We start from the raw sequence: 57138 nt of genomic DNA, 5'->3' as shown, positions 1-57138 counted from the left end.
GCACGAGGGATGTTGGCCTGAGTTCTTGGGTGAACTCACATCACCAAGGACAGAACTTCTTCTGAGCTTGCCTCGGCGCAATTGGCACGGTTTTTGAAGCTCCGTTTGGCGAGACGGCAAGAGCATGCCGATCCACAACCATGCCGTGGGTGCCATCGCGATGGATGGGGCGAAGCAAGGGAGTAACATGTCAGGACCGTGGTCAGATACGCGTTGTTGGCAAAGCAGCGCCGCTCGTGGCATCCGAATGCCCGCTTGGCCGATTGCGACAACATCCATACTGGCTCACCACCGCCCAGTAGCCGCCGACCGGCTCGATGGGATGCCATCGGCATGTGGCTGCTCGCCGGTTTTCGCATCGGTGCGACGCCGTGCGCACGCTGTCCAGCGACACCTTGTTCATGGGCCAGCAGCAGATCAGGATCGAGCATTTCGGCGCGCCTTATCGGCTGAAGGTTCCCGGGCAGGGCAGATGATCCTCACACGTCGTAGAAACAGGGGTACGCATGGACCAACGCGAGAAACCGTCGCCCGACGAAATCCGGCGGGCGTGCAAAGACAATCCGAAGATCCGGGAGCATGATCTCGCCGCTCGATTGGGCATTTCGGAAGCCGAGTTGGTCGCGGCGCATTGTGGTCACGGCGCGGTGCGCATCGAGCCGCGCGTCGATGATCTGCTGACCGGCCTCGAAGCGGTCGGCGAGGTGATGGCGGTCACCAGCAACGAAAGTGCCGTGCACCAAAAGATTGGCGTCTACGGCAAAGTGGTCACCGGCAACCAGCATGCCATACTGCTCGGCGACGAGATCGACCTGCGCATCTTCCCGAAAGCGTGGGCGTATGGCTTCGCCGTCGAGAAGCGCGAGGGGGCCGAGATCCGCCGCAGCCTGCAATTCTTTGATGCCACCGGCGAGGCGATGCACAAAGCTCATCTCACGCCCGCCTCGAACCTGCAGGCCTATCAGGATCTGACGGCAGAGCTTGTATCCCCCGACCAGGAGCCGATCATATCGCTCGAGGCGAGCGGGGCGCGCGATAACGCAGTGAGTCCAGACCACGCCACCACGGTCGACGACCTACGCGAGCACTGGGGCCGGCTAAGCGACGTGCATCAGTTCTACCATATGTTGAAGACACTGAAGCTCAGCCGCTGCCAGGCGATGCGTATGGCCGACGAGGATGACGCCTGGCTACTCGACAATGATGCCATTGGCGCCCTGTTCCAACAGGCGGCCGAAGACGAGATGCCGATCATGTGCTTTGTCGGCAATCGTGGTTGCATTCAGATCCATTCCGGCCCGATCAGGTCGGTCAAGCAGATCGGGCCGCGGATCAATGTGCTCGAAGAGACCTTCCATCTGCATCTTAGGACCCATCGCATCCGCGAGGTCTGGGCCGTGCGCAAGCCGACGAGGGATGGTCACGTTACGTCCATTGAAGCCTATGGCGCGGACGGCAAGATGATCATCCAGTTCTTCGGCACGCGCAAGGAAGGCGAACGCGAGGGCAGCGACTGGCGGTTTCTGGCCGAGAGTCTGCCACGCGTTCCCGGTCCGACCTCCAGGGGTGTGTTGACTGCCGACAGGTCCTCGGATTGAATTGGCAGCGATAGGACTCAGCACCACGTTCCGACAGCGGCTCGCGAGCAAATCTAGGTCCATGAGCGGAAAAGATGCCGTCGTAGCGCATGCGCATGGTCAGGTGATGCACGCCGGAATGGACCGCATCTATACAGTCAAGCTGGTCGCCGGTCGGCACCGGTGCGCACGAGTGCATCGCCGTCTGCCGGAAAAGCCTTGCAGCGCCTGCGAGCGATAAAACGCATACGCCATCAGCGCCGAACCGAAGCGCGGCTTGACCTTTTTAATATTTCCGATCGTCTCGCGCAAGCGCCGTCGGGTCTTCTCGGACCGCACCCGATCCTTGCGCTGGATCGCGTCATTGCTCAATCCGGGCCGTGCGAGCGATCTACTCGCTCGTCGACCGGCAGGCTGTGCAGCAACAGCCAAGCCGAACAGCCCGATGTCGCGGGCTCGACAAAACCGACCACGGATGTCGGTTGTCGGACGTTGTCATAAGAATGATGGACAGGTGATCATCAGCGGCAGACCCAGCGCAGGCTGGCATTGCTTGGTGCACCGCCATGGCTACCCTATCCGGCACGCGACTTGCTTCGACAATTTGATCAGCAGGGCAGAGGTGATTGACCAGTCTCTCAACCCTAACGGGGAAGCGGCCGCTTTGCTTCATGACCGGAGCGCGGCGGAGATGCCCCTCTGATCGACTTCGCAACCCATCTCATCCGCGCTGGTGCAGGTGGGCTGTATCAGGCGACAGAATCTAGAAGGCGCCCGACAAGAGACGTGCCCATGCTGGAAATCGACTTTATGAACAGCGGTGCAATCTCAATTGAGCCATGAACGCCAATGTAGAGAAAACAAAATGGCGACCAACCCCGTTCCAGATCATGTCCCGCCCGAAATGGTGAGGGACTTCAGCCTGTTTACATCGCCAGGGATGCCACCAACACCCAACGGGGATCCACACGCAGCTGTCGCTTGCGTACATGACGGGCCTCCGATCTTTTACTCCCGCTACAACACGCAAGATGGCCGGGGTACCTGGGTCATCACCCGTGCCGCGGACCAGCGGAAGGTGCTGCAGGACGCAGAGACTTTTTCCAGCCATCGCAGCATCTTCTCCTCCATACTGGGTGAGAACTGGCCGACGATCCCGCTTGAGCTCGATCCACCGGCCCATGGCGTCTTTCGCTCACTGCTTAATCCGCTGCTTTCGCCAAAGCGGGTGTTGGCTTTGGAACCGGCTGTCCGCGAACGGGCGGTCGAGCTGATCGAAAGGATCGCCGCGTCGCGCACAAGCTGCGACGTGATGAAGGATTTTGCCTTTCCTTTCGCGGTGAGCACCTTTCTTCGCTTTCTGGGGTTGCCTGATGACCGACTCGATACATTCGTCGGCTGGGGGAAAGATCTGCTCCACGGCGACGATAAGGAACGACCTGTGGCTGCCCGGACGATCGTGGCATTCATCGACGAACTTGCAGCCATGCGCCGCGATGAGGCGGTTGACGATTTCATGACCTTTATAGTGCAGGCACAGGTCGAGGGCCGCCGGCTGACTGACACCCAAGTCCGCGGCATCGGCGTGCTTGTCTTCGTCGCTGGGCTCGACACGGTCGCAGCAGCTATAGGCTTTGACTTGGCGTACCTCGCACGCAACCTCAAAGATCAGCAATTGCTGCGGAGCGAACCGGACCGCATCCCTCTCGCAACCGAAGAATTGCTGCGGGCCTATCCGCCCATTCAGTTGATCCGGGTGGCCACGAAAGATATCGACTTCGAAGGCGCGCCGATCCGGAAGGGGGACTATGTTTCCTGCGCCACGATGATTGCCAATCGTGACCCGGCGGAATTCGAATGCCCCAACACGATTGATTTGGAGCGGGAGGACAACCGCCACGCAGCGTTTGGCTATGGTCCCCACCGTTGCCTTGGCTCACACCTTGCCCGGCGGGAGATTGTCATTGGCCTGGAGGAGTGGCTGGCGCGCATCCCGGCTTTCAGGATCAAGCAGGGTACGGCGCCGATAACTTCTGGCGGCCATGTGTTCGGGATCGAAAATTTGGTCCTGGACTGGTCTTAGGCCCGCCCCGAGCCGGGCACAGACAATGGAGGCAGCGCCATGCGCATCATCGTCCAAAAGGCCAAATGCCAGGGCCACGCGCGATGCGCGGCGCAAGCGCCGGACATCTTTAAACTCGATAATGACGGTTACATCCTGCCTGGTGACATTGAAGTTGCGGAAGGGGAGGAACTGCCTGCATCACGAGGCGCGCGATCCTGTCCTGAACGTGCGCTGGAACTCACTCGCTGACGCTCTGGATGAGACGGCATTCAACCGTGAGTCTGGCGGCTTGAACCATGTGGCCGCACTCAGCACGCGGCGTTGTCCTGCACGGTCCACGTCCAACTCTGCGGGGCATTTCCGGCGCCAGTGTTCCCGTGAGGCGCAAACGGCAGGGCAGGGGTTCGCGAACCTCTTCGAATCACAGAATTTGCGTCAGAGACGATGGACCAGACGAGAATTGCCGAACTACTCGACGCGAGGCGACCCGGAGTGCCGTACCGAAGAACTGCCCGACCCATGTTGCGGCAGGCCGGCTCTCTGCATGATTTGATAGGGCGAAACCAGGAGAACGCACCATATTTGCCCAACATTATGCCCGGCTCAGCACCGGCCAATGGCCGCAGCTGGAGAGAAGGTTCGACCAGCATGTGCTTGCCTGTGTGCTTTCACGTGCGCTCGAGGAGATCGAGGCCGGCGAGGCGACGGCGACGGAGGCAACCGGACTTTCGCGCGCCGAGTTGCGCGATGTCCTGTCCCGCTGTTTCCCTGCTTTTCCTATCAACGCGTTTGCCTTGGAAGAGGGGAGCGAGCCTGAGCCGGATCTGGAAGAAGAACTTCTGCGCGGACTGCTGCTGGCGCATGCCCGGCCCGACGACAAGGCAAGCGCCCGCTTCGCCAAGATCATCGCCCGGCGTGCCATGCGCAATGACCACCTCTGGCAAGACCTTGGCCTTTTTAGTCGAAGCGACCTCGGCCGCCTGCTCGCCTCGCATTTTCCGACGCTGGCGGCCGGCAACACCCAAAACATGAAATGGAAAAAATACTTTTATCGCAAGCTCTGCGAGGCCGAAGGCTTTTCGCTGTGCAGCGCGCCCAGTTGCCGGGAATGCAATGATGTCGAAAGCTGCTTCGGCCCGGAGGAAGGCGAAAGCCGCCTCACACGGATCAAGAACGGCATCGCCTCGGATTGAGAACCGCTTTCGTCTGTCGTACAGCCGCAGCGCTCGCGCCGCGCCATATGTCTCTTACGAACGTAGACTGACGCCTTCGGGGATTGAATGCTGTGCCTGCTGTCCGATTAGTCGCCATGCTCACTTCGGCGGGCGCCGTCATGATGGCGGTGCGGGATGCGGCCCGCACCATCGCCGCCGAGCAACTGGTGTTCTCCGGGCCGTTGCTGCTCGCCTGCCTGGCGGTTGCGGCGCCTGGGCGGCCGCGGTTCACCGCCGTCATTGTTCGCGCTGGTGCACAGTTTCGCCTCGATCACCCATTGGGGTGGCCAGATTGTCTCCGGCGTCGCCATCAATTTCGTTGCTGCGGCTCCGCCATCATTCTCGGCCAGTTTCCGGCGGCGCGCGCGCTGGGGTTCCTGGAAGCTTTTCGAACTTTCTGCCTTGCGCCTCCAGCTGAATTTCGCGCGCTCATGAAGGAAGTTGACGGCCCTGGACATACAGTGATGCAAGCATGATCGAACCGCTTATTCGGGGGTTCGAGTCGGGAGAGGGCTACCGCCAATACAGCGCTGTTGTAGAGATCGTCTGCTAACGGACCATTCGCGGTGAGTTTATGCGGTTTAGATCTGGTTTTGCTTCAACCGAGTCCCGGCGCTGGTATCAAAGGGACTCAGACGGCCGCACCGGCAGAATCGCGTATGTTCGCGCACTCTCTTCGACCTTTCTGAGTTGCACCCAAGCCCGGTAGCGCGGGTCAATACTAGCCCCGAATATTTTACGTTTAATTGGCTGCTTTGCGCCTCATCTGCCCACTCAGGATCAGCGCGTCGGTGAGCGACCACTCCCGGTCACTATCCTCCACCGCTCGGGCATAAGCCCGGCGGCGCATATGTACGCGGTAACTCGGCTCGGGATGATCCTCGGCAAGGGTCAAAATCTCCCGATAGGTTGCTTCGCCTGGGATCGCCGAAAGGAGATTGAACAAACTGTTACGGGCATCTTGGGCATCATCGCGCGTCGTGGGCGAATAGACGCGGCCGTTCGCACGATCGAGGTCTTCCCTCGATCGGATATGTTGGTGCATCAGCACATAGAGCGCTTTGAGAAATTGAGGACTTTTCCAGGCGCTAGTCGACAAGCCCGACTGATAACTGCCGCCTACGAGAGAGACGACGAACTCCTCGGCAAAGCGTGCGTCGTCGGGCGACGAGAGCGATTCGAGATGAGCGTCGAGGACCGGGATCGCTGCGTCGGGAGCGCAATCCACCCACATGGCGAGCCAACTGGCAAACTGGTTCGCGGGAGTAGTCGCGTCCTCAACACGACGACGGGCGAGGGCGGCGAGAGAGGCGGTCGAAAGTCCACCGCTGATCATGATCGTGCATCCATGGCGCAGGCAATCGCCATTCGCGGCACCATGCTCGGACAGCCAATCATGGATCGACGGTGCCAAGGCCGCGTGTAGCCAAGGCGCGTGGTAGACCAGGTCGTGGAGCATGTAATGCATCGGCTTGGCACCGCTATTGGCCAGTTCCCAGCGCGTCTCGCCCCAAATCAGATCGAAACCGGCTTCAGGATGGGCACGGTAGAGCGGTTCAAGCCAGTGCGGAAAACCATTCAACTCGGAGAAGACGTAATGCAGGGCATGCAACGCATCGTCGTTGCCGAGCTGGGTCAGGCCCCTCCCATCATCGCCGGACTCGATCTCGAGCCCTGCCATTGCGAAGATCAACGCATAGGGAATGGAGTTGCTACCGCCATTTTCTGAGCGCAGGGTTGGGCGATAGGCGCGCCAATGTAGCTGAGCACCATCGCGAAAAGCCACGGCGACCGCCTCGCCGAATTCGGGAATGAGCATCTGCCATTTGCTACCAGCGCCGCGGCTGATTCGCATCCCATCGCCCTCAACACTCTGCAGCAGATGAGCTTGGTCCCAACTCATCTGTCCGGGTTCTAGGCCAGCCGGCTCGCGCACGAGGTCGGGATTTGCCTTGAGTCGTGCGACGAGCGCCGCCCGGCCGGCCGCCTCATTCTCGTCGCGCCTGCGGCGACGTTGTGCCCATTTGCGCTCATTGGCGCGCCACCGCCTCCGCTCTGGCGACGCCATCGGGCGCATTAAGGTCTTGAGTTTGGATTCCAGAATAGGATCGCCGCCAACCGACCGCCACAGAAGCCGGCGCCAACTACGAGGACGCCGGTTCTGCGCATAGGTACGAAACGTCCGGGACAATGCCAGCGAACGATCATCAGCTAAGTCTCGCGTTCTGGTCCAACCAAGCGTGCGCGAGAAGCTTGGTTCGTCAAATGCCCAGAAGTGACCCATCCAACTGACGGTCCAGTCGTCGTCCACCGGCTTGTCAGTGTCCTCACGTGCTTCGCGTACCATCGCGACCGTGTGCCAGAACAGTGCATCATTCAGTGCCGTCCACCGCGGGACTAACTTGTTAAGCTTGGTCCGATGCTCGTGTTCTTCGCTGGCGCCCCAATGTCGCAGGGCAGGCGCCTGGCTCAGTACCGCCAGCGGGGCGGGGTCGAAGCAGGCTTGCGAGCGGCTGACGATTAGGCGTTCGACGGCATGCATTGCCGGCGCCATCAGCCAGCGGAGGGTTTCCGAGATCTTGCATTCGCGTCGTTGGATATGCGGTTCGCGCGCGAGGAAATCGGCCAATCCCTCGATGAGTCGAACTAATGGCCGCTCCGGGGCAGTGTCGCTGGTTAGCGGTAGCCGATCGATCAGACTGCGAATAGCCTGACTAAGGCCTGTGGTCTCGAATCGTTCGTGCGACTCGACCGTTTCTAGTGACGCGAGCAAAAGGTCGACCGAAGCGAGATCTGGTGGCGCCCCATCGACAAGTTCGCCCAAAAGCCGGCGCGGCAGCACTACACCGGATGCATTCAGCGCAGACCATAACTCCCTGCCAGCGTCAGCACCGCCGATCGTCGAGACCGCACGGGTCGAAACAATACGCGCGTAGATGCCACGGTCAGGATCACGCGCGACTGGGGACAGTCGTTCGGCGGCGACCGCCATAGCACCCTGCCACACCAACCGGCCGAGGAAGAAGATGACGTCATCATTGTCACCATAGGCGCCGAGCAACGCCAACGTCTCATCGGTAAGGTCGGGTTGTGCGATCCTGGCAATCGCGCTGTTGTCGCCACCGCGTGAGTCTCCAGTGGCTATGCGCTCGACAAGATCGCGCAAGATGCGCTTCCGAACCTCGATCGGCAGGCGGGCTGGATCGCCGCCTTCGGTGATGATCTCCGGTTGCAAAGCGAGAGCCCGATCTCGTACGCGCTCATCGAAGAGGATGAGCCATGGTAGCAGCGGACGCGTGCGCGGCACGACCACGGCTTCCCCGTAGACTTCGCGGAATAGCAAAGCCTCAATCTTGGCGCGAAGCTCGGGGTTCGCCAGCGCGCCGGCCAACTCCTGCGCCGCCAGCAGTTCGCGGCTCTCGCGATGGCGGAAGCGCACCATTTTGTAAATCGCGTCGGTGAACACTCCCCGGCCGAGCAGCTCAAGGATCTCGGCGATCGTCCAGTCATGCAGAACTGCGACGGCATCGATCCCCCCGCCAGAGGCCCCGGGCATCTGAATGTTGGCCTCGCCGGTGAGTGTCGTTGCAATCGCGATGCGGCGGGCGCCTTCCACCGCCTTTTCTAACGATAGTGTGACGAGCCTGCCGGCTGAAGGCGCAAGTCTGCGCCGGAGACCGCGTTCGAGTACCGCCAGGCGACTGTCAAGCGAGCCGGTCTCCCCCCAGACGGCGAGGATGTCTTCCAGATCGAACGGAAGCTGGGCGATGACGAATAGATCGGTGCGTTCGAGCGCCTCGATCAACGCGTCGGCATCGCTCACTCCCCGATGGCCGGCAAAGATGCGGATATCGTCGGGGTCAAGTGGAGCAAGTCGAAAGAGTTCAAGGCCCGGCTTGGCATCGTTCTTGGCCGCTGACACCTCGGGCTCGGCCTCATCGCCGGTCGCCTCGCGTACGGGCGGCTCATAGGGCAGCAGTTCTTCTATCAACGCACCGTCGATCCTAGATCGCCAAGCGTATGGCCGGCTCGAAATATAGACATGCGCGCGCTGCCGTGCATCGTGGATACGGCTGGCAAAGGCGCGAATGGCCGTCTCGAACGCGCGCGGCGCCTCGAGCCTGACCTCGTCCACGGAATCGAGGAAGAACCAAGCTTCGCCGGTTCCCGCTAGCCACGCCTCGAAAGCCTCCGGCTTGCCGACCTCGAACGCGGCCCCAAACGCCTCGTCGATATCCTCGATCCTGATGAAGAAGGCATTGCGGCCACGTGCCGCAAGACGCTCCGCCTCCGCCTTAAGCTCAAACGTCTTGCCCGCGCCGGCATCGGCAAGGATCACGCATCGATAAGCGTCGCGAAGCGATCCCCATTCAAGGCGCTTACCCCGATCGAGGATCGTCCAGATGTTTTCAAGATCGACATCTGCGTCCTGATATTGGCGGGAGATCGGCGTGAACCGTCGGATAAGGGGGACGGCGCCGCTCACGGCCCTGACCCTGCATCGAGCGGATAAAGCCTCGGAAACCAGCGCTCGGCTATATTGGCCGGAAAACCCAACCGAAGCGGTGCCCGACTGCTCGACGATGTCAGCATGCCCCGATCGATCAGCGCCGAACTGATGATCCGCGCCGCGCGTTCCTCGTAGCCAGTGAGAGACGGCACCCGGCCGCGCTCGACCTCGCCATTGAGCGCTGCCTCTCGGAGTACCACGAAACTACCTCGTGGCAGCCGCTTGGCACGGACTTCTTCCTCGATATGCAGTTCCATCCGGCGCAGTAACACGTCGGGCTCAAGCAACTCGCCCATGAAGGCGATCTGATCGAGCGCGCGTTCAAGAAAGAATCGTGAGAAGGCGACCAAACCGCGCTGTGTCAAGTTCCCGCGCCCGTCGCGGTCGCCTTCCCGAGGACCATCGGCCGCCATCAGCAACTGTTTGTAACGGGTCTCTTCACGCGCAAGGCCGCGCGCGACCGACCAAAGACTTGTGCCAATGCCAAGCCTTTTCAGGAGTGCGTGTGACATCAGTCGCGCAACACGCCCATTGCCGTCGAGAAAGGGATGGATCCAAAGGAAGCGATGATGGACAGCGCCAACAGACTGGACCTGACGTAGGCGCGATAGAGTTGGGGCCGTATAAGCCTGATCGAACCGGGCGAGGAATCGTGGCAGGTCACCGTGAAGCGGAGGTTCGTGACGCCCAACACGGACATCGCGGGTTCTTAACTGGCCAGGCACCACTCGGAGCCGTTCGCCCGTGTCAGGATTCTCGACCCAAAGGAACTCTTCTGGCAGCCGCTCACAAAATCGCTCATGCAGCCAGCGAGCGTAGGTTGCAGTCGCCGGCCAGATCTCCGGATCCTTTTGCTCATCGATCAACTGCTGCACGTAGATATGCGCAACAGCCTCCTGCTGGAGTTCGCGCTGCTTGGGTTCACTCGAAAAGTCATTTGCTAGCGCACGGTCGATGTCGCGCGGATGAGTATCGTGGCCCTCGATCAGGTTTGAATAGTAGCAATTCATCGAGCGCACGAGCGCACCAACAGTCTCCCGCACGATCGGGTGCATGCGGCCGGCAAGGCGGCCGGCATCCAACAGCAACTGCGCTGTCGTGTCCTCAAGATCGCGCACACCCTCTTCGGGTAGCATCGGTTCCATCGCGCTAGTGCCCATGCCGGAAATTATGCCGCATTTCATGCCGCTTGTATATGCCGGATTTCATGGGAAAAGATGCGAATCATACCGCTATCCATGCCGGTTATATTTCCGGTTAGCTCCGTGGACCACTGCATGGGCTGAGAGGAGTTTCGCAAATCGCCCTTTTCAGCGCACCAACACGCGCATCCCGCGTCCTCCTATGCGAGCGAGATCCCGTAAACCTCGCGTTTCAGAGGCAACCAAGGCTGGCAGCAGCGACTTTCTCAAGCCAAACTTTCTGAAGCTTTCAAGCTAACTGACGAATGAAGAACGCATGCTTCAAAGTAGCGGAGCTTGGCGGTCAAGCGGCAAGTTGATTTTACGCCAAACGTTTAGGTAAAGAGTTTCGCTACGTCGTTTTCCTCGTCGAGCGTCAGCTTCTTAACGCGACTCACGTGCGGCGATTGCAAACCAGCATACATTTGAGTGTCGTTGAAGATCAGAAAAGCCATCAGTCTTTTTGTATGACCCGCGATGCGCCGCCAACTGCGCCGATCGACAAAGGACGGTTCGGCTACTCCGCCTGGGTGTGTATGCCATTCGCCAACCCAATCGATCGTCTGCCCCGAGCGCACCCACTCTCGAAGGGCCCGAAGCTTGTGACCTTGCTCAGATCTCCGGAAGAGGGTTGGAGTGGCATAGTCCCACCGCCCCGGGAAGGTAGCGCTGTCGATCTGAATTGCATCGTTTTTGCGGTAGCCGAGGAGAAGACCGCCGCGTTCGCTTAGTCTCGGCCAGTTATTTTCGTGTTCGCGAATTTTATCCAAGACCGATTTCGGCACCAGTACCTGCGTCATGCTGACGTTCGTCTCGACGCACATGCGGGGCAGAATTCAGAAGGTCTCGGAAAACGTGGTCCTTGCACCCGCCCGCGGCGCAGATCGACCACAGCGGACCTGAGCCGCGGACCCGGATGGCCGTTAGCCCAATCGAGCGCCGCACGCGTTGTCAGACTGGCTGCCATCATCGGCGCGTCGATCGTGAAGGGGATGAATGAGCCGTCCCCACAAGTCGCAGGCTGCAAATTCAGTTCGTCCTTCTCGTCTCCGACCGGAAAGCGCCAAGGTCCATCGAAGACGGGCTTCAAACACCGGAAGCAACTGAACTCGTCTCTTAAATTGAGAAAGCTCTGCACGCCCGCGCCGTTCATAAACACCCAAGAGTGAAGAAGTGCGCTAGTCTGAATGGCGGAGTTATCTAGATACCATTCGTTGATGGCCGACTGTACGTTCCAGGACCCTGTCGCATCGATTATCAGATCATGTTTACCCAGCACGTCCAAATGTTCGAGCGCATCTTGCTCGTAGGCAGCTACATGCACCTGCGGGTGAAACCGCTCTAGCTCGGCCGCGACAGCTGAGGCTTTTGGTTTTCCGATCTCGGTAAAGCCAAGCAAATGTCTCCCGATGTTGCCTTGGGCCAAAACTTCGTTGTCGAAGAGGCTAAAAGGCTTGCAACTGCCCGCGCCTATCTGGACGAGCATGCGAGCAAGATTGCTACCGATCGTGCCGCAGCCAATGAGGGCTATCGATTTTTGCTGCAGGGTATTTTCGCTTTGATTGTTTCGATTTGTCACGTCAGTCAGACTCGACCATTGACCCGAATATCTGTCCAGAGTGATTTTGGTGGCTAGCGTTTCTGCGATACCAAGCAGCGCCTGTTGACGTATATTACCTTTCGACACTGCATGCTTGAGGTCTTGCGGAAAATTGACGGAAATGCCAAGCAGAGCGTTTGGCGCGGAGATAAAGAGACAGTTGTCCGCACATAGGAACTGCACAAGCCTTCGCCAATCGCGGTGCAGATCAGGATGTCCTACCAGCCACTTCTTGAGGTCTGCGAGCGTCCGCGGCGCCATCATGATACCTATAGGCCCAACGAGCTTTTCCGTTCGCCAGAACTCAACTGCACGGGGAAATGCTGACTCGTAGCCGCGTAGTTTCTCTTCACTTGAGATGCATAGAAATTCCACCTTGCCTTCACGCTTGGCAAGAAAGAGAGTTGCACGCCTGCCATCTGCAACCTCATCTCGCGGAAGCATGCAGCGCACTGTCAGGTCTGACTTCCAGTAAGATTGGTATTCGTCTATCAACTCGGCGGGGCCTTTCCCTCGGTAGGAAAGCTCCAGTGTCCTGCTCGCTTCTTCGAGCACTCGCAAAATCGCCTCGCCAGGCTGATATAGATCTAAAGGAAGCCCAGCCCCGGAGGCATAGCAAATCCCGGTCTCCTCTTCGACATGCGCGAGAGTTTCGACCGGAATCTGAGTGCGATCTTTGAGTGTGATCCGAGGGCGAGTTGCAAAGCGCATATCGGGGATCGATATGGAAACATCGACGGGCCTGCCATGCACTCTTATCTGGCCGTCATAATCGGCTGGCCCTACACCGGCAGGAGCGAAGCCGGCATTGCGCAAGGTCGCATCGACGATAGCCAGTGCGTCGCTTGAATTCATTAGCCCGAAGTCGAAGCAATAATACGCGGTGCGGGGACAACCGCGGCCGCCGCCTTTTGGATCGCTGAAATTTTTGGCGCCATTTTAATCGCGTCGGGCCGATAAGGGATGCGCGTGCCGAAACGGTTCCGCAGTTTCAGCACAACCTGTTCTGCGTCGCCCGTGCGTTCGAGGGCGGCTTCCATTTCACCTCGAAGCGCGACCGCGCCTCTTACGATCTCGTTGCGATCTTGGTCGCTCCAGTCATTGATGCAAAGATGCCACAGAACCGGGTTGACGATCGTTCCGTCGAATATACTGGGCAGGCGCTTCGCAATCTCCAGTATCAACTCATCGTCGCGATCGCCTCTCGGAAGGCCCGGGAGTTCCGAGAGAGCCATGTCGATTGCACGCATCAGGCAGATCGAGGAGAGCACCGACTTCTCCCAAGTGTAGTCGCGCCAGCCCTTGAAGAAACGGCAAAGACGTCGAAACGGCGGCCCGTATCTCTCCGATCGGCCGTCGACCCAATCGTGTATCATCTGCGGGTCGGACTGAACCCAACTCCCGTCTCGTTGAGCCAACATGATCTTATCTGAAGGTAGTTTCCAGCCACCTTTAACGGAACCGCGTGTTGCTACGGCTATATGCGCCTTTGCGAGACTTTCACGAAGTTGATTGAAGCGGTCCTGTGGGATTGAATAGATCGGAATGTCGATGTGAGCACCCGGCCACAATTTCACCCTTGCACAACAAGCTTTGGTCGTATCACGGACCCAGCCTCGCGCGTCGCAAAGCGGTATCAGCACTGAATCCACAAACTCGAACAAGCCTTTCGCGGCAAGTGCGGGTTCGCCGTTGGCGATGAACTGGACGGGCACGTACATGCCGTCGTCAAGGTCGATTTCTTGCTTGGGCTTTTGCGCGGGCTCGTTGAGCGTCCGGTAGGCGAAGCTGCCTTGGGTCATGAACTTGACTTGGATTTCGGGTCGTTGCCGCCAGTTGACTTTCTGACGATACGAATCCTGCCAGTAGTTGTCGGTCAGTTGGATTTGTGATGCCGCGGCCTTCAATGTCGCGCGAATTTCACTGCGCGCTTCCATCAGTTGTGCGCGTTCATCGTCGCTTACATCTAGGTTCGCCAGATAGCTCGGCTCGGCTTTGAGGCCGTAAAAAAGCGCGTGCGCATTTGCTAGAGTCATTCCCCACCTGGCCGATTCTTACTTTGATCTGAACATGGGCGAGGCACGCAGGGGTTTCAAGGAGTATAGGCGCGATATCTACAGGAGTCTGACGAAGGCTTGATTTTTTGCCGTTTTGGCTGTTTGTGCTAGACCTTGCGCCACTTTCAGATCCGATCGGGTCCAGGATGGCGCGCCAGGACAGGCTTGGTCTGAAAGTCGAATGGATTTCTACCATGCGCCTCTGGACCACCCCAGCTTCAGGTAACCAAAAAATTGGGCAGATCAGCTCGCACAAACACAATGTTGTAACGGTTTGCATTCGATTCCAAAAGCGCGCAGTTCAGCACCATGACGTCGGCCGCACCCAAAAAATTGATCAAGCAACTGGTGAGCCTTCTTGAGGAAGTCGACGTTCGCGCAGGGTCAGATTTCTCCGGAATTGGGTTGATAGTGGCGGAATCTCCTGAATACTTGCCGATCATTTCGCTGCGCCCGACAAGCAATCTCACCGATGATGCCGAAACTGCAACAGCGTTGGCGGCGATCTCGCATCCTTGGCATGAACTTCATGATGGCTTTCATGTTCTTAAGCCAAACCTCGAAGTGACCAGGGTTGCTCAATATTTTTCGCCACCTATCGTTCCTGCGGCACGCATTGACAGAAAGAAACGCTTCGGTGGGCGTTATCTCGCAGCGTTGTTTGGATCGACGCTCCCCGGGGTGCTGGCCACCGGCATTTCGAGTCGTGACTTCGGCTTGGCCGTGTTCCATCGAGGTAAAGAGGAGTTCTACCGTGCTGCACGCGATCGCGGCCGGGAGTGAGGGGGCTTTGCAATGATCTTCGCAATGAGTCGCAGTCTGATTCTGAGTACGCTCGTGCTGGTAATCGTGGCGTTCTGCGTGGGAATTCTCCATTTTGGCTATGCGGCAAGTCCCCGAGATCTTTTTGAATGGACTTCCAAAATTGCACTATTCATCAGTTGCGCGATCGTGCTGCTTAGTATCCGACCAATTTTGCGCGTTCTGCACTGGATAACTTTTGCGAAATACTGGTGGTTTCCATGGCTTGACGGGGAATGGCGTGCCGAAATTCGGTCCAACTGGCCCAAGGTGCAGCGCTTGTACTTGGCCGCTAAGCGCGAAGCTCCTTCCTTCGATGCTCTCGCCACGGGACTGACACAAGCCGATGAATTGGTTACCAAGGCGACTGTCACGATAGAATCGAGCCTGTTCGACATTTCGATCGAAATTACGCCGGACGGAACAAAAAAAGTGAGCCGCACTCGCTTCGTTCGTCCACGCTGGGCAAAGCCAGATCGGCCAGAGCTGAGCTACGTCTATGAACAGTTGGATAACACCAGTCTTGAACCGACTGACGTGAGACAGCATTACGGGGCCGGCATTGTCGAGTTCATCGCAAGGACCGGCGAGCTCTCTGGTCACTACTGGACCAACCGAAAGGCCGAAGCCGCATTGAGTACGGCCGGCACTATTGTCATGCGCCGCGTGCCAAGACCTGGCTTTTTCGCGCGGTTCTTAGGCTAAAAATCCGCGTAGCTTAAGGCCGGACTGGGTGGTGCGTGTGTCCGCCAGCCCTTTCTGGCCTGTTTCTCAAACCCTTGGTCTCAAGGGCTGTACAAGCCTGCAGATCTCAAAATGGGTGGTGGCGCCTAGAGACGAACGCGTTGATCCAGATTTCTAGCTTACGGAGGACCGATCGAAAGCTTGCCTCGTCTCGGCAGAAGATGGTGGCTGTCGAGCGATTGTAATCCTCATCTCTGTCGCTCAGGAACGCTTCGGCCTCATCCTTGCTCAATCGCTGTTCAACCGCTTTCCGCAATTTCTGACGCCACAAATTTGCTTCGGCTAGGTTGTCACGGTCAGCCCGTTGGCGGCGTTCAATCGCGGAAAGGATTTCACGCGCCTTCCCGGCGGCGTGATAGCCATGATAGGCGGCCTCCGAAGGCGAGCGACCGTCAAGATCAGGATGTGACTCGTTCAGCCATGCGCCGGGGTCGTTGAGTACCGTTTCGGCGTACTCCGCAAGCTCTTTCTGCCGATTGATTTTGATTGTCTCAGCTTGCACGGCAGCTCTGGCCTTCTTCTCCGCCTCCTTCGTGGCAACAACAGCCAGGCGACGATCGCATTCGTTTGCAATCGGAAGGCCCAAAAGTTCACGTACGTCAGTGCGAGTGCCGTTGAAAAGGCCAACGATGGCGCGCAACTCAGCTTCAACTGGTTGCATCGTGCGGTGCTTGCCAGCAGGGCGGCGTACGGTTCAGCTGTCTCCGGGTTGATCATGTTCAGCCAAGAGGCGTCGATCTGATCTTGGAGTTCCGTTCAACGAGAGGAACTCGCCATGGCTACCCTGTCGACCGATGCACCAATCTCTCCGCTTCGCCAGCGCATGCAGCACGACATGCTCATGCGTGGCCTGGGCTCCCATACCCAGCAGGACTACGTTCGTCACCTCCGGCGCTTCGCTGTGTTCCTTGGCCGCTCGCCCGACACGGCGACGGCTGCGGACATCCGTCGATTCCAGCTGCATCAGCATGAGAGCGGCGGCGGCCCTGCGACGATCAATTGGCGCCGTCTCGGCACTGCGGTTCCTGTTCCTCGTGACGCTGAAGCGTCGGGATCTGGCGCGTGCGCTGGTGATCATGAGGTATTAGCGCAAGCTGCCCGAGGTGCTGAGCGTGGAGGAAGCGGCGCGGCTGCTCGAAGCCGCACCCGGCATCAAGTAAAAGGCCGCGCTCGGCGTCGCCTATCGCGCGGGCCTGCGCGTGTTGAAGTTGCGCACCTCAAGATCGACGACATCGACTCGACACGCATGCTGATCCGCGTCGAACAGGCCAAGGGACGCAGGGACCGCAACGCTATGCTCTCGCTGCAATTTCTGGAACTGCTCCGGCTGTGGTGGCGCGAAGGCAGGTGGCGCGGGGTGATGCTCCCCCATGGCTGACTGTTCCCCGGGGCGCAGCTTCACCGCGCCGATCTCATCGAGGCAATTGCACCGCGCAGTCCAGGAGGCAGCCAAAGTCGCCGGCATCCGCAGCTCACACCTATGTCGGCCTCCGTTACCTTGCCGCGAGCTGGGCTAACTAGGACGTTGCTCATACCTACTCGTCGCATGGACGAGAGCATCTCGCCCCCATCGGTAGTCTTTAGCCGAACAGAGTGAGGTCAGCCGGCGCGTGCGGCCTTTGTGCGATTACGTCCACCTGCCGGTCTTTTAACGCTATGCACGGAGACGGCTTTGGGAGCCACGACGTCGCCGAGCCGCTCTATACGGAGGGGCGCGCGCGAGGGAAGGCGAACGACGAGTTCGAGTTGCCCCCCGATCGCCTCGACGTAGCTTTTAAGAGTAGACAAGTACATGTCGGCTTGTTTCTCGATCTTCGAGACCGAAGGCTGCTTGATCTTGAGGACCGAAGCGATTTCGGCCTGGGCCTTTCCAGCGGCACGCCGCAAATCGCCGAGACTCTCGACTTCTCCCCTTAACTCTTCGAAACGCGCGTCGACCCGCTCCCGACGATCCGCGGGGAGCGCAGCGATTAGGTCATCAAGCTTGCGTCCCATCACTTCTTCTCCTTCTTCGCCGCCGCCAAACGGTCGAGATGCCCTTGATAGCGCTTGTCCGCCTTGGCGATCAGACGTTTATAGAAGCCCTTCTCACTCACGCCCGACTTATCGCCGGCGACGAGCAGGATCGCCTTCCGCTTCCGGTCGAATGCGAACGCAACCCGCCAGACACCATCATCAGCATCGAAGCGAAGTTCTTTCATGTTCGCGAACGACGAGTCATTCAAGGTATCCGCATGCGGTCGCCCCAGCTGGGGCCAAACACACCGAGCAGCTTAGCGGAGGCCAATAGCTCATCTTGGACTGTCTGGGGCAACGCCTCGAACTCCCCATCGAACTCATCGCCAAAAACGACTTCCAAAGTCATACATAGCTCCTAGGCTATGTTGTCAACATCATCAAGCTGCCGAACGATAGTCTGCGGCCGAAACAAGGTAGGCGCGGTCGACGATAATCCGGCCGCCGTTGACACGACTGGCAATTCGCGACCTGTCTGCGCTATCGAGCGGCATCGTCACCGGCGTTCTGACGGGCATGGCCGGCGCGTAGCTGTCGCTTGCCCAGAATGCCGGCTCGTCGTAAAGGATATGACCGCCAGCAAGGGTTCCATCGCGCCGGCAGCGCTCACCGACGCCAAATGGAACCGGTGCCGGCGAGGTTCGCGTGTCTGGCGGCGAAGGTCGCGTGGCCCGGAGGTGAAGCCGGCGAGGCGCTTGCGCTGGTCCATGCGTAATCGTGCGGAGGACCGCGCCGCGCCGTGCATCGCATCTCTTGTCCCGCTGCGCTGCTGAGACCTCTCTCCTGTCAGGCGGTCTAGGTTTCGCGCTTCGGGCCGAGCACGAACACTATGAGGGCAGCGACGAACGTGGCAACAGCACTGTAGGCAATGGCGCTGGTAATCCCCGCATTCTCCACCAATAGTCCGCCGAAAATCGCGCCGGCGGCGATTGCCACTTGGAATACTGTGACCAGCAGCACACCGGCGCTTTGGGCCTGCTCGGGAACAGCCCTCCGTACCATCCACGTCTGCAATCCCACTGGCACCGCGCCGAAGGCAAACCCCCACGCGGCAACAGCAATCGCCGAGGCCAAGGCCGATGCTCCCGCCGTCAGCAGCGAAACAGCGGCTATCGCTATGAGCAGCGGTGCAAGGGCCGCGACTGCCTTGAGACTGTACTCGGCCAGAAGCCCGCCGGCCAGATTGCCGAAAAATCCGCCGATGCCAAAAGCAAGCAACACAAGCGAGATCGTTTCTACATCCAGCGCGGGAATCTTCTCGAGGAAGGCGCGGATATAGGTGATTCCGGCGAAGTGGCCGGAAGCGACCAGCAGGACGACCAAAAGCGCAATTTTGACCATCGGAATCTTGGCCACATCCAGCAGGCTTCGGAAGCTAGCCACTCCAATCGGAGGCAGTCTCGGAATGGTTATGAGTTGCACGAGCAGTGTAGCGGCGGCGCCGGCTGCGGCGAGCATGAAGGCGCTTCGCCATCCCCAGATATCGCCGACATAGGCGCCGATTGGAGCTGCGCAGACGGTAGCTACGGAAACGCCGGTGAGGATGATCGACATAGCGCGCGGCAGGAGGTGGCTTGGAACGAGCCGCATCGCCAGTGCTGCCGACATTGACCAGAAGCCTCCGAGCGCTATGCCGAGCACGACGCGTGCAGTCAGGAGAACCGCCAGCGACCACGCGCCGGCCGCCAGAACGTCCGACAGGATCAGCAGCAGCGTCATTGTCCACATGACGGTCCTGCGGTCCAGGCGCTTTGTGATGATGGCCACCGTCGGCGCCGAGATCGCCCCGACGATAGCTGTCGCCGTCATCGCCTGTCCAGCCGCTCCCTCGCTGATACCGAGATCACGCGCGAGGGGCGTGAGCAGGCTGACAGGCAGAAACTCTGCCGTGACCAGCCCGAAGGTGCCCAAGGAAAGCGAAATGACCGCACCCCATGCGGGACCAGACGGTGGGACGGGCTTTTCTGGGTGCAGAACAGCGTCCATGACACCTGCTGCGGATTGGGTCATGAACGAAGTCTCCACTTTGATGCAATGCAACGTGATGTTGGCTGCCTTGACCCAAATCTAAAAACACAAGCGCATTTCCCGGCGGCGTTGCACGGAGGAGGGTATGTTCATTGCTTCGCGATATTTTGTGACGGTGCGGCGCGCAACATCGATGCCGGTTTCCTTCAGCCGGACAGCGATGTCCTCATCGGAAAGCACGTCGCCGGGAGATTCTGCGGCAATGATCGCTTTGATCCGATGCCGGACAGCTTCGGCGGAGTGCGCATCGCCGCCTTGGCAGGACGCGATCGCGACGGTGAAAAAATACTTCAGTTCAAAGACTCCGCGCGGGGTAAGCATGTACTTGTTCGAGGTCACCCGGCTTACCGTAGACTCGTGCACGCCGATCGCGTCAGCGACGGTTCTAAGATTGAGAGGCCGCAGGTGGGCGACGCCATGTTCCAAAAAGGCATCCTGCTGACGCACGATTTCAGCCGCAACCTTGACAATGGTCTTGGCGCGCTGATCGAGGCTGCGGATTAGCCAGTTCGCATTTTGCAAGCATTCGTCGAGAAATGCTTGATCTTTCGAATTTTGGGCAGTCTGACGCGTGACTTCGGCATAGTAGGTTTGGTTGATCAGCAGCTTCGGCAGGGTGGCGGGATCAAGTTCGATCTGCCACCCGCCTTGCGGCGAGGGCGTGACCCAGACGTCGGGTATGATTGATTCAGACGCACCGGATTCGAATCTGTTCCCAGGCTTTGGATCGAGCGCACGAACCTCATGCATCATGTCGAGAAGGTCTTCTTCATCGACGCCGCAATGCTGCTTCAGCGCCTCAAAATCGCGTCGCGCAAGCATTTCAAGATGGGCAACCAAAGCTGCCATTGCCGGGTCGAGCCGGTTTCGCTGGCGCAACTGAATCTCGAGGCATTCTCTGAGACTTCGCGCAAAAACTCCCGGTGGATCAAATTGCTGCAAGGTTCCGAGAACCCGTTCCACAACAGCCTCATGGACATTTAGGCTCTCGGCCAGCTCCAAAAGGTTTGCCCGAAGATAGCCAGTGTCTTCCAGATCGGCGGCAAGCTGGCCAGCGATCAGCCGCTCCTGTGGTGTGAACGCAGTGAGGGCGATCTGACGAGCGACATGGTCGTGCAATGTTTCGGCGAGGGTGGCAAACTCGTCGAGGGAAGGGCCATTGCCCGGCGGGTTGTTGGTCGTGTTGCGAAGTGATTTCCATTGCCCGAGCCGTTCAGGCGACCCTGCCCCGGTCGCACCTTCAACGGCGTTTGCCCCAAAGCCGACAGGCTGATCCGCTCCCGAAATCGAAGCATCGTCAAAAGGCCCGCCATCGTTTGACGCAGATTCCAAGAGCGGGTTCTTCTCGATTTCCCCCTCCACGAACTGATGCAGTTCGGTATGCGCCAGTTGCAGCAAGCGAATCGACTCAATGAGTTGAGGCGATGCGACGATGGATTGCTTCTGGCGCTGAAACAGGCTTGCTGAAGATTGCATGGTGAGTGCGATAATCCTGTCGAGGAGCCTCTTGGGGCCTGCAATGGCGCCAGTGAGACGTTTTCTAGGTCATGCGGCGGCTTTCAGCGTTTCGAGAACGTTTTGCGGGGATGAAACGCCATACGGGTCGGCCTCGCAGTTGTCGGAGAAACCTTCCTCCTCGAACCAGTGCTCCACCACGCCATTGTTGATCAGGGCGGCGTAGCGCCATGAGCGCATCCCGAATCCGAGATTGTCCTTGGCAACCAGCATGCCCATCTTGCGTGTGAACTCGCCTGAGCCATCGGGGATGAGCTGGACCTGCTTCAGGCCCAAGGACTTTCCCCACGCATTCATGACGAAGGCATCGTTGACTGAGAGGCAGTAAATCGCGTCAATTCCCTGCTTCGCAAACTGATCATAGAGCTCTTCGAACTTGGGCAATTGGTAGGTCGAGCAGGTCGGGGTGAAGGCGCCAGGCAGCGAGAACAGGATGACCCGCTTGCCGGCAAAGTAGTCGTCAGATGTTTTTTCTTGCCAGCGATATGGATTTGGCCCCTGGACTGACTTATCGTGAACACGCGTGAGAAAGGTGACGAAGGGAACTTTCTTTCGAACTGTCATCAAGTTGCTCCTGAAGAAGACTGCGCTGAATTCTGGCAGAGGCTGGCGCAATACCGGGCAAAGGCTCGTATCCCCGGCACGGAATGAGGGCCTCGCGGCTCGCAACCTCCTTTTTTCCCTCCCGACGTATGGGAACGTCTTGGCGGTTGGTCTTGGCCACCCGAACGCAATCGATCTGAGCGAGCTGGACACCGTCGAGCCGGTTGCTTTCCACGGCTATGGCGCCGGAAGCGGGATCGGTCACTAGCGATAGTGCGTTTGGAAAAGGGATAGCGGCCGGAAGGAGCCAATATCGCAAAGCATGTGGGGGCCTGAAATGTCACTTCACGCAACAGACCCGCTTCACTGGATTCCACGTCACTGGACTGGTTCAGCATGTTGTGGATATGTGGCAGTGACCCGCCGGCTTTGGCTTGGGTGACGACCCTTTGACAAGGCTTTTCGGCACTCAGATGCTGAACAGAACCGGCAACCCGCATTTGCGTGCGCTGCCCGTGTTGGCGTGCCGGCATCGGACCAGCCATGCGCAAAGCGGCCATCCAGAACGGACTTCCGGAGGAGACGATGCCCCGATGTTCAGCTGCAAGGGGCACCGTCTCCTCAGGCCACGGTCTGGAGCTTCGCGTGTCGGGCATGGTGCAAGTCGCTTTCATCGTGATTTGATGGTGCTCTAACCAGGAGCAGCAAGCGGCGTGCCATTTGGAATAGAGGGGCTGTTGGACCGCCCCTCCTTCTCGGAGGCCGTGTCTTAGAAGATCGGGCGCGCGCTATAACCGCCTCGTCACACAGGCAACAACGATGCTGTATGGTGCGGATATTCGGCGCTTCAGCCCCGGCTGGGCAAAGACGAACCGGAAGCCGAGCCGATGCATTACCTGAGCCTGGAGGGCACTCCAGTCATTGCGTAACGTGTGGCGCTAGCGTTCATTGGTGCGCCGGCACGGCTATCGCGAACATGCGCCTGTCGCAGCGACCATGAGCGGGCGCTCTTGGGCAAGCGCCTTGGCCCCGTGAGGATCGAATTCCCCAATCGTGTCTGTTCGCCGCCTCTTATGTTCGAAACTGGACCAGAATGTCGCAAGCCCGACCTAAAGGTCGCCGAGGCGTTCTGTCCGACACTTTTCCGTCGCCTTTGTTGGCCCGCGACACCGGCCTATTTCGCCTAGCTCTTCTCTGGCCTCAGGCTAAGCCCCTAAAAGCATCACAGATTTTTTTCTTCGGTTGGCCAAATTGGCACGAGTTTTGAAGCCGCTTCGTTGCGGGCCGGGAGCCGCCGACCGACTTTCATTTCGTGGATGGCACGAATGGAACGAAGAAAGAAAAGCAAAATGTCAAATCCGCGTCGGATAGCGTCTATGGGCATGGGGTCCTCGGCGAAACCGCCCTTACCCAACAGCTCGCCGCTCTTGTCGACCCTTGCGCAGGAAATCTTGGCCGGCGGCGAGTCAAAGGCCCACCACACCGACTTTATCCTGACCTCGAAGGTACAGGATAACGTTCTGCATCTCGCCGCGCGTTTGCCTAGGCAGTTAAGCGTTAGCCGATCCTGATAATCGGTCTGCCTTCCGACGACGTCGTCTACATGCCGTCTTAGGTCTTCTCTACCGCAGCGCCCGCCGGTCACCTTCCGCCCTTCCATCGCTATAGAGTGAAGTGCCAGCATGTCCGAACAACCTTTGCCGACGCTGCCGATGTGGCGCGTCGATCACATTGAGCCCTCGCCTGAGATGTTGGCGCTACGGGCCAACGGTCCGATCCACCGCGTGCGCTTCCCGTCCGGGCACGAAGGCTGGTGGGTGACAGGCTATGACGAGGCCCGGGCGGTGTTGTCCGACGCGGCGTTCCGGCCCGCGGGAATGCCGCCGGCGGCATTCACCCCGGATTCGGTGATTCTCGGTTCGCCAGGATGGCTGGTCTCGCACGAGGGGGGCGAGCATACGCGGTTACGCACGATCGTGGCGTCGGCCTTCAGCAACGGCAGGGTGAAGCTGCTCGCGCAGCAGGTCGAGGCGATCGCCGCGCAGTTGCTCGAGACGCTGGCGGCCCAGCCCCAGCCCGCCGATCTGCGGCGCCACCTCTCCTTTCCGCTTCCCGCCATGGTCATTGGCGCGCTGATGGGCGTGCTCTACGAGGATCACGCCTTTTTCGCCGGGCTGTCCGACGAGGTGATGACGCACCAGCATGAAAGCGGCCCGCGAAGCGCGTCGCGCTTGGCCTGGGAAGAACTCCGCGCCTACATTCGCGGCAAGATGCGGGACAAGCGCCAGGATCCGGGCGACAACGTGCTGACGGATCTGCTCGCGGCGGTCGACCAGGGCAAGGCGACCGAGGAAGAGGCGATCGGCCTGGCGGCGGGCATGCTGGTGGCGGGGCACGAGAGCACCGTGGCGCAGATCGAATTCGGCCTGCTGGCCATGTTCCGCCATCCGCAACAGCGCGAACGCCTGGTCGGCGATCCATCCCTGGTGGACAAGGCGGTAGAGGAAATCCTGCGCATGTACCCGCCGGGCGCCGGCTGGGACGGCATCATGCGCTATCCGAGGACCGACGTGACCATCGCGGGCGTGCATGTTCCCGCGGAGAGCAAGGTGCTGGTCGGCCTGCCGGCGACGTCATTCGATCCGCGCCATTTCGACGACCCGGAAATCTTCGACATCGGACGTGACGAAAACCCGCACCTGGCGTTCTCCTACGGGCCCCACAACTGCGTCGGCTTGGCGCTGGCCAGGCTGGAACTCAAGGCGGTGTTCGGTTCGATCTTCCAGCGCTTTCCCGCGCTGCGCCTGGCCGTGGCGCCCGAAGAACTGAAGTTGCGCAAGGAGATCATCACTGGCGGGTTCGAGGAGTTCCCGGTGCTCTGGTGATGCGCGGACGCCACCAGGAATCCCGATGTTCTCGAGTTGCCGGCGCGACTGCCGCGCGCCGACCAGATCAGCCAGCCAACAGGTGACCAAGATGGACGTGCAAGAAACCATGGCATCATGCCGGGACGCCTTCGCCGAACTGGCGTCGCCAGGGTGCATTCAGGACCCGTACCCATTCATGCGGTGGTTGCGCGAGCACGATCCGGTACATCGCGCGGCGTCGGGCCTCTTTCTGTTGAGCCGTCACGCCGACATCTACTGGGCGCTCAAGGCCACGGGCGATGCTTTTCGGGGACCGGCGCCGGGCGAACTGGCGCGCTATTTCCCGCGTGCGGCGACCAGCCTGTCGCTAAGTTTGCTGGCGTCCACTTTAGCGATGAAGGAACCACCAACGCATACGCGTCTGCGCCGGCTGATCTCGCGCGATTTCACCATCGGCCAGATCGACAACCTGAGGCCGACCATCGCTCACATTGTCGCAGCGCGCCTGGACGGCATGGCGCCCGCGCTGGAGCGCGGGGATGCGGTGGACCTGCATCGGGAATTCGCGCTGGCCTTGCCCATGCTGGTTTTCGGCGAACTGTTCGGCATGCCCCGGGACGACATGTTCGGGCTCGTCGCCGGCATCAGCGCCATTCTGGAAGGCCTGAGCCCGCACGCCAGCGATCCCCAACTCGCCGCGGGCGACGCGGCCAGCGCCAGGGTGCAGGCCTACTTCGGCGACCTCATACAGCGCAAGCGCACCGATTCCAGCCACGACATCGTGTCAATGCTGGTCGGCGCACACGACGGCGATGCCGAGATACTGTCGGATGCGGAATTGATCAGCATGCTGTGGGGCATGCTGCTGGGCGGCTTCGCCACCACTGCCGCGGCCATCGGCCATGCGGTCCTGGCGATGCTGGCGTATCCCGAACAGCGGCATTGGCTGAAGGGAGATGCCGTGGGGGTGAAGGCATTCGTCGAAGAAGCTCTGCGCTACGACGCGCCCGCGATGTTCAGCTCCATTCCGCGTATCGCCCAGCGCGACATCGAACTGGGCGGCGTGGTGATCCCGAAGAACGCTGACGTGCGCGTGCTGATCGCGGCCGGCAATCGCGACCCGGACGCCTTCGCCGATCCCGATCGCTTCGATCCCGTGCGGTTCTACGGCGCCAGTCCTGGCATGTCGATCGACGGGAAGATCATGCTGACCTTCGGCCATGGGATCCACTTCTGCCTTGGTGCGCAACTGGCCCGGGTGCAGTTGGCCGAGAGCCTGCCGCGGATCCAGGCGCGCTTCCCCACGCTGGCATTGGCCGAGCAGCCGACCCGGGAGCCCTCCGCGTTCCTTAGGACATTCCGCGCGCTGCCGGTACGGCTGCATGGGCAGGAGGGCTGAGATGCGCGTCGTGGTCGATCAGGATCTGTGCGGAACGACCGGGCAGTGCGTGCTGACGCTGCCGGGCACCTTTCGCCAGCGCGAACCGGACGGCGTGGCCGAAGTGTGCGTGGCGACGGTCCCGCAGGTGCTGCACGCCGCCGTGCGGCTTGCGGCCAACCAGTGCCCGGTCGCCGCCATTCGTGTCATCGAAAGCGACGCTGGCCATGACGAGCGCGCCAGCGCCGACCCTGCGCCCTCTCCGGTGGAGGCCGAGCGGCATGCTGCGAAAGACCAATGCAATTCAGGAGACACGATGGGACGGTTTGAAGGCAAGGTGGCCGTGGTGACCGGCGCCGGCGCCGGCATCGGCAAGGCATGCGCTCTCGCCATCGCGCGCGGGGGCGGCAGAGTGGTGGTGGCCGACATTGATGGCTCGGCGGCCATCGCCTGCACTGCGCAGATCGCGGCCGAAGCAGGCCACGCGCTGCCCATAGCCATGGATATCGCTGATGAGCAGGCGGTGGCAGCGCTGTTCGAGACGGCGGAGCGGCACTTCGGGGGGGTCGACCTGCTGGTGAACAATGCGAGCGCCGTGCATCTGACCCCGCGCGACCGCGCCATCCTCGAGCTGGACCTGGCGGTATGGGACCAGACCATGGCGACCAATCTGCGCGGCACGCTGCTCTGCTGCCGGCAGGCCATCCCACGGATGATCGCCCGCGGCGGTGGCGCGATCGTCAACATGTCGTCGTGCCAGGGGCTCAGCGGTGACACGGCGCAGACGTCCTACGCCGCGTCGAAGGCAGCGATTAACATGCTGTCGGCCTCGCTCGCCACCCAGTACGGTCACTCTCAGATCCGCTGCAACGCGGTTGCGCCGGGTCTTATCATGACCGAGCGTCTCCTCGCCAAGCTGGACGAGTGCATGCAACGCCATCTGCGTCGGCACCAGCTCCTGCCGCGCGTCGGCCGTCCCGAGGACGTTGCCGCGCTGGTGGCGTTCCTGCTCTCCGACGATGCTGCGTTCATCACCGGCCAGGTCGTGTGCATCGATGGCGGCATGCTGGCGCATGTGCCGACATACGCCGACGGTGGCAACAGCTGCGCCGCGCGCCCTGCCGGCGACACCGGATCGGCGGCGGCGGCGCGCTGCTGATGGACATGCTGCTCAACCCACTCAACCGTCGGCACCGGCTGCGATGCGACATCCCGGTCATGCCTGGCGCTTTCCCCCTGGTCGGGCATCTTCCTGCCATTGTCTGCGACCTGCCGCGCCTGCTGGAGCGCGCAGAACGGACGCTGGGCAGCCACTTCTGGCTGGATTTCGGCCCTGCCGGACATCTGATGACCTGTGTGGATCCGGACGCATTCTCTCTGCTCAAGCACAAGGACGTGTCCTCGGCGCTGATCGAAGAGATCGCGCCCGAATTGCTTGGCGGAACGTTGGTTGCCCTGGACGGCGGCGCGCACCGGCAGGCGCGCGATGCCATCAAGGCAGCGTTCTTGCCCAAGGGGCTGACCCAGGCCGGGATCGGCGACCTGTTCGCGCCGGTCATCCAGGCGCGGGTGCAGGCGTGGCGCGCCCGCGGCGAGGTAACTATCCTGCGCGAGACCGGCGACCTGATGCTGAAGCTCATCTTCAGCCTCATGGGAATCCCCGCGCAGGACCTGCCGGGATGGCATCGCAAGTACCGGCAATTGCTGCAGTTGATCATCGCGCCACCGGTCGACCTGCCCGGATTGCCTTTGCGGCGCGGCCGCTCCGCCCGCGACTGGATCGACGCGCAGTTGCGCCGGTTCGTCCGCGATGCGCGCGCGCATGCCGCGCGCACCGGGTTCATCAACGACATGGTGAGCGCTTTTGACAGCAGCGACGGTCCGCTCTCCGATGACGTCCTGGTCGCGAACATTCGCTTGCTGCTGCTTGCCGGTCACGACACCACTGCCTCGACGATGGCCTGGATCGTGATCGAGCTGGCGAGGCAGCCTGTGCTGTGGGACGCCCTGGTCGAGGAGGCGCAACGCGTGGGCGCGGTGCCGACCCGGCACGCGGACCTGGCGCAGTGTCCGGTCGCCGAGGCCCTGTTCCGCGAGACACTGCGCCTGCATCCGGCGACCACGCTCCTGCCGCGTCGCGCGCTGCAGGAATTGCAACTCGGCCAACGGCGTATTCCCGCGGGCACCCACCTATGCATCCCGCTGCTGCATTTCTCGACCTCGGCGCTGCTGCACGAGGCGCCTGATCAGTTCCGCCTGGCGCGGTGGCTGCTACGCACAGAACCGGTCCGGCCCGTGGACATGCTGCAGTTCGGTACCGGCCCACACGTCTGCATCGGCTACCACCTGGTATGGCTGGAAATGGTGCAGTTCTGCATCGCCTTGGCGCTGACCATGCACAAGGCCGGGGTGCGGCCGCAGTTGCTGAGCGACGTCGAAAAAGGCCGGCGCTATTACCCGACCGCACATCCGTCCATGGCAATCCGCATAGGCTTCTCATGAGCTGGCGTCGCACGCCCTGTGTAGCAAGGCAGCGGCGCCGGCGGGGCGCGGCATTGCTGCACTCAGCGCACGCACTCGTGTGACGACTTGCGCTCGCCGTGGCCGTCTCAGCTACAAGGACATGAACAACATGCAAACCGGTTCCACTCCACGCGACCGAACTGGCGTTTCCGCATTCGGCGGGTTGGGCGCGCCGGCGCGCGGCGCATCTGGCGGGCTGCTCCCGGAGATCTGGATGCAGGACGGCGCAAAGCGGGTCGAACAGGCGCTGGCGCGTCTGCTCTGCGCCGAAGACGACGGTAAGACAGAGCTGATGGCAGCCATGCGCTACGCCACCTTGCATGGCGGGAAGCGCACCAGAGCCTTGCTCTGTCTGGCTGCCGGCGCACTGGCGGGCACGCCGGCGCACATGCTCGACGACGTCGGTGCCGCCATCGAGATGATGCACGCCTGTACCCTGGTCCACGACGACCTGCCCGCGATGGACGACGACGTGCTTCGCCGCGGCCTTCCGACCGTGCACGTAAAGTTCGGCGAAGCCACTGCGATCCTGGTCGGCGATGCGCTGCAGGCCCACGCCTTCCTGACCCTGGCGAGCCTGGATGCGCCGGGCGACAATCGTATCGCGCTCGTGCGTGAACTGGCGCAGGCGGTGTCCGCCGAGGGTGCCGCAGGCGGGCAGGCCATGGATTTGTCGCTGGTCGGAAAGCACGCCGGGCTGGACAGGATCCTGGCGATGCACCGGATGAAAACCGGAGCGCTAGTGCGCGCGTCGGTTCGCATGGGCGCGCTATACTCCGTCGCGGAGGATGCCGCGCACACTACGCTGTACAGTGCACTCGATCGCTACACCGCCTGTTATGGCCTGGCGTTGCAGGTGGCCGACGACATTCTCGACGCGACGGCGAATACCGCGACTCTTGGCAAGACCCCCGGCAAGGACGCGGCCGCGCAGAAGCCGACCTGCGCGTCGATCATGGGGTTGCAGGCAGCGCGCCAGTTCGCGCTGTTTTTGTTGCACGACGCCGGGGAGGCCATCGCCCCTCTGGGGGCGCGTGCGGAAGGGTTGGCGCAGATGCTGCAGCGGGCCAACGTCTATCTGTCCGCGCCATACGCATGAGCGCGCCCATCCATAAGGACTTGCCGCTGTGCTGCTGCGATCGGCCGGCGGGCGCTGCATGCTGCACTGTGTCCGTGTCGGCGGCGACGTGCGCGGCGTCTGCCCGTTTCTGTTCTCATAGCCCTCTGCAGAAGGAAAATCCCGCGTGAACGCGCTGTCCGAACAGATCCTTTCCGAATTGCGCCACCTGCTGAGCGAGATGAGCGACGGCGGCAGCGTCGGTCCGTCCGTATACGACACGGCGCGAGCTCTGCAGTTCGACGGCAAAGTCACCGGTCGGCACGAGGCATATTCGTGGCTCATCGCGCAGCAACAGGCCGATGGCGGATGGGGAGGTGCGGACTTCCCGCTGTTTCGCCATGCGCCCACTTGGGCGGCGCTGCTGGCATTGCAGCGTGCCGATCCTCTTCCCGGCGCCGCCGACGCAGTCCAGGCTGCAATCCGGTTCCTCGAGCGCCAGCCCGATCCCTACGCGCATGCGGTGCCGGAAGACGCGCCCATCGGCGCGGAGTTGATCCTGCCGCAGTTGTGCGACGAGGCCGCATCCTTGCTGGGCGCCTTGGCGTTTCCGCGCCACCCGGCGCTGTTGCCGTTGCGGCAAGCACGCCTGGTCAAGCTGGGGGCTGTGGCGACCTTGCCGAGCGGCCATCCGTTGCTGCACTCCTGGGAAGCCTGGGGGGCGTCGCCGGCCACCGCATGCCCGGACGACGACGGCAGCATCGGCATCAGTCCGGCGGCCACCGCCGCGTGGCGTGCGCACGCCGTGACACAGGGAAGAACGCCGCAGGTCGGGCGCACCGACGGGTATCTGCAGGCGGCATCGCGGGCAACGCGCACCGGCATCGAAGGTGTCGTTCCCAACGTCTGGCCGATCAATGTGTTCGAGCCATGCTGGTCGCTGTACACCCTGCATCTGGCCGGTCTGTTCGCGCATCCCGCGCTCGCCGAGGCGGTGCAAGTAATCATCGCGCAGCTCGACGCCCGCCTCGGAGTCCGCGGTCTGGGCCCTGCCTTACACTTCGCGGCCGATGCGGACGACACCGCCGTTGCGTTGTGCGTCCTTCGCCTTGCAGGCCGCGACCCGGCGGTCGATGCATTGCGCCATTTCGAAACCGGCGAGCTGTTCGTCACCTTCCCCGGCGAGCGCAATGCCTCGGTGTCGACCAACATCCATGCCCTGCATGCGTTGCGAATGTTGGGAAAACCCGCCGCCGGCACCAGCGCCTACGTCGAGGCCAATCGCAACCCGCACGGTCTATGGGACAACGAAAAATGGCACGTTTCGTGGCTGTATCCAACCGCGCATGCGGTCGCTGCGCTGGCGCAAGGTAACCCGCAGTGGCGCGACGAGCGCGCGCTGGCAGCGCTGCTGCAGGCGCAGCGCGACGACGGCGGCTGGGGCGCCGGTCGCGCGTCCACATTCGAGGAAACCGCCTATGCGCTGTTCGCGTTGCACGTGATGGACGGGACCGAAGAGCCGGCAGGGCGCCGGGGCATAGCGCAGGCGGTGGCGCGGGCGCTGAAGTGGATGCTCGCCTGCCACGTGGCGCATTCACTGCCCCAGACGCCGCTGTGGATCGGCAAGGAACTGTATTGCCCGACCCGGGTGGTGCGCGTGGCCGAACTCGCCGGGTTGTGGCTGGCGCTTCGTTGGGGGCGGCATGTTTTGGCCGAGGGAACAGGAGCCGGGCCATGATCCCGACCGATCGCGCGCTGCAGCAGGTGCTGGAATGGGGGCGTTCCCTGACCGGGTTCGCCGACGAGCATGGCCTGGAAGCAGTCAGGGGCGGCCAGTATATCCTACAGCGCATCCATCCGAGCCTGCGCGACACCAGCGCCCGCACCGGCCGCGATCCGCTGGACGAAACGCTGATCGTGGCGTTCTATCGCGAACTGGCGCTGCTGTTCTGGTTGGACGATTGCAACGACCTTGACCTGATCGCGCCGGAGCAGCTCGCCGCGGTGGAGCAGGCGCTGGGGCAGGGCGTGGCGTGCGCGCTACCAGGATTCGAGGGCTGTGCTGTGCTGCGCGCTTCGCTCGCCGCGCTCGCCTACGATCGTCGCGACTATGCCCAGCTTCTCGCGGATACCAGGTGCTACTGCGCGGCGCTGCGCGCCGGACACGCGCAGGCGGTAGGGGCGGAGCGATGGTCCTACGCCGAGTACTTGCAGAACGGCGTGGATTCGATCGCCTACACGAACGTGTTCTGTTGCCTGTCGTTGCTGTGGGGGCTGGACATGGCGACCTTGCGCGCGCATCCGGCGTTTCGCCAGGTCCTGCGGCTCATCTCCGCGATAGGGCGCTTGCAGAACGATCTGCATGGACGCGAAAAGGATAGGTCGGCCGGCGAGGCCGACAACGCGGCGATCCTGCTGCTGCAGCGCTATCCGGCCATGCCTGTCGTGGAGTTCCTCAAGGACGAGCTGGCCGGCCACACACGCATGCTGCACCGGGTGATGGCGCAAGAACGCTTTCCCCCGCCGTGGGGACCGCTGATCGAAGCCATGGCGGCCATCCGCGTGCAGTACTACCAGACCTCAAACAGTCGCTACCGCAGCGACCCTGCGGGGGCAGCCCAGCGTGCGCCGGCCTGAACGAGCGGAAAACGGCGGCGTGCGCGCGCTGCCGTCGGTCCGACCCGACGCAACGCCGTCGCCCGATGACGCGGATGGAGCGAGCATCAGCGACACCAAGTTGAGCCGGCGCAAGGACGACCATCTGGACATAGTGCTGAATCGGCGAACGGCACGGGCCAAGGCCGCCGGCTGGGAGTACATCCGTTTCGAACACTGCGCATTGCCCGAGTTGGACCTGACGCAGATCGACCTCAGCGCCTCGCTGCTGGGCAAGACCATGCGCGCGCCTCTGCTGATCAGCTCCATGACTGGGGGCATGCCACGCGCCGAGGCCATCAACCGGCATCTGAGCGAGGCAGCGCAAGCCTTGGGGATCGCCATGTGCGTCGGTTCGCAGCGCGTGAGCCTGCAATCCCGCAACTCCCAGGGGCTGACGCGCGCGTTGCGCCGCCTGGCCCCAGACGTTCCCTTGCTGGCCAATATCGGCGCCGCGCAACTGCGCGAGGCCGACGGCCTGGACCTCGCGCGCCGGGCGGTGGATGCACTAGAGGCCGATGGACTCATTGTCCATCTCAATCCGCTGCAGGAAGCGGTACAGCCGGAGGGCGACGGCGACTGGCGCGGCGTCCTGGCCCAGATCGCTCGCGCCGCACGTAGCGTCGGCGTGCCGATCGTGGCCAAGGAAGTGGGGTCGGGCCTCTCTGCCTCGGTGGCTTGTGCGCTCGTTCAGGCGGGCGTGGCGGTGATCGATGTCGCCGGCGCCGGCGGCACCAGTTGGGCCGCAGTGGAGGGCGAGCGGGCCCCCGATGCCGCCGACCGTACAGTTGCGATGGCGTTCGCCGATTGGGGGATCCCGACCCCGGCCAGCGTGCAGGCGGTACGTCGGGCGCTGCCAGCGGTGAAGCTGATCGCGTCGGGCGGGGTCAGCGACGGCGTCGACGTGGCCAAGGCTATCCGCCTCGGCGCGGACATCGCCGGGCAGGCAGCCGGCGTGCTGCGCGCGGCTACGGTATCCACCGAGGCCGTTGTCGCGCATTTCGAGATCGTCATCCGCCAGTTGGCCGTCGCCTGCTTCTGCACCGGCTCGGCTGATCTGGCGGCGTTGCGCCAGGCCCGCTTATTGCCCTCGGCGCATCTGCCCGCCGGTTGATGCCGACGTAGCCCGCAGGTGGCGGCGGGCGCATAGCCTTACTGAGTGAGAAAGTCTCGGAAGCGGGGACGCGCTGGTCACGGGCTTGTTCGGGTGCTGCTTCGTGATCGGGGAGGCACCCCGCCATGCCCCGAACGGACAGCCGAGAGTAAAGCGGTATTCGACGGCTATGTCGATGCTTGATCAGGGTGACCGGTCACGCCGATCGAGCCGAGCCCCTGAAAGGGCCGGAACACCAGGTGCGGCGAAAGACCGGTAGGAGCAGATGGTGCAAATCCATAGCAATGAAGGAGTATTCCTGCAAGCAACGGAGAAGGTAAGCCAGCCTCAATCCCTTGTGTTTGCTTGGTGTTATCCAAATTAGGCACCGATCCACATTGCCCCCGAGTCATGCGCGGTCGGTCGTGAGGTGCCTCCGGCTATCCACAGCACTTCCCGGCAAGGTGCCCAACGCCCATTAGAGGGCATGGATCGGCTTGATCAGGGCGTTGGGCGCGGTCGTCATGAAGCCGTTAAGCTCGAAATCGCCGGCGCCGTCCTTGACCTTGCGCACCCCATGCCATGGCGTTCAGAGGCCAGCGAAGAAGAAAAGCGGCCGGTCCTCATTGAGCGCGAACCAAATCCGCTGAATACCTGTCTCAGGGTCCTTATCGCCGGGTGTTGGGCTGGGCTCCGAGAAACTCGTCACAGGCACCACACAGCGATGCTCAACCCCAACATACTGCTGCCAATGGCCGTATTGTGGGTTGCGGATATTGGTCGTGCCGTAGTCGGCCCTGCCCTTGACCCGTTCGAGCGGTGTCGGCATTCCCCAAAGCAGGTTGGCGACTTCACGTTGCCCGTCTGCCGCATTGCGGACTACCGGACCGGGATGGTTGGGGGCTGGTTAGGGTAGATGTCGATGGACGGTTCAGGTTGCCTGAGATGGTCGCGCAGAGCCCTGGTGCACTGGCGTATGGCTTCTTGCGACGTGGTGATGTTGTACAGATTGCACATCTAGGAAGGAGCAACCCCGTTCTTTTTGGCAAGCATGGAAAGAGCTTTTTCCTTGATATCTGCCGCGACCAAAGTCAGAGCTTCGTCGCGATCCTTGAAACTTGCGATCGATGTTCCCTTGAGGGTCGCCTGAAAAGACCCGAAGACCTCTTCCTGCCACAGGCAATTTCTCGCGATCACTGGAATAACAACCGTCGTGTTGTTGGCCTCTCTCTCCATCGCGTGGGTTAGCTCAATCTGGTTGCAATAACGCGAGTTGATAAAGTCAACGCTTATCAGGAGGATGATAATGTCGGCGCTCTCTAGATTGCCCTTGATGGCGTCCGCCCATTTGTCGCCAGTCTCGATTTCGCCATCGTGCCAAGCCTCGACAAGACCAAGTCGGCTCAGCGGCGTAAGGTGCTTTAGAAGGTCAACCTTGATAGCCGCATCTGCATGCGAGTAGGAGATAAACGCCTTGAGAGGCTTGGGACTGGGGCTAGCCGCATTTTGGGGGAGGGACATAGTCCCACCGGGACCTCCTCTTATCAGTCCATTCTTCCTCAGGCGGTCCTTAGTTGTCGTGTAACGTTCTTCTATCCAACCCAGTTTATTGAAAAGGGCTGCGTTCTTAACGCTCACTTTTCCGCCACCCGACAATTCTCTAACGGCGTCCATAAACCGGTCTTCTAGAGTTCCAACGCGCTTCCGCGATTTTGCCTTGCTTGCCATTTTATGGAGCCCCCGAATCTAGGTCGACAGTTCCAGCGAAAGTCTTTTGCAGTCAAGTCGACGCTGGAAATTAAGCCGGGAAATCCTCTAATTGGGGAGCCGGCTTGTTGCCAGCAATAAACTCGAACGGTGCGTTGCGTCTTTGTGTTAGCTTGTCGGGTCGGAGGTCTAGCCAGCCTGAGTTAGAGCCTTCTCAAGCGCCGGTCTGGGCACCTCAAGCTGCGCCTTGTCGCCACCCCATAGTCGTCCCCGACGCTGCGAGCCGTCCAAGGGTTGTCAGCTTTGGTGATGCTGACACGGGGCCTAGCCTACGCGCTTACCGTCATCTCAGCCCCTGTCGGTTATGTCCGCGGCCAGGGCATCGATATTCCGTCGAATTGCTCTCCCAGGTCGCACCGCTCCCTGGCTCATATCGCATTCACCAAAGACTATCTCTGGAACGAGATTGACCGACCCGGGAACGCTCCAGGCCGATCCGAGCTAACCGGTCAATCCAAACAACTTCGAATTACCTTAGCGGGTATTATTCTAAAAATGCCCACAGTGCCCCGGTTACAGGCAGCCCGCGAACGCGGGTGAAAGGGTGGACGCCGTCCGAAACAAACCCAATCAGCGCTCCGAAATCACTCGACTCAGCTAAATGAAGGCTGTCCGGCATCTGAAGCAGCCCGTCTCTTTCATAGGACCACCGTCGAGCGCATCGGCGCCGAGGTCAAATAGCCGTTGGCTGAATGTTCTTTCAGTTGGCCGTCTGCAGCGACGCATGCACTAGGCCTATTACGAAGAAAAGCCGGTGGACGGTGGCCACAGCAGCTGTATGAACCGTGCTCGCCGGCGTGCCTTCGGACGTGGCAACCGCATCGGGTCGAGCCGATCTGGAAGGTGCTGCCGATCGCCCCGTCGAGCTACCACGACCATGTCGCCAAGCGCATCGATCCTCCCCGGCTGTCGGCTCGGGCGAAGCGGGATGAGGCCATGGCCTTGAAGGATGAGGTCCGACGCGTGTTCGAGGCCAACTTCCGCGTCTACGGCGTTCGCAAGGTCTGGCGGGAGTTACAGCGTGAGGGCTCGACGTCGCCCGCTGCACGGTTGCCCCACTGATGAGGGCCATGGGTCTTGAGGGCATCATCCATCGACGCGGACCATGGCGCGACTTCGAAGCCGTCGAGTTCGGTAGCTCGATTGGGTCGATTGGTTCAACAATCGCCGGCTGCTGGAGGCCATCGGCAACATTCCGCCGGCCGAAGCTGAGGAACGCTACTACGCCATTCTGTATGACCCAGCCATGGCCGCGTGACTCAACGAAACGGCCTCCGGAAAACCCGGTGCGGTTCAGTTCTCGGAGGAACGACGTTGCCGCGCGGCGCTAAAGAGAGAGGAAGATTGATCTCTTTCCATACCATTTTCTTCACATATGATACGTAAACAGATCATAAAGCATTGAAACTACTCGCTGGATGAGATACCTTTGCGTACCATCGCGCATTGGAATAGATCGTATAGGTTGCGTTATGGACTCTCAATCGGAAATTCTACGGGAAATCGGTGGGTTTTTCAGGCAGGCGAGGTTGGCCGCTGCGATGACGCAGGAGCAGGTCGCCGATTTGGCGGGTATATCCCGTCCCCGATATCGCGACATCGAAAAGGGAGCCGCAGCCGCGCGTGCGACGACGCTCATGAATATCGCTCGCGCGCTCGGTCTGGAAATGATGCTGGTTCCGCAAGCCATGGTGCCGGCTGTCAAGGCTCTATTGCGTCCGCATGATGATGACGATCGACCCGCCTTTGTTTCTCAACCTGACGATGACGATCATGGCTCCAGTCTTTCGCGCACCTAAGACGATCCCGTCACTGGACGTGCTCTTGAATGCAGTGAAGATCGGCACAATCGTCAGGACGCCGGGCGATTTCAATGCGTTCAACTTCGATGACGCCTACCGCGCGACGGGCGGCTTTCCGGTTCTCAGCCTGTCGTTCCGGGCAGCGACGGGAGGATTGCGGAAAGATCCAAAGCCTCTGGCAAGCGCCTTGCCCGCTTTCTTCGCGAACCTCCTGCCGGAGGAGAAATTGCGGGAGGCGATGGAAAGGCATCACGAAGGCAATGTGCGGCCAGGCAATGATTTCGATCTTTTAGCGGCACTGGGCGCCGATCTGCCGGGAGCCGTACGGGCGTTGCCCAGTGACGGCGCGATAACGGTTTCGAAGGATGGCTCAAAGGATCACCCCAAGGCACGGTTCTCGCTTGCCGGCGTGCAGATGAAGCTGTCGGTCATGAAGAACATTGGAAAAGGCGGCGGCCTTACCTTGCCGATGGACGACGAGCAGGGCCGGTACATTGCCAAGTTCCCTTCGACGGCGTTTCCGGGCGTTTCCGAGAACGAATTCGCCAACCTGGCGCTGGCAGCAGCAATCGGCATGGAGGTTCCTGAATGCGAACTGGTCGAGAAGTCCGATTTTGAGGGCGTTCCCGAAGAATTCAATACGCTGTCGGAGGGCAAGGTCCTTCTCGTCAAACGCTTCGATCGCGGCGCCGGTGGCGAGAGGATACACATCGAGGATTTCGCTCAGGTCTTCGGTGTCTACCCCTCGCGCAAATATGAGGGGGCCGCTTATCACGACATAGCCTTGGCTCTTGGCGTGGCCGTCTCGCCTAAGTGAGCCGAGTCCCCTCGGGTTGCTGATATAGCGGAACTTTCGATCCGCGGCCCTATGGATGGCTGGATCGAAGGCATGCCAGCGTGGCGCAAGATTCCGCGGAGTGTCCACGATGACACGCGTGAGCAAGCACGTCAGCTCGCACTGAGGATCGCGATCCGACGCTTTGTGTCGCCATTGTCGGGTCCGCTACACGGTCTGTTGCGACGATCCTTTCTTTGGCCCTCAGGCTAAACCCCTGAAAAGCAACCATCAAATTATTCTTCGGTTCGATCAGCCAAATTGGCACGAGTCTTGAGATCCTTAGGTGCGAGGCGGCTACAGCTGCCCGACCGGCATTCATGTCGCGGCAGCCGCGATGAATGGAACGAAGGAAGGAAAGCTACATGTCAGGTTTGCGTCAGATCGCCTTTTACGGCAAGGGCGGCATCGGCAAGTCCACCACCTCCCAAAATACGCTCGCCGCCCTTGTCGACCTCGGGCAGAGAATCCTCATCGTCGGCTGCGACCCCAAAGCCGACTCCACCCGCCTGATCCTGAACGCGAAGGCGCAGGATACGGTGCTGCACCTCGCGGCAGAGGAAGGTTCGGTGGAAGACCTGGAACTCGCGGACGTGCTCAAGGTCGGGTACAAAGGCATCAAATGCGTGGAGTCGGGCGGGCCCGAGCCGGGTGTCGGCTGCGCCGGCCGCGGCGTGATCACCTCAATCAACTTCCTCGAGGAGAACGGCGCCTACGACGACGTCGACTATGTCTCCTACGACGTGCTCGGGGATGTGGTGTGTGGCGGTTTCGCGATGCCGATCCGCGAGAACAAGGCCCAGGAAATCTATATCGTCATGTCCGGCGAGATGATGGCGCTCTATGCCGCCAACAACATCGCCAAGGGTATCCTGAAATACGCCCATTCGGGCGGCGTGCGGCTCGGCGGCCTGATCTGCAACGAGCGCCAAACCGACCGCGAACTCGACCTCGCCGAGGCGCTTGCTTCCAGGCTCAATTCCAAACTTATCCACTTCGTGCCGCGCGACAACATCGTCCAGCACGCCGAGCTCAGGAAGATGTCTGTGATCCAGTATGCGCCGGACTCCAAGCAGGCCGGGGAATACAGGGCGCTGGCCGAGAAGATCCATGGGAATTCGGGCCAGGGCACCATCCCGACCCCGATCACCATGGAGGAGCTCGAGGACATGCTGCTCGACTTCGGCATCATGAAGACCGACGAGCAGATGCTTGCCGAGCTTCAGGTCAAGGAAGCGGCTAAGGCGGCCGCACAGTAGCGACCGCTGCGACATAAGGCGCCGCCTGACCTGGTGCGCCTTTCAAAGAACGGCGCCTCGTCGGTGAGGCGTCCCTGAACCTTGAAAGGGGTCCCATGAGCCTGGAATACGAGAATGACGGTGCCCTCCATGCGAAGCTTATCGAGGAAGTGCTGTCGCAATATCCTGACAAGTCGGCGAAGCGCCGCAAAAAGCACCTCAGCGTCGCAAAAAGCGGCGACGAGGCTGGCGAGGAAAGCGAGGTCCTTTCTGAATGCGATGTCAAATCGAACATCAAGTCCATCCCCGGCGTGATGACGATTCGCGGCTGCGCCTATGCCGGCTCGAAAGGAGTGGTGTGGGGTCCAGTCAAGGATATGGTCCATATCTCGCACGGGCCGGTCGGCTGCGGGCAATATTCCTGGTCTCAACGCCGCAACTACTACCTTGGCACGACCGGCATCGACACGTTCGTCACCATGCAGTTCACCTCCGATTTCCAGGAGAAGGACATTGTTTTCGGCGGCGACAAGAAGCTCGAACGGATCATCGACGAGATCGAGGAACTGTTTCCGCTGAACAAGGGCATGACTGTGCAATCCGAATGCCCGATTGGCCTGATTGGCGACGACACCGAAGCTGTATCCCGCAACAAGGCCAAGCAGCACGGAAAGACAATCGTGCCGGTGCGCTGCGAGGGCTTCCGCGGCGTCTCGCAATCCCTCGGCCACCACATCGCCAACGACGCGATCCGCGACTGGGTGTTCGAGAAGAAGGACCTCGAGTTCGAGGCCGGCCCGTACGATGTCAATGTGGTCGGGGACTATAATATCGGCGGCGACGCCTGGGCTTCGCGCATCCTGCTCGAGGAGATGGGTCTGCGCGTGGTCGGCAACTGGTCGGGCGACGCTACGCTGGCCGAAATAGAGCGAGCGCCAAAGGCGAAACTCAATCTCATCCATTGCTACAGGTCGATGAACTACATCTGCCGGCACATGGAGGAAAAGTATGGCATCGCCTGGATGGAGTATAATTTCTTCGGGCCCTCCCAGACCGAAGCCTCTCTGCGCAAGATAGCCAAGCACTTCGGGCCGGAAATCGAGGCGAAGGCCGAGGCGGTCATCGCCAAATACCGGCCGCTGGTCGAGGCGGTCATAGCCAAGTACCGGCCGCGCCTCGAAGGCAGGACGGTGATGCTCTATGTCGGCGGGCTGCGCCCCCGTCACGTCGTCACCGCATATGAGGACCTGGGCATGGTGATCGTCGGCACTGGCTATGAATTTGGCCATAACGACGACTATCAGCGCACCGGCCACTACGTGAAAAAGGGCACGCTGATCTATGACGACGTGACTGGTTACGAGCTGGAGAAGTTCATCGAGGGGATCCGTCCTGATCTCGTGGGCTCCGGCATCAAAGAAAAGTACCCGGTCCAGAAGATGGGCATACCGTTCCGTCAAATGCATTCCTGGGATTATTCCGGCCCGTATCATGGCTACGACGGGTTCGCCATCTTCGCGCGCGATATGGACCTGGCCATCAACAACCCGGTCTGGAACCTCTACGACGCCCCCTGGAAGAAAAAAGCCGAGCCGTCGGCGGCGATCGCAGCCGAATGAAACCCTGGCCTCCCGGAAGCCGGGAGGCCGCTAACGCCTGTGGCCGCTTGTCCGCGGGAGACCTGAAAACGTTTCGACGTCCCTGTGCCGCCGTATGGCGGGCCAGATGGAAAGAGGTAACCACCCATGCCGCAGTCGGCTGAAAAAGTTCTCGACCACGCGCCCCTGTTCCGCGAGCCGGAATACAGGCAGATGCTCGCCGAGAAGAGGCTGAATTTCGAATGTCCTCACCCGGACCAGATCGTTACCGACCAAGGCGAATTCACCAAGACGTGGGAATACCGCGAAAAGAACCTTGCTCGCCAAGCCCTGCTCGTGAACCCCGCCAAGGCCTGCCAGCCGCTCGGCGCGGTGTTCGCGGCCGCAGGCTTCGAGCGAACCATGTCCTTCGTCCACGGCAGCCAGGGCTGCGTCGCCTATTACCGCTCGCACCTGTCGCGCCATTTCAAGGAGCCTGCTTCGGCGGTTTCCTCCTCGATGACCGAGGACGCAGCAGTGTTCGGCGGCCTGAAGAACCTGGTCGATGGGCTCGCCAACACGTACCAACTCTACGACCCGAAGATGATCGCCGTCTCGACCACTTGTATGGCGGAGGTCATTGGCGACGATCTGCACAGCTTCATCGAAAACGCCAAGGACGAAGGCTCGGTCCCGCGCGACTTCGACGTGCCTTTCGCCCATACGCCGGCCTTCGTCGGCAGCCATGTCGACGGCTATGACGTTACGGTCAAGGGCATTTTGGAGCATTTCTGGAAAGGGGAGGAGCGAACGGAAGCCGAGGGGACCATCAACGTCATTCCGGGCTTCGACGGATTCTGTGTTGGCAACAACCGGGAACTCAAGCGCCTGCTCGACCTGATAGGCGTATCCTACACCTTCATCCAAGACGCCTCTGACCAGTTCGACACGCCGTCCGACGGCGAATACCGCATGTATGACGGCGGCACGAAGATCGAAGACGTGAGGAAGGCACTCAACGCCGAGGCGACGCTGTCGCTGCAGCATTACAACACCAGAAAAACACTGGAGTATTGCGAGGGGGTGGGGCAGGCGACGTCCTCGTTCCATTACCCGCTCGGAGTCCAGGCAACCGACGACTTCCTCGTGGAGGTCTCCGCGATTTCCGGCAAGCAAATCCCCGAGGCAATCCGCCTGGAGCGCGGCCGACTTGTCGACGCCATGGCCGACAGCCAATCCTGGCTGCACGGTAAGAAATACGCCATCTACGGCGATCCGGACTTTGTCTACGCCATGGCCCGCTTCATCATGGAGACGGGCGGCGAGCCGACCCATTGCCTCGCCACCAACGGCACGTCGGCATGGGAAGCGGAGTTGAAGGAACTGCTTGCATCATCGCCCTTCGGCAAGGATGCTCAAGTCTGGGCGGGCAAGGACCTCTGGGCGATGCGCTCCCTGCTCTTCACCGAGCCGGTGGACCTGCTGATCGGCAACTCCTATGGCAAGTATCTGGAGCGCGACACGGGCACGCCGCTGATCCGGCTGACGTTTCCGATCTTCGATCGCCACCATCACCATCGGTTCGCGCTGATGGGCTACCAAGGCGGGTTGCGCGTGCTGACGACGATCCTCGACAAGATCTTCGACAAACTCGATCGCGAGACAAGCGAGACGGGCGTGACGGACTATTCGTATGACCTCACCCGCTAAGCTTGACGGTCGGCTTTGGCCGGTCGTCTTCCCGAGGAACTTTGGAGACCGACGCAATGTCCTTGCTCAGAGCCAAAATCCAGGATGTCTTCAACGAGCCTGGCTGCGAAAAGAACCGCGGCAAGGATGCCAAGGCGCGCAAGGTGAGCTGTTCGAGGCCACTGACCCCCGGGGCGGCGGCCGGCGGCTGTGCCTTCGATGGCGCCAAGATCGTACTGCAGCCGATCACCGACGTCGCACACCTGGTCCATGGGCCGCTCGCCTGCGAGGGCAATTCCTGGGACAACCGCGGTGCGGCTTCGTCCGGGCCAACGCTGTGGCGCACGAGCTTCACGACCGACCTCACCGAACTCGATGTTGTCATGGGGCAGGGCGAGCGGAAGCTCTTCAAAGGGATCCGCGAGATCAAGGAAGCGTATGGGCCGCCGGCGATCTTCGTTTATCCAACCTGCGTGACGGCGCTGATCGGCGACGACATAGAGGCCGTCTGCCAGCGCGCGGCGGAAAAGTTCGGCTTGGCCGTTGTACCGGTCAATGCGCCGGGCTTCGCCGGCTCCAAGAATCTTGGCAACAAGCTTGCCGGCGAGGCATTGCTCGATCATGTCATCGGCACGGCCGAGCCCGACGATCCCGGCCCTTACGACATCAACATCCTTGGCGAATTCAACCTCTCAGGCGAATTCTGGCTGGTGAAGCCGCTGCTGGATCGGCTCGGGATCCGGGTGCGCGCCTGCATTCCGGGTGACGCGCGTTACTTCGACATTGCCTGCGCGCACCGCGCCCGGGCGGCTATGGTGGTGTGCTCGACCGCGCTCATCAATCTCGCCCGCAAAATGGACGAGCGCTGGGGCATCCCGTTTTTCGAGGGCTCCTTCTACGGCATCACCGATACCTCGGATGCACTCCGGAACATAGCTGAGCTGCTCGTGAAGCAGGGTGCTGATCCGGAGATCCTCGGCCGCACCGAGGTATTGATTGCAGAGGAAGAGGCGATCGCCTGGAAGAAGCTAGCGGCCTACCGGCCGAGGCTCGCAGGCAAGCGCGTGCTGCTCAACACCGGCGGCGTGAAGTCCTGGTCGGTCGTCCATGCGCTGATGGAGATCGGGATCGAGATCGTCGGCACCTCTGTCAAGAAGTCGACCGTCGAAGACAAGGAGCGGATCAAGCAGATCCTCAAGGACGACAACCATATATTCGAGCAGATGGCAGCGCGCGAGCTTTACGCCATGCTCTCCGAACACAAGGCCGATATCCTGCTATCAGGCGGGCGCACGCAATTCGTCGCTCTGAAGGCCAAGACACCCTGGCTCGACATCAACCAGGAGCGCCAACACCCTTACGCCGGCTATGACGGCATGGTGGAACTCGTACGCCAGATCGACCTGGCCATTCAAAACCCCATCTGGTGCCAGGTACGGGAGCCGGCACCATGGGATTGCCAGCCTGCGGTGGGGGAGGAACTGCCGCGCACGAAAAGCGAGAACGTGACCTTGCATGCTGTCCAGGAATTCTCCGGCACGACGGCCGCTGATTTCGGCGAGTGTTGAGAAGCCAATGGGCCGCATCCTTCCCCAGACCAAAGCGGCGGCGGTCAATCCGCTGAAGTCATCGCAGCCGCTGGGTGCCGCCTTGGCCTTTCTTGGCGTCGACGGCGCGATGCCATTGTTCCACGGCAGCCAGGGGTGCACCAGCTTCGCGCTCGTGCTCTTCGTGCGACATTTCAAGGAAGCCATTCCCTTGCAGACAACCGCGATGGACGAGGTGGCAACGATCCTCGGCGGGGCAGACCATCTGGAAGAGGCGATCCTCAACCTCAAGGCCCGCACAAAGCCAACGCTGATCGGGGTTTGCACGACCGCGCTGGTGGAAACCCGGGGCGAAGACTGCGCAGGAGATATCGCCAATATCAGGCTGAAGCGCACCAAAGAACTCGCGGGTACGGAGGTGGTGCTGGCCAACACACCGGATTTCGACGGCGCGATCGAAGAGGGCTGGGCCAAGGCTGTCACCGCTATGATCGAAAGGATTACGCGGCCAGGCGAGCAGGCGCGGCAGTCGAAGAAAATCGTGATCCTGCCTGGCTGGAACCTCACTGTGGCTGACATCGAGCATTTGCGTGAGATGGTTGAGAGCTTTGGACTGAAGCCGGTGATTTTACCGGACGTCTCCGGCTCGCTCGACGGTACGGTGCCCGACCGTTGGGCCACGACCACCTATGGCGGCACCAGCGTCGAGGATATCCGCGAGCTTGGCACGGCCGAGCGATGCATTGTCATCGGTGAGCATATGCGCCGCCCGGCCGACGTGCTGCATAGGTTAACCGGCGTACCTTACGTGCTGTTTCGGTCGCTGACTGGATTGAAGGACGCAGACCGGTTCGTCTCGCACCTATCGGCGGTTTCGGGCGCGGCGGCGCCGGCTGGGGTACGCCGTCGCCGGGCGCAGTTGCAGGACGCCTTGCTCGACGGACATTTCCACTTTGGAGGTAAGAAAATTGCGATCGCTGCTGAACCAGACCAACTCTACCAACTCGCGAGCTTCTTCATCGCCATGGGCTCCGAAATCGCGGCGGCGGTCACAACGGCCGCTATGTCAAAAATTCTGGAGGAAGTGCCGGCGCAGTCGGTTCAAATCGGCGATCTCGGCGATTTGGAAGCGCTTAGCGCCGGCGCTGATCTTCTCGTTACTCATTCCCACGGCCGCCAGGCGGCGCAGCGCCTCGGCATTCCGCTCATGCGGGTCGGCTTCCCGATCTTCGACCGGCTCGGGGCCCAGCACAAGCTCACAATCCTCTACCAAGGGACCCGCGACCTGATCTTCGAGATTGCCAACATTTTCGAAGCCAACGGGCACGCGCCGACGCCTGAGGCGCTTGATCCACTCCGTAAGCGAGAAATGCCAGATGCGCTCCGTTCGTCGCCTCTCGCTCGTCACTGACGAGGTTCACGCACCGAAGCCGGAACGCCAAGCCGGCGCATTGCGCGTGGCCATCGCCACGCAGGACATGAAGAACCTCAACGCCCATTTCGGATCGGCCAGGCGCTTTGCTGTCTACGACGTGATGCGCGAGGAGTGGAATCTCGTGGAAGCCGTGGCCTTTGACGACGTTTCCGACGAGAGCGGGAAGCACCGAACCGAGGGCGATGACCGCATCACCCCGAAGGTGGAGGCGCTAAAGGGCTGCCATTTGCTGTTTTGTCTGGCAATCGGCGGACCTTCGGCAGCCAAACTTGTTTCCGCAAAGATCCATCCGATCAAAGTGTCGCAGCCCCAGACCATCCAAGAGGTGTTGTTGCGCACGCAGATGATGCTCAGGACGTGTCCTCCCCCTTGGCTGCGCAAGGTGCTGGCGCAGGCAGGTGTCGCTGAACAGAAACCCTCCTTCGAGGACGAAAGCTGAAATGAGGAGTGGGCGAAATGTTTGAAGCCGCTGTTAGCCCTGCCGCCACCGAGGACGAGGCGGCCCTTGCCACCCCGTTCGTCAAATGCCTCGTGCGGCTGATCCGTGCCAATGATTCCCACGGGTCATGGGAAGGCAAATCGGACGCCGAGCTGCTGGGCGACTTCATCATCACCAGGGAACAGCGCCGCGCAATTCCAATCATCGGCGATCCCGATCCGGACGTGCTGTGGAGGCTCGATAAGTTCTACACCGCCGTCGGGCTTGCGATTGAGGAACGCTCCGGCCTGATGGCATCCCCGATGATGGAGATAAGCCATGAGGGCTTCGGGCGCGTGCTCTTCACGGCCGGGCGGTTGGTCGTTCTGTCGAAAACCCTGCGCGACGTCCACCGGTTCGGTTTCGAGACGTTCTGGAAACTCGCCGCGGCCGGTACTCAACTGGCCGGCGATGCCACCGCAGCCATTGAGGCTTATCCCGAGGTGGCGCGGGCGTGATGGAACCGATTTTCGATCGAGGGGATCATGTCAGGCCTTGAGGACATGCGATGGCCAGCCCTCTCAATCGAGGCGGTCGAGGCCGATGTCGTTCTTGGGGCAGCGCTGATGAAGCCAGTGGTACTGATCTGTTCGCAAGATGCGGAGTTGTATCTGTTCCTCAGCCACATTCTGGGGGTGGACGGCTTCACGAGTGAGCCGGCAGGCGGCGTGAAGGAAGCACTTGCATTGGCCGATGAACGGGAGCTCCAGGCGGTAGTCCTGGACTGCGGGCCAGCGAGCGCGACAGGCTCCACAATCTGCGCCCGGTTTAAGGGGGAGCCCCGCACCGGCCGCCTGCCCGTCATTGCGTTGATCGCGCCCGGCGCCGAGAACCAGCACCTCGATCTCTTGAAGGCAGGTATTGACGAGAGCTTTGTGCGGCCCTTCGCGCCGGCCAAGCTGGTTGACTGTCTACGCACGAAGCTGGCGCTGCCACAGCCGGGTTCAAACGGGATAAAAAACGGCAGCTGGCTCAGTTGCGGCAGCCTTGAGATGAAGCTCGATGCCCACCGAGTTCGAGGTAATGGCCACGACATCCATCTCGGACCTCTCGAATTCAACCTGCTGCGGCAATTTCTTGAGGCTCCCGGCAAGGTATTCAGCCGAGACGAGCTGATCGACGCGGCCTGGCCGGACAATATCCATATCGGTGAACGCACTGTCGACGTCCATATCAGCCGGATCAGAAAGGCGCTGAAGGCGGCCTCGCCAGGGAGCGTCATTCGTACTGTCAGGTCTGCCGGCTACTCGCTCGAGAAGCCGGACGACTGAATAGCGAACGGATAGTGTGCCACTCTCCATCTTCGTTCTGCTGAAGGGAATTCTTGCGGCTTCGAAACGCGCTACGGGCGCGACATACTCAGGGGGAGCAGTCAGATGGCCTTCAAAAGCCTACTCAGTGTAGCGGGAGCTGACCACTCCGATAGGGACATCAGAACAGCTGCAAGCTTGTGCGCCGAAGTCGGCGCACATTTGTCCGTCCTGATTTTGTCGCCTCTGCCTCTCGTTATGTCACCTCCGCCGCTAAGCGATTGCATCTCCGAGTGGCCTGAACAACGCGCGCACGCCATTGCCGCACTGGAAAAACGGTACAGGCAAATCGAGAGATTTTCACAGGACACGGCCAGTTGGGAAAAAGCATCCAGGGAAATTCACAAACTGCTGAGAGCCACGTGGCGGTGCTATGATGTCGATATTGCCAACTGCGATCAGGCCAGCGTCGGTGACGCAGTGCGAACGCGGGCGCTCTGCAACGACCTGACAATCGTCGGCCCTGCACTTCTCAACGACGTTAACGTCGGTCCCCTTGTTATCAACGGCAGCCTGTTCGACACCGGAAAGCCGGTGCTTGTCGTGCCGGAGGGCGCTGAGGCGACTCTGTCGCCGCGGCGCGTGCTGGTCGGCTGGGATTCGCGAGTCGAGGCGTCCCGTTCGGTTCGCGAAGCGCTGCATCTGCTAGCCGGTGCTGAGGAAGTTCGCGTCGCACTAGTCGATCCGAAGGCGACCTGCATCGGAAACGGCGCCGAGCCGGGAGCCGACATCGCTACCTATCTCACTCGGCACGGTGCTCGGGTGTCGGTCGACCGGCTGGCGAGCGCCGGAAAATCGGCAGCCACGGTGCTCGCGCAGCACGCAATCGACACGTCTGCCGACATGATAGTCATGGGGGCTTATGGCAATCGCCGGCTGCGTGAGCGGCTCTTCGGCGGTGTCACGAGATGGATAGTTGGGAAGCCGCCATTGCCGCTGTTTTTGGCTCGCTGACGGGTTCTGAAGTAGCACCGATGCTGTTCCAAGCTCTACTCCCCTGGTCACCTACCCTGATGCGAAGTCGGAGAAAGGTCGCCGGAAACGAGCAAGTTCCGCGAAGCTCATAAGCAATTGCAAGCGCCGGCGCGAAGAACATTGCCGGACGCCTCTAACGCGCTCGGTGTCTGCTCGGTAACGCGCAGACAAACGGCCGGGCTGAGGCCCAGGCGTCCTAAATGCGCTCAAAACACCGATACTCGAGCCGGCGTCAGGTCGAGAAAGAGAGTCGTTTCAGCGCGGCGGCCGCGTTCGGACCGTAGCCTCATCGTATTGGCGTTATCACGATTTCCCTCACCACTGGCCGGGAACGGAACACGCAACGACCGTGCAGCGGCCAAGGCACCGACCTTCGACCCCGACGGTCGCGCTCTTGCCGGCCCTCGGCGCGAACGGTGGCATCAATCACGTGTCATCGCCTGGGATGGTAGCCGGGTCAGCGGCGAGGGCGGCCGCATCTTCGGCGTTTTCAGTCTGCCCGGCCCACCGCGTGGCGACCGAGTGGCCTTGAGACCGATCAATTCCCACAACGCTCACATTCGCACCAGGCGGTCCCTGTTGGACCTGTGCAAAGGGATACAGAACAACAAAAGCAGGAATCCGGGAGAGTTCACCGGCCCGGCACATGCCGGCAGATCCCGGCTCTCTTCGGCACGATCATCATCCTCGATCTGGCGTTATTCGCGACACGCAGCCGGACATGACCGGCTTCGTCGTGAAACTCTGGCGTTGCGAGCCAGGAATTCAAGCACAAAGCGGAAGAGGTAGGGCAGAGGCGATGCTCGGAGGGCGCGGCCCCTGCAATCGCAATGGCGTCCGCTGAGCGACCGGAACGGCAAGAAGCTCAAGCAGCTTGAGGCGGAGGATGATGACGGGGCTGGCGCTAGCCAAGCAGTCATGATGTCCATCTGTTCGTTCCTATATGTCGAGACGTCCATGGATCGTGTCCCGCGGCGTGGTGTAGCTGGCGGCATTAGTCGCGTTGCTGTCCGGCATGGGCCGGGCTGATCAGCGCGCCACGGCTGGCAGGCTGATCAGGGGATCATCGCTCATCTGGCTGACGTTTCCAGAGTCATATATCTGGCCCGCTGCACTGCCCATTCATCGTTCTGTTCGAGCAGGATTGCGCCGACGAGGCGCACGATCGCATCGTCGTTCGGGAAGATTCCGGCGACCTCGGTGCGCCGCTTGATCTCGCCGTTGAGACGTTCGATCGGATTGGTCGAGTGGAGCTTGGCGCGATGTTCCTTGGGGAAGGTCATGTAGGCCAGCACGTCGGGCTCGGCGTCGTCCATGATTGTCGCCAGCTTCGGCACCTTCGGCCGGATCTGGTCGGCGACGGCGCGCCATTGTACGGACGCGGCCTCGGGCGTTTCCTGGGCGAAAGCGGTGGCGATGAAGGCTGAGACGACCCTGCGGCCGCTCTTGCCGGCATGGGCCAGCACGTTCCTCATGAAGTGGACGCGGCACCTCTGCCATGTCGCGCACAGCACCTTGGTGACGGTCGCCTTGAGGCCTTCGTGAGCATCGGAGACGACGAGCTTGACGCCGCGCAGGCCGCGACGTGTCAGCTTGCGCAGGAACTCTGTCCAGATCGGCTCGGCCTCCGAGGTGCCAATCTCCATGCCCAGTACCTCGCGCCGGCCGGCCGCGTTGACGCCGACGGCGATGATAACGGCGACCGAGACGATCCGCCCACCGCGGCGGACCTTCAGGTAAGTGGCGTCGATCCACAGGTATGGCCAATCGCCCTCGATCGGCCGATCGAGGAAGGCCTTCACCTTCCCGTCGATCTCCTCGCATAGCCGCGAGACCTGGCTCTTGGATATGCCGCTCATACCCATGGCCTTGACCAGGTCGTCAACCGACCGGGTCGAGATGCCTTGCACATAAGCTTCCTGGATGACGGCGGTTAGCGCCTTGTCGGCCATGCGGCGCGGTTCGAGGAAACCTGGGAAGTAGCTTCCCTTCCTGAGCTTCGGGATGCGCAGCTCGACCGTGCCGGCCCGCGTCTCCCAGTCCCGGTCGCGGTAGCCATTGCGCTGGGCGAGCCGCAGCGGGTTCTTCTCGCCATAGCTGGCGCCGGTGGCCGCGCCCACCTCCATTTCCATCAGTCGCTCGGCGGCAAAGCCGATCATCTCCCGCAGCAGATCGGCATCCGGGGTCTTCTCCACGAGCGTGCGCAGGTTCATCATGTCGTCGGTCATCGGTGGTCCTTCCGAAATGGGTTGGCGTCAACAACCAAACCCTACCGGAAAGCGCCGATGACCACCCACACGCCGCTCGCTCGCTACAGCGCTACTAAGGGCGCGCTCGTGAGCGGCTTCGCTACCGCCGAGCTACACCACCTGATGGGACACGACCCGTCCACCCGTCCATGGCCACGCTTCTGTCTCGACGGGAAGCGGGTGATGCGTGTCCAAGACCTGACAATGGCAGAAAACATGTCGATCCAATACAACCGGCTATCTTGGGGCGCTTCACAACTTCTCAAAGTATATCAAGCGTTTACCGCAAGCTGAGCGCGTTGGCACGGCCTTTGCGAATTGAGTTGAGCAACACTGAGTGAAGGCTGACCGCACGCAGATGCGCAAGACGAGCGATGGTCTCTCTTCGTTGAACCCTCGTGCCCCGTCGCAAAGAGGAACAAGCTTGCGCATAAGGTCACGCAACCTTTGGCAACAGCTTTTTTTGGAGGGCAAGATGATGTTGCGGATGGGGTCGCCGGCTCCTTCGATCAAAGTGGAGGACTGGCTGCGTGGCGAGCCCGTTGCGGACTTCCAGCCCGGCAAAGTCTATATCGTCGAATTTTGGGCAACTTGGTGCGAACTATGTTCGGCGGAGATGCTCGAGCTGATGCAGCTACAGGAGAAATACAAGGACAGCGGACTTGAGGTCCTCGGGATCGCGGCTGATGAAGAAGCTCCAACGGCCGTCGAGGCCCGGACCAAGTTAGATGCGTGGTTGGCCGAAAAGTGCCCGGATCTGAATTATCGGATTGGGTTCGACTTCACAGGCGAAATGAAGAAGCTTTGGAGGGAACCCAGCTTTTGCGTCGGGATCCCCACCTCGTTCGTAGTCGACCGAGACGGCTGCATCGCCTTTATCGGTCATCCGAGCCAACTCGGCGAGGTTTTGCCGAAAGTGTTCAACGGCAGCTGGCCTACCAGCAACAAAGCGAAAGCCGCCGATCAGCAGCGGATCGCCACAAGCGAACCCCTGGCGCGCGGACAAGCGCTGAAGAAGCCGATCGATGACAGGTTCTGGGCGGCGGTGAAGCTGGAAGATTGGAAGACGGCGCTCTGGGCGATCGAAGAGGGCATCGCCTTGATGCCGGACGACCTCAATTTCCGCTTGGCCCATGCACATCTGTTGCTTCACAAAATACAAGACATGTGGACCGGCTTGCCCGTGATGCGCCAGTTGGTTCGCGACGCGATCGACAAAAACTCCGAGGATTGGATGGTTTCGGCGCTAGACCAACTTTTCCATCCGGCCAATGACCATTCGCGCCTTCCCCCTGCTGAGCGCTTCGCGATGGGCAAGGAGCTGTCCGAACACATCCTGGCGCTGAATCCCCCGCAAGGCGACAGTCCCAAGTTCCGATCTTATCCCGCGGTCGCCCGGTACTATCACGAGAACGGCAACAATGATCGCGCGATCGAGTTGGTCGAACTGGCACTGACGTCGCTGGACGGTCCGGAGCCTATCCCGGCCGAATTGAAAGAGCAGCATCTGCCGGATTTGCTGCAGGCCCTCGCCAAGTACAGGGGTGCGAAGGCTTGTTGCGGCGCTCTCTTTGCCGCTGCGCAAAACAGTTTCCCGAAGGTGCCAAAGCGCGGTCGGCCGAGGAAGAAAGATAAAAAAGGGTAATTGGTCGAAAGGGCTTACTGGCCACTGCGTCCATTTCCCTGGCGTGACCGCAGCAAGGAGGTCCATGCAGCACTTGGTCGATCGTTTGCAGCAGGATCGAGGCTCGAATCTTCATGGCCTCCAGCATTGCGGCGGAAGCGATGTTCGACGCGAATTCGCGTGGGAGACTTCGCAGTCGAGGACGTGTCAAGGTCGGCCCGAGGGACATCAATTGCGTGGAATCAGCGGGGCCGAGCCATGCGTCGGCTGCGCAAGTGCCCGAAGTAGGCGTCCCAGAAAACAGACATCGTGCTTCGAGGAAGAGGACTGCGAAATGTCTGATGCTGCGGTCAGCTCGGCTGTCAACGAGGACGAGGCGGCTCTTGCCATGCCTTTTGTCAGATGCCTCGTGCGGCTGATCCGTGCTCAACACTCCTATGGTTCGTGGGAAAGCAAATGGGATGCCGAACTGCTGGACGACTTCATCGTCACCAGAAAACAGCGCCGTGCGGTTCCTATCATCGGCGATCCCGAGCCGGACGTGCTGTGGAGGCTCGACATGTTCTACACCGCCGTCGGGCTTGCGATCGAGGAGCGCTCCGACCTGATGACATCGCCAATGATGGAGATGAAAGCCATGGGGCTTCGGACGATTGCTTTTCACGGTCGGGCAGCTCGTCGTTCTGTCCAGACGTCCATCGGTTCGGCTTCGATACGTTCCGGCAACTCGCGAAGGCCGGTACGAAACTGGTCGACGATGCGACCTCAGCCACTGAAGCCTATCGCAACGTGGCACGGGCTTGAAGACACCGATTTCGAGGAAGGATCTATGTCAAAGCTGGATGAGATGGGAATGAAAGTCCGAAAGCTTCAGCTGCGCGCGGCAATTGCCAAGATGAAATTGCGCGACCTTGCAGAGGATCTCCCGGGAAAATGGATGGAGATAGAGGAAGTGCCGAGGAAACGTCGGCCGTTTTTGCCGAGTTGGATGGCGCCAAGAGAGGGCTCGCTGCAAAAGAAGTTACGATGACAAGCACATTCACCACCCGCGATGGCTCCGGATGGGTGCCGGAATATCTCACCGCTATAAACGGCACGACCTGCATCGGCTGCGGCCGCTGTTTCAAAGTCTGCTCGCGCGAGGTCATGCATCTTTACGGCGTCGATGACGCAGGTGAAATCCTCGGCGCCTGCGACGACGAGGATGACGATTTCGATGGCGAGCTCAATCGCATGATCATGGTCGTCGACCATGCCGGCCGCTGCATTGGCTGCGGAGCCTGCGGCCGCGTCTGCCCGAAGAACTGCCAGACCCATGTTGCGGCCGACCAGGTCCCAGCATGATCTGAGGAGACAAAACCAGGAGAACGACGTTGCCCTTAAAGATCTTTTGTCGCGTCCTGGGAATGGTCCTGTGCAGCACCGCACTGATCGTCTACTCCGCTTCTCGGTCCATCGACAAAGTAGTCGTCACGACGTTGGCATGTTCGCTGCTCCTTCAGCTGGCATATTTCGCAAGCGTGCTCTTTCTGATCTGGCGGTCTGGCTGCGTTAGCCGAGCTGGCCAAAGGGCTGAGCATTTCGACAGTTGTAAGGAAGTTGGATCCGAGCCGCCAGACCTTGATGAGGTGACGAATGGATCCGCAGATTTGCTCCAGCGCGATCAAATGCTGGCCATATCGCTGCTACTGCCTTGAGGCGCCACGACAAGGTCAGTGCTCAACCTGGCGCAAACTTTAGGCCAACCATAAACAGTGAGCAGATATTAGAGCAATACGGTGCTTGAGAAGTCGATGGTGACCGCAATAGGTCATTCTAGTTAATCCAGGAGATGCAGTTCTTGAATGCCATACCGTTGGTAGCGTGGCAGTACGCCGGTGTGCGGTCCAACTCTTAACGACGAAGAGGCTCTGGAAATGGTAATGGGGGACTCTTCTGGCGCCGGATAACGCAGACGACATTAAAAAAATCTAAGACGCCTCTAGAATGACCCGTGAATGGCTAATTCAGGTCCATCGCGTGTTGCCGGAGAGAAATGCTGGAAAGTTCGAACGCTATCCGCTCACATTTGGACCCACGCCCATCGAGAAGCTCGACCGCCTCTCCGAGCCCTGGGGGGCCAGGTGGAAATCTACGCCAAACGCGAGGACTGCAACTCCGGTCTCGCGTTCGGCGGAAACAAACTGCGCAAGCTCGAATACATCATTCATTCCCGACGATCGGGCCAGATGCCGATACGCTCGTCACCGTCCGCGGCGTCCAGTCCAATCACACAAGGATGGGCGCCGCGGTCGCCGCCAAGATCGGCATGAAATGTCTCCTGGTTCAGGAGAGCTGGGTAACACATGAGGATGCGGTCAACGGCCGGGTTGGCAATATTCTCTTGAGCCGCATCATGGGAGCAGAGGTGCATCTGATCGACGATGGCTTTGACATCGGCATCCGCCGCAGTTGGGAAAAGGCCCTCTACGAGGTCAAAGCGAGGGGCGGCAGACCCTATGCGATACCAGCCGGTGCATCTGTTCACCCGAAAGGCGGCCTCGGCTATGTAGGTTTCGCGGAGGAGGTGCGCGCCAGAAAAAACGGCTTGGGTTTGCTTTCGACTACATCGTTGTTTGCACGGTCACAGGTTCAACGCATGCGGCATGCTCGTCGGATTCGCCGAGGACGGTCGACAGCGCAACGTGATCGGTATCGATGCCTCTGCCACCCCCGCAAAGGCCAAGGCGCAGGTGCTAAAGATTGCCCAACATATGGAGTGCGCCCCTGCGGGTGGGGTTTGAAGGATTTACCAGTGCTGTCGGGTTTTCGGAGAGAGAACCATGGCAAGACACCGCAGTTACAGCATCACGTTCAAGCGTCAGGTTTTTCAGGAATATCTGTCGGGCGATACGTTTCACAGCTTGGCGCAACGGCACGACATCACCCGCACACTGATCCGGATCTGGTTTGGCAAGTATGAAGCAGGCGGCTTGGACGAAGATGTGGCCTCAGCAGCTCTGATGACGGAATACGAGGCGCGGATTGCCGCGCTTGAGCGACTTGTCGGCAAGCAGGCTCTGGAACTGGAGTTTCTAAAGGGGGCTCTGAAAAGCGCTCCGCGGCCGAAAAGCGGGATTACGTCCGTTATCACCGGCCCCGTGGTCTCAGTGTCGCCAAAGGCTGCCGGCTGATGGGTATGGCGCGTTCCAGCTTCTATGACCGTCCCGAAAGGCCAGCCGACGACACGGCCATCGTCGAGGCGATTGTCTCGATCTGCGACGAGTTCGAGTTCTACGGCTATCGCCCGTGGGTGCGGCGCTGCGTCAGCAAGGCGTGGTCGTGAACCACAAGAAAATCCGCCGCCTGATGGTCGAGCATTATCTGGTGCCCAGGATGAGGCGCCGATTCGTCGCCAGCACCGACAGCAATCATCACAGCCCGATCTTCTCCAACCTGGCGAAGGACTTCGTCCCGACGGGTCCGAACCAGCTTTAGGTCGCCGACATCACCTATGTCGCGCTGCCCGCCCGCTTCGTTTATGTCGCCGTCGTTCTCGACGCATGGTCGCGCATGATCGTCGGCTACGCCATTGGCCGATCGATCGACGCCCGCCTGACGCGGCTGCCTTAAGCGCCGCAGTCGAGCGCAGAATGCCGCCGCCAGGCTGCGTTCATCACTCCGATCGAGGCTCCCAGGGCGGATTCAAGCGATCGTCGCAACACCGATTGTGTTCACTCATGGCAACAACTCGTCAAGCGCTTCTGCCGGCGTTTTCCAACCCAGGGTCTTTCTCGGCCGTGCATTGAGGGCCGCTGCCACGGCGGCGATCTCGTCGGCGCTGTGAATGCTCAGGTCGGTGCCTTTCGGGAAGTACTGACGCAGCAGCCCATTGGTGTTCTCGTTGGTGCCGCGCTGCCATGGGCTTTGCGGATCGCAGAAGTAGACCCGCACACCCGCATCGATCGTGAGACGATCGTGCTGGGCCATTTCGGCTCCCTGATCCCAGGTCAGCGAACGGCGTAGCTCTTCGGGCAAGGTGATGATGGTGCGCGTAATCGCGTCACGCACGGCCTCAGCTCCATGTCCCGCGAGCGCAGGTCCGTTCTTCGTGCGCGGAGCTTCGCCATGCCCCACGAGCCGGGGAAGATGCAGTAGCATCGTGAAGCGCGTCGTGCGCTCGACCAACGTGCCGATCGCCGAGCTGCCAAGACCGAGGATGAGGTCTCCTTCCCAGTGACCCGGCACCGCCCGATCGGCCGCTTCGGCGGGGCATTGACTGATCATGATCCGCACCAGTTTGGCTTCGCCCCGCAACCGGCCTTTCACTATGCGCTCGAACCATAGGTCGAGCACATAATGCAGATACACATTGCTGAGCAACACCTGATCGAACCCCCTTGCGGAGTCCCCTCTTCGTTCGATTGGACCATACCGTCCTCCAGAACACTCGCCTTCAACCAGCGGCGCCCTCGATCGGCCGATCGAGGAAGGCCTTCACCTTCCCGTCGATCTCCTCGCATAGCCGCGAGACCTGGCTCTTGGATATGCCGCTCATACCCATGGCCTTGACCAGGTCGTCAACCGACCGGGTCGAGATGCCTTGCACATAAGCTTCCTGGATGACGGCGCGCTACATCGATGACTTTGTGATCTGTTTCCAATACCGCGAAGATGCCCTCCGCGTTCAGGAAGCCCTACATCAACGGTTGGGGAAGTTTGGCCTCAGCCTGGAGCCGACCAAGACCAAGTTGGTCGAGTTTGGCCGGTTCGCGCAGCGACACGCGGGCAAGCGCGACGCGCCGTGCTCTCCTGAACTCATCATGCGGCGGCCAGCGCCGCCCGCGAAGAGAAGCGCGTGACCCGCGGACGATACGATCCGGAAAAAGAACAGGATTAGCTTGACCGCGACGACCCCAATCAGAGAGGACTCTTACAACACGGGCGCCCGGGACTCGAAATACAACAACGACTACGTCTATCTCGCCGACGGGTGGCGGCATAGCAAGTGGCTCGCCTTCATGCGGCGTCGGCTGATCATCGCCCGACGTCTGTTGAAGCCCCACAGCGTACTGATCGTTAGCAGGCTGTTGAAAAAGGGGCTCGCGGTTGGGTAGCTCCGTGATTCACTCATTTCGCGAGAATGCGGAGGGTGAATCGTGCGCGGCGGCGACAATCGAACTGGCGAGTTGTTCAGCTACGTTGATCT

48 protein-coding genes and 10 pseudogenes are annotated in these 57138 nt (G+C 60.9%); 41 read left to right on the top strand and 17 right to left on the bottom strand.

Annotated features, from left to right (window positions below; translation table 11 throughout):
• Positions 1–371 precede the first annotated feature (371 nt).
• The 6 genes and pseudogenes from hemP to NKI88_RS31845 all read left to right on the top strand — a co-directional run.
• Positions 372–476, top strand: coding sequence for a hemin uptake protein HemP (gene hemP, locus NKI88_RS18845; RefSeq protein WP_023672206.1), 105 nt, complete (start codon positions 372–374; stop codon positions 474–476).
• Positions 477–506: 30 nt separating this feature from the next.
• Positions 507–1598 carry a hemin-degrading factor gene (locus NKI88_RS18840; RefSeq protein WP_023672205.1) on the top strand — a complete coding sequence of 364 codons (1092 nt, stop codon included), beginning with the start codon at positions 507–509 and terminating at the stop codon, positions 1596–1598.
• Positions 1599–2442: 844 nt separating this feature from the next.
• The gene (locus NKI88_RS18835) at positions 2443–3660 is read left to right on the top strand and encodes a cytochrome P450 (protein WP_031197232.1); all 1218 of its coding nucleotides are present in this window, start codon (positions 2443–2445) and stop codon (positions 3658–3660) included.
• A 39-nt stretch (positions 3661–3699) separates the two neighbouring features.
• Positions 3700–3891, top strand: coding sequence for a ferredoxin (locus tag NKI88_RS18830; protein WP_081725572.1), 192 nt, complete (start codon positions 3700–3702; stop codon positions 3889–3891).
• Between the two features lie 329 nt (positions 3892–4220).
• Positions 4221–4835 carry a nitrogen fixation protein NifQ gene (locus NKI88_RS18825; protein WP_032910252.1) on the top strand — a complete coding sequence of 205 codons (615 nt, stop codon included), beginning with the start codon at positions 4221–4223 and terminating at the stop codon, positions 4833–4835.
• Positions 4836–5099: 264 nt separating this feature from the next.
• Positions 5100–5287, top strand: a pseudogene (locus NKI88_RS31845) (ABC transporter permease); the annotation flags it as partial.
• 311 nt (positions 5288–5598) lie between these two features.
• Here NKI88_RS31845 and hyoA read toward each other — a convergent pair.
• The 5 genes from hyoA to NKI88_RS18795 form a co-directional block, all read right to left on the bottom strand.
• Positions 5599–9342, bottom strand: coding sequence for an NACHT domain-containing antiphage protein HyoA (gene hyoA / locus NKI88_RS18815; RefSeq protein ID WP_023827189.1), 3744 nt, complete (start codon positions 9340–9342; stop codon positions 5599–5601).
• The gene (locus tag NKI88_RS18810; protein WP_032910265.1) at positions 9339–10511 is read right to left on the bottom strand and encodes a Fic family protein; all 1173 of its coding nucleotides are present in this window, start codon (positions 10509–10511) and stop codon (positions 9339–9341) included. The genes hyoA and NKI88_RS18810 overlap by 4 nt, the downstream gene beginning before the upstream one ends.
• A gap of 371 nt (positions 10512–10882) precedes the next feature.
• Positions 10883–11347 (bottom strand): Mov34/MPN/PAD-1 family protein, encoded by a 465-nt coding sequence (locus tag NKI88_RS18805; RefSeq protein WP_050593865.1) that lies wholly within the window; start codon positions 11345–11347, stop codon positions 10883–10885.
• Complete coding sequence (locus tag NKI88_RS18800) at positions 11344–13002, bottom strand: ThiF family adenylyltransferase (RefSeq protein WP_352656552.1); 1659 nt, start codon at positions 13000–13002, stop codon at positions 11344–11346. Before NKI88_RS18800 ends, NKI88_RS18805 begins: the two co-directional genes overlap by 4 nt.
• The gene (locus NKI88_RS18795) at positions 13002–14183 is read right to left on the bottom strand and encodes a CBASS cGAMP synthase (protein ID WP_352656550.1); all 1182 of its coding nucleotides are present in this window, start codon (positions 14181–14183) and stop codon (positions 13002–13004) included. Before NKI88_RS18795 ends, NKI88_RS18800 begins: the two co-directional genes overlap by 1 nt.
• Positions 14184–14513: 330 nt before the next feature.
• Here NKI88_RS18795 and NKI88_RS18790 point away from each other — a divergent pair, with 330 nt between their 5' ends.
• Positions 14514–14987 carry a hypothetical protein gene (locus NKI88_RS18790; RefSeq protein WP_023724567.1) on the top strand — a complete coding sequence of 158 codons (474 nt, stop codon included), beginning with the start codon at positions 14514–14516 and terminating at the stop codon, positions 14985–14987.
• Between the two features lie 12 nt (positions 14988–14999).
• Positions 15000–15710 carry a hypothetical protein gene (locus NKI88_RS18785; RefSeq protein ID WP_023827185.1) on the top strand — a complete coding sequence of 237 codons (711 nt, stop codon included), beginning with the start codon at positions 15000–15002 and terminating at the stop codon, positions 15708–15710.
• Positions 15711–15816: 106 nt separating this feature from the next.
• Here the strand turns inward: NKI88_RS18785 and NKI88_RS18780 are convergent, their stop codons facing one another.
• Positions 15817–16410, bottom strand: a complete 594-nt coding sequence (locus NKI88_RS18780) for a hypothetical protein (protein WP_352656548.1) — start codon at positions 16408–16410, stop codon at positions 15817–15819.
• Positions 16411–16524: 114 nt separating this feature from the next.
• Between NKI88_RS18780 and NKI88_RS18775 the strand changes: the two genes are divergently transcribed.
• The gene (locus NKI88_RS18775; protein WP_245261409.1) at positions 16525–17127 is read left to right on the top strand and encodes a phage integrase N-terminal SAM-like domain-containing protein; all 603 of its coding nucleotides are present in this window, start codon (positions 16525–16527) and stop codon (positions 17125–17127) included.
• Between the two features lie 221 nt (positions 17128–17348).
• Here the strand turns inward: NKI88_RS18775 and NKI88_RS18770 are convergent, their stop codons facing one another.
• The 6 genes from NKI88_RS18770 to NKI88_RS18745 all read right to left on the bottom strand — a co-directional run bounded on the left by NKI88_RS18770 (position 17349) and on the right by NKI88_RS18745 (position 23334).
• A complete protein-coding gene (locus NKI88_RS18770) occupies positions 17349–17744 on the bottom strand; it encodes an XRE family transcriptional regulator (RefSeq protein WP_352656546.1) in 396 nt (131 codons plus the stop codon).
• The gene (locus tag NKI88_RS18765; protein ID WP_348633130.1) at positions 17744–17950 is read right to left on the bottom strand and encodes a type II toxin-antitoxin system RelE/ParE family toxin; all 207 of its coding nucleotides are present in this window, start codon (positions 17948–17950) and stop codon (positions 17744–17746) included. Before NKI88_RS18765 ends, NKI88_RS18770 begins: the two co-directional genes overlap by 1 nt.
• 610 nt (positions 17951–18560) lie before the next feature.
• Positions 18561–19775 carry an MFS transporter gene (locus NKI88_RS18760; RefSeq protein WP_352656544.1) on the bottom strand — a complete coding sequence of 405 codons (1215 nt, stop codon included), beginning with the start codon at positions 19773–19775 and terminating at the stop codon, positions 18561–18563.
• Between the two features lie 57 nt (positions 19776–19832).
• Complete coding sequence (rpoN, locus tag NKI88_RS18755) at positions 19833–21269, bottom strand: RNA polymerase factor sigma-54 (protein WP_031197223.1); 1437 nt, start codon at positions 21267–21269, stop codon at positions 19833–19835.
• Positions 21270–21338: 69 nt separating this feature from the next.
• Complete coding sequence (locus NKI88_RS18750; protein WP_023724551.1) at positions 21339–21872, bottom strand: peroxiredoxin; 534 nt, start codon at positions 21870–21872, stop codon at positions 21339–21341.
• 1201 nt (positions 21873–23073) lie between these two features.
• Positions 23074–23334, bottom strand: a complete 261-nt coding sequence (locus tag NKI88_RS18745) for a hypothetical protein (RefSeq protein WP_155922504.1) — start codon at positions 23332–23334, stop codon at positions 23074–23076.
• A gap of 199 nt (positions 23335–23533) precedes the next feature.
• Between NKI88_RS18745 and NKI88_RS18740 the strand changes: the two genes are divergently transcribed.
• The 9 genes and pseudogenes from NKI88_RS18740 to fni all read left to right on the top strand — a co-directional run bounded on the left by NKI88_RS18740 (position 23534) and on the right by fni (position 33445).
• Positions 23534–24736 (top strand): cytochrome P450, encoded by a 1203-nt coding sequence (locus NKI88_RS18740; RefSeq protein WP_023827166.1) that lies wholly within the window; start codon positions 23534–23536, stop codon positions 24734–24736.
• A gap of 91 nt (positions 24737–24827) precedes the next feature.
• Positions 24828–26117 carry a cytochrome P450 gene (locus NKI88_RS18735; protein ID WP_031197221.1) on the top strand — a complete coding sequence of 430 codons (1290 nt, stop codon included), beginning with the start codon at positions 24828–24830 and terminating at the stop codon, positions 26115–26117.
• Positions 26101–26244, top strand: a pseudogene (locus NKI88_RS18730) (ferredoxin); the annotation flags it as partial. The gene NKI88_RS18735 and the pseudogene NKI88_RS18730, both read left to right, overlap by 17 nt.
• 168 nt (positions 26245–26412) lie before the next feature.
• Positions 26413–27255, top strand: coding sequence for an SDR family oxidoreductase (locus NKI88_RS18725; protein WP_023715666.1), 843 nt, complete (start codon positions 26413–26415; stop codon positions 27253–27255).
• The gene (locus NKI88_RS18720; protein ID WP_023827163.1) at positions 27255–28598 is read left to right on the top strand and encodes a cytochrome P450; all 1344 of its coding nucleotides are present in this window, start codon (positions 27255–27257) and stop codon (positions 28596–28598) included. Before NKI88_RS18725 ends, NKI88_RS18720 begins: the two co-directional genes overlap by 1 nt.
• A 130-nt stretch (positions 28599–28728) precedes the next feature.
• Complete coding sequence (locus tag NKI88_RS18715) at positions 28729–29718, top strand: polyprenyl synthetase family protein (protein ID WP_352656541.1); 990 nt, start codon at positions 28729–28731, stop codon at positions 29716–29718.
• A 145-nt stretch (positions 29719–29863) separates the two neighbouring features.
• The gene (locus tag NKI88_RS18710) at positions 29864–31414 is read left to right on the top strand and encodes a hypothetical protein (RefSeq protein ID WP_352656539.1); all 1551 of its coding nucleotides are present in this window, start codon (positions 29864–29866) and stop codon (positions 31412–31414) included.
• On the top strand, positions 31411–32313 hold the full coding sequence (locus NKI88_RS18705) for a terpene synthase family protein (protein WP_352656537.1): 903 nt from the start codon (positions 31411–31413) through the stop codon (positions 32311–32313). Before NKI88_RS18710 ends, NKI88_RS18705 begins: the two co-directional genes overlap by 4 nt.
• 28 nt (positions 32314–32341) lie before the next feature.
• Entirely contained in the window at positions 32342–33445 is a 1104-nt protein-coding gene (gene fni, locus NKI88_RS18700; RefSeq protein WP_502909476.1) for a type 2 isopentenyl-diphosphate Delta-isomerase, read from the top strand.
• Between the two features lie 568 nt (positions 33446–34013).
• Here the strand turns inward: fni and NKI88_RS18695 are convergent.
• Positions 34014–34268, bottom strand: a pseudogene (locus NKI88_RS18695) (SOS response-associated peptidase); the annotation flags it as partial.
• A gap of 173 nt (positions 34269–34441) precedes the next feature.
• Positions 34442–35152: a toll/interleukin-1 receptor domain-containing protein gene (locus tag NKI88_RS18690; RefSeq protein WP_023816852.1), complete on the bottom strand. Its 711-nt coding sequence runs from the start codon at positions 35150–35152 to the stop codon at positions 34442–34444.
• Positions 35153–36016: 864 nt separating this feature from the next.
• On the opposite strand from NKI88_RS18690, the pseudogene NKI88_RS31840 reads away from it, so the two are divergent.
• From NKI88_RS31840 to NKI88_RS18630, 12 genes and pseudogenes are all read left to right on the top strand, one after another.
• A pseudogene (locus tag NKI88_RS31840) lies at positions 36017–36282 on the top strand (IS3 family transposase); the annotation flags it as partial.
• 381 nt (positions 36283–36663) lie between these two features.
• Positions 36664–36990 carry a helix-turn-helix domain-containing protein gene (locus tag NKI88_RS18680; protein ID WP_352656535.1) on the top strand — a complete coding sequence of 109 codons (327 nt, stop codon included), beginning with the start codon at positions 36664–36666 and terminating at the stop codon, positions 36988–36990.
• A pseudogene (locus NKI88_RS18675) lies at positions 36965–37804 on the top strand (type II toxin-antitoxin system HipA family toxin); the annotation flags it as partial. The gene NKI88_RS18680 and the pseudogene NKI88_RS18675, both read left to right, overlap by 26 nt.
• 389 nt (positions 37805–38193) lie before the next feature.
• Entirely contained in the window at positions 38194–39087 is an 894-nt protein-coding gene (gene nifH, locus NKI88_RS18670) for a nitrogenase iron protein (protein ID WP_023706403.1), read from the top strand.
• 95 nt (positions 39088–39182) lie between these two features.
• Complete coding sequence (nifD, locus tag NKI88_RS18665; RefSeq protein ID WP_023690555.1) at positions 39183–40685, top strand: nitrogenase molybdenum-iron protein alpha chain; 1503 nt, start codon at positions 39183–39185, stop codon at positions 40683–40685.
• Positions 40686–40811: 126 nt separating this feature from the next.
• The gene (nifK, locus tag NKI88_RS18660) at positions 40812–42353 is read left to right on the top strand and encodes a nitrogenase molybdenum-iron protein subunit beta (protein WP_352561353.1); all 1542 of its coding nucleotides are present in this window, start codon (positions 40812–40814) and stop codon (positions 42351–42353) included.
• 56 nt (positions 42354–42409) lie between these two features.
• The gene (gene nifE / locus NKI88_RS18655) at positions 42410–43900 is read left to right on the top strand and encodes a nitrogenase iron-molybdenum cofactor biosynthesis protein NifE (RefSeq protein WP_352561351.1); all 1491 of its coding nucleotides are present in this window, start codon (positions 42410–42412) and stop codon (positions 43898–43900) included.
• A gap of 7 nt (positions 43901–43907) precedes the next feature.
• Positions 43908–45290 (top strand): nitrogenase iron-molybdenum cofactor biosynthesis protein NifN, encoded by a 1383-nt coding sequence (gene nifN, locus NKI88_RS18650; RefSeq protein ID WP_352656532.1) that lies wholly within the window; start codon positions 43908–43910, stop codon positions 45288–45290.
• Positions 45256–45753: a nitrogen fixation protein NifX gene (gene nifX, locus NKI88_RS18645; protein WP_352561348.1), complete on the top strand. Its 498-nt coding sequence runs from the start codon at positions 45256–45258 to the stop codon at positions 45751–45753. Before nifN ends, nifX begins: the two co-directional genes overlap by 35 nt.
• A gap of 17 nt (positions 45754–45770) precedes the next feature.
• Entirely contained in the window at positions 45771–46250 is a 480-nt protein-coding gene (locus NKI88_RS18640; RefSeq protein WP_023690550.1) for a NifX-associated nitrogen fixation protein, read from the top strand.
• Between the two features lie 27 nt (positions 46251–46277).
• On the top strand, positions 46278–47063 hold the full coding sequence (locus NKI88_RS18635) for a response regulator transcription factor (protein WP_352561345.1): 786 nt from the start codon (positions 46278–46280) through the stop codon (positions 47061–47063).
• Positions 47064–47168: 105 nt separating this feature from the next.
• Positions 47169–48056, top strand: a complete 888-nt coding sequence (locus tag NKI88_RS18630) for a universal stress protein (protein ID WP_352656530.1) — start codon at positions 47169–47171, stop codon at positions 48054–48056.
• A 1050-nt stretch (positions 48057–49106) separates the two neighbouring features.
• Here NKI88_RS18630 and NKI88_RS18625 read toward each other — a convergent pair.
• Positions 49107–50305, bottom strand: a pseudogene (locus NKI88_RS18625) (IS256 family transposase).
• 57 nt (positions 50306–50362) lie between these two features.
• Here NKI88_RS18625 and NKI88_RS18620 point away from each other — a divergent pair.
• The 10 genes and pseudogenes from NKI88_RS18620 (at position 50363) to NKI88_RS18575 (ending at position 55427) form a co-directional block, all read left to right on the top strand.
• Positions 50363–50620: a hypothetical protein gene (locus NKI88_RS18620; RefSeq protein ID WP_352656528.1), complete on the top strand. Its 258-nt coding sequence runs from the start codon at positions 50363–50365 to the stop codon at positions 50618–50620.
• A gap of 181 nt (positions 50621–50801) precedes the next feature.
• Positions 50802–51971 carry a TlpA disulfide reductase family protein gene (locus NKI88_RS18615; RefSeq protein ID WP_352656526.1) on the top strand — a complete coding sequence of 390 codons (1170 nt, stop codon included), beginning with the start codon at positions 50802–50804 and terminating at the stop codon, positions 51969–51971.
• A 313-nt stretch (positions 51972–52284) separates the two neighbouring features.
• Positions 52285–52754 (top strand): annotated as a pseudogene (locus tag NKI88_RS18610) (NifX-associated nitrogen fixation protein).
• Positions 52708–52980: a CCE_0567 family metalloprotein gene (locus NKI88_RS18605; RefSeq protein ID WP_502909475.1), complete on the top strand. Its 273-nt coding sequence runs from the start codon at positions 52708–52710 to the stop codon at positions 52978–52980. Before NKI88_RS18610 ends, NKI88_RS18605 begins: the two are co-directional and overlap by 47 nt.
• On the top strand, positions 52977–53294 hold the full coding sequence (fdxB, locus tag NKI88_RS18600; protein ID WP_352656570.1) for a ferredoxin III, nif-specific: 318 nt from the start codon (positions 52977–52979) through the stop codon (positions 53292–53294). The genes NKI88_RS18605 and fdxB overlap by 4 nt, the downstream gene beginning before the upstream one ends.
• 62 nt (positions 53295–53356) lie before the next feature.
• A complete protein-coding gene (locus tag NKI88_RS18595; protein ID WP_352656568.1) occupies positions 53357–53647 on the top strand; it encodes an exopolysaccharide production repressor protein in 291 nt (96 codons plus the stop codon).
• 289 nt (positions 53648–53936) lie between these two features.
• Positions 53937–54703 (top strand): annotated as a pseudogene (locus NKI88_RS18590) (pyridoxal-phosphate dependent enzyme); the annotation flags it as partial.
• A 69-nt stretch (positions 54704–54772) separates the two neighbouring features.
• On the top strand, positions 54773–55123 hold the full coding sequence (locus tag NKI88_RS18585; RefSeq protein ID WP_352656524.1) for a transposase: 351 nt from the start codon (positions 54773–54775) through the stop codon (positions 55121–55123).
• Between the two features lie 5 nt (positions 55124–55128).
• A complete protein-coding gene (locus NKI88_RS18580; protein WP_352656522.1) occupies positions 55129–55275 on the top strand; it encodes a hypothetical protein in 147 nt (48 codons plus the stop codon).
• Positions 55239–55427: an IS3 family transposase gene (locus tag NKI88_RS18575; protein ID WP_352656520.1), complete on the top strand. Its 189-nt coding sequence runs from the start codon at positions 55239–55241 to the stop codon at positions 55425–55427. The genes NKI88_RS18580 and NKI88_RS18575 overlap by 37 nt, the downstream gene beginning before the upstream one ends.
• Positions 55428–55667: 240 nt before the next feature.
• On the opposite strand, the pseudogene NKI88_RS18570 reads toward NKI88_RS18575, so the two are convergent.
• Positions 55668–56219 (bottom strand): annotated as a pseudogene (locus NKI88_RS18570) (IS30 family transposase); the annotation flags it as partial.
• Positions 56220–56397: 178 nt separating this feature from the next.
• Positions 56398–56559: pseudogene (locus tag NKI88_RS18565) on the bottom strand (transposase); the annotation flags it as partial.
• Between NKI88_RS18565 and NKI88_RS18560 the strand changes: the two are divergent.
• Entirely contained in the window at positions 56552–56791 is a 240-nt protein-coding gene (locus tag NKI88_RS18560) for a hypothetical protein (RefSeq protein WP_352656518.1), read from the top strand. The pseudogene NKI88_RS18565 and the gene NKI88_RS18560 sit on opposite strands and share 8 nt — an antisense overlap.
• The last annotated feature ends 347 nt before the right edge of the window (positions 56792–57138 follow it).

This window comes from Mesorhizobium sp. M0317, from assembly GCF_040321555.1.
Classification (GTDB): Bacteria; Pseudomonadota; Alphaproteobacteria; order Rhizobiales; family Rhizobiaceae; genus Mesorhizobium.
This window is presented reverse-complemented; position numbering and strand designations above follow the sequence as displayed.

What these genes read in the sequence shown, in the direction of transcription:
- NKI88_RS18635 (WP_352561345.1), top strand. Translation starts at nt 46,278, where the DNA reads ATGTCAGGCCTTGAGGACATGCGATGGCCAGCCCTCTCAATCGAGGCG.
- NKI88_RS18715 (WP_352656541.1), top strand. Translation starts at nt 28,729, where the DNA reads ATGCAAACCGGTTCCACTCCACGCGACCGAACTGGCGTTTCCGCATTC.
- NKI88_RS18690 (WP_023816852.1), bottom strand. Translation starts at nt 35,152, where the DNA reads ATGGCAAGCAAGGCAAAATCGCGGAAGCGCGTTGGAACTCTAGAAGAC.
- NKI88_RS18595 (WP_352656568.1), top strand. Translation starts at nt 53,357, where the DNA reads ATGGTCCTGTGCAGCACCGCACTGATCGTCTACTCCGCTTCTCGGTCC.
- NKI88_RS18770 (WP_352656546.1), bottom strand. Translation starts at nt 17,744, where the DNA reads ATGGGACGCAAGCTTGATGACCTAATCGCTGCGCTCCCCGCGGATCGT.
- NKI88_RS18605 (WP_502909475.1), top strand. Translation starts at nt 52,708, where the DNA reads ATGCGACCTCAGCCACTGAAGCCTATCGCAACGTGGCACGGGCTTGAA.
- NKI88_RS18760 (WP_352656544.1), bottom strand. Translation starts at nt 19,775, where the DNA reads ATGACCCAATCCGCAGCAGGTGTCATGGACGCTGTTCTGCACCCAGAA.
- NKI88_RS18735 (WP_031197221.1), top strand. Translation starts at nt 24,828, where the DNA reads ATGGACGTGCAAGAAACCATGGCATCATGCCGGGACGCCTTCGCCGAA.
- fdxB (WP_352656570.1), top strand. Translation starts at nt 52,977, where the DNA reads ATGACAAGCACATTCACCACCCGCGATGGCTCCGGATGGGTGCCGGAA.
- NKI88_RS18780 (WP_352656548.1), bottom strand. Translation starts at nt 16,410, where the DNA reads ATGCAACCAGTTGAAGCTGAGTTGCGCGCCATCGTTGGCCTTTTCAAC.
- NKI88_RS18630 (WP_352656530.1), top strand. Translation starts at nt 47,169, where the DNA reads ATGGCCTTCAAAAGCCTACTCAGTGTAGCGGGAGCTGACCACTCCGAT.
- NKI88_RS18800 (WP_352656552.1), bottom strand. Translation starts at nt 13,002, where the DNA reads ATGAATTCAAGCGACGCACTGGCTATCGTCGATGCGACCTTGCGCAAT.
- nifH (WP_023706403.1), top strand. Translation starts at nt 38,194, where the DNA reads ATGTCAGGTTTGCGTCAGATCGCCTTTTACGGCAAGGGCGGCATCGGC.
- NKI88_RS18725 (WP_023715666.1), top strand. Translation starts at nt 26,413, where the DNA reads ATGGGACGGTTTGAAGGCAAGGTGGCCGTGGTGACCGGCGCCGGCGCC.
- NKI88_RS18775 (WP_245261409.1), top strand. Translation starts at nt 16,525, where the DNA reads ATGGCTACCCTGTCGACCGATGCACCAATCTCTCCGCTTCGCCAGCGC.
- NKI88_RS18805 (WP_050593865.1), bottom strand. Translation starts at nt 11,347, where the DNA reads ATGACGCAGGTACTGGTGCCGAAATCGGTCTTGGATAAAATTCGCGAA.
- NKI88_RS18840 (WP_023672205.1), top strand. Translation starts at nt 507, where the DNA reads ATGGACCAACGCGAGAAACCGTCGCCCGACGAAATCCGGCGGGCGTGC.
- NKI88_RS18795 (WP_352656550.1), bottom strand. Translation starts at nt 14,183, where the DNA reads ATGACTCTAGCAAATGCGCACGCGCTTTTTTACGGCCTCAAAGCCGAG.
- NKI88_RS18705 (WP_352656537.1), top strand. Translation starts at nt 31,411, where the DNA reads ATGATCCCGACCGATCGCGCGCTGCAGCAGGTGCTGGAATGGGGGCGT.
- nifN (WP_352656532.1), top strand. Translation starts at nt 43,908, where the DNA reads ATGGGCCGCATCCTTCCCCAGACCAAAGCGGCGGCGGTCAATCCGCTG.
- NKI88_RS18560 (WP_352656518.1), top strand. Translation starts at nt 56,552, where the DNA reads ATGACGGCGCGCTACATCGATGACTTTGTGATCTGTTTCCAATACCGC.
- NKI88_RS18830 (WP_081725572.1), top strand. Translation starts at nt 3,700, where the DNA reads ATGCGCATCATCGTCCAAAAGGCCAAATGCCAGGGCCACGCGCGATGC.
- NKI88_RS18835 (WP_031197232.1), top strand. Translation starts at nt 2,443, where the DNA reads ATGGCGACCAACCCCGTTCCAGATCATGTCCCGCCCGAAATGGTGAGG.
- NKI88_RS18765 (WP_348633130.1), bottom strand. Translation starts at nt 17,950, where the DNA reads ATGAAAGAACTTCGCTTCGATGCTGATGATGGTGTCTGGCGGGTTGCG.
- NKI88_RS18640 (WP_023690550.1), top strand. Translation starts at nt 45,771, where the DNA reads ATGTTTGAAGCCGCTGTTAGCCCTGCCGCCACCGAGGACGAGGCGGCC.
- nifD (WP_023690555.1), top strand. Translation starts at nt 39,183, where the DNA reads ATGAGCCTGGAATACGAGAATGACGGTGCCCTCCATGCGAAGCTTATC.
- rpoN (WP_031197223.1), bottom strand. Translation starts at nt 21,269, where the DNA reads ATGCAATCTTCAGCAAGCCTGTTTCAGCGCCAGAAGCAATCCATCGTC.
- NKI88_RS18580 (WP_352656522.1), top strand. Translation starts at nt 55,129, where the DNA reads ATGGCGCGTTCCAGCTTCTATGACCGTCCCGAAAGGCCAGCCGACGAC.
- NKI88_RS18585 (WP_352656524.1), top strand. Translation starts at nt 54,773, where the DNA reads ATGGCAAGACACCGCAGTTACAGCATCACGTTCAAGCGTCAGGTTTTT.
- NKI88_RS18750 (WP_023724551.1), bottom strand. Translation starts at nt 21,872, where the DNA reads ATGACAGTTCGAAAGAAAGTTCCCTTCGTCACCTTTCTCACGCGTGTT.
- NKI88_RS18680 (WP_352656535.1), top strand. Translation starts at nt 36,664, where the DNA reads ATGGACTCTCAATCGGAAATTCTACGGGAAATCGGTGGGTTTTTCAGG.
- NKI88_RS18620 (WP_352656528.1), top strand. Translation starts at nt 50,363, where the DNA reads ATGACCACCCACACGCCGCTCGCTCGCTACAGCGCTACTAAGGGCGCG.
- NKI88_RS18810 (WP_032910265.1), bottom strand. Translation starts at nt 10,511, where the DNA reads ATGGAACCGATGCTACCCGAAGAGGGTGTGCGCGATCTTGAGGACACG.
- nifE (WP_352561351.1), top strand. Translation starts at nt 42,410, where the DNA reads ATGTCCTTGCTCAGAGCCAAAATCCAGGATGTCTTCAACGAGCCTGGC.
- NKI88_RS18785 (WP_023827185.1), top strand. Translation starts at nt 15,000, where the DNA reads ATGATCTTCGCAATGAGTCGCAGTCTGATTCTGAGTACGCTCGTGCTG.
- NKI88_RS18790 (WP_023724567.1), top strand. Translation starts at nt 14,514, where the DNA reads ATGACGTCGGCCGCACCCAAAAAATTGATCAAGCAACTGGTGAGCCTT.
- NKI88_RS18720 (WP_023827163.1), top strand. Translation starts at nt 27,255, where the DNA reads ATGGACATGCTGCTCAACCCACTCAACCGTCGGCACCGGCTGCGATGC.
- NKI88_RS18615 (WP_352656526.1), top strand. Translation starts at nt 50,802, where the DNA reads ATGATGTTGCGGATGGGGTCGCCGGCTCCTTCGATCAAAGTGGAGGAC.
- nifX (WP_352561348.1), top strand. Translation starts at nt 45,256, where the DNA reads ATGCGCTCCGTTCGTCGCCTCTCGCTCGTCACTGACGAGGTTCACGCA.
- NKI88_RS18740 (WP_023827166.1), top strand. Translation starts at nt 23,534, where the DNA reads ATGTCCGAACAACCTTTGCCGACGCTGCCGATGTGGCGCGTCGATCAC.
- nifK (WP_352561353.1), top strand. Translation starts at nt 40,812, where the DNA reads ATGCCGCAGTCGGCTGAAAAAGTTCTCGACCACGCGCCCCTGTTCCGC.